The organism is Rhodopseudomonas sp. BR0M22 (assembly GCF_010907035.1).
GTDB lineage: Bacteria > Pseudomonadota > Alphaproteobacteria > Rhizobiales > Xanthobacteraceae > Rhodopseudomonas.
In genome coordinates, this window is record NZ_QUMK01000046.1 from 1 (window position 1) to 46,156 (window position 46,156).

A 46,156-nucleotide genomic window follows, 5' to 3' on the forward strand; every position below is an offset into this window, starting at 1 on the left:
TCCGTGGTCGGCAGCGTCAGATGCGTATAAGAGACAGGCTCCGAACTCGGCAACGCGTTCCGCGACGTCGAGATGGAGCAGGAAATCCACAAGATGACGCAGAGCCTCGGCGTCGGGGCGCAGTTCGGCGGCAAGTATTTCTGCCACGACGTTCGCGTCATCCGGCTGCCGCGCCACGGCGCCTCGCTGCCGATCGGCCTCGGCGTGTCATGCTCGGCCGACCGGCAGATGCTCGGCAAGATCACCAAGGACGGCGTTTATCTGGAGGAGCTCGAGCACAATCCGGCGCAGTATCTGCCCGAGGTCGAGCAGGCGCTCGGCGACGAGGTGGTCAAGATCGACCTCAATCAGCCGATGAAGGACATCCTCGCGACGCTGACCAAGTATCCGACCAAGACCCGGCTGTCGCTGACCGGCACCATGATCGTGGCGCGCGACGCCGCCCATGCCAAGCTGCGCGACCGGCTGGAGAAGGGCGAGCCGCTGCCGGATTACTTCAAGAACCACCCGGTATACTACGCCGGCCCGGCCAAGACGCCCGACGGCTACGCCTCCGGCGCGTTCGGCCCGACTACCGCGGGGCGGATGGACTCGTTCGTCGATCAGTTCCAGGCGGCCGGCGGCTCGATGGTGATGGTCGCGAAGGGCAACCGCGCGCCGGCAGTGCGCGAGGCGTGCAAGAAGTACGGCGGCTTCTATCTCGGCTCGATCGGCGGCGCGGCGGCGAACCTCGCCGAGCACTGCATCAAGAAGGTCGAGGTGCTGGAATATCCCGAGCTCGGCATGGAGGCGATCTGGAAGATCGACGTCGTCGACTTCCCGGCCTTCATCATCGTCGACGACAAGGGCAACGACTTCTTCAAAGAACTGAACCTGGGGTGAGCCACCCCGGCCGTGATCTCACTCCTTGACGTCTCGCTTGCGCATTTCACGTTCGATGAAATCGCGCGGCGACGCGGGCGGCTCGCGGTCGTCGGATGCGCCGTCCGGCGGCGTGCGAGTCAGCTTGTCGATCCGTTCGCGCAGGCGATCCGCGCGCGCAATCATTTCGGGAGTAGGTTTGTCGGCCATAGCGGACCTCACGATCTAATTATGACCAATATAGTTTAAGAACTAGCCGCGAAAAGGGCGTTGGACACTGGTCGCCCGGCGCAATCGATGTCAGTCCCCGACCAGAATTCGAGGTGCAGCCCTTCGCTGCGGTGCATCGTCCGGCGACGGTCGAGGCTGCCCGGCCAGTTGGGAAATCTGTTCGCGCCACATTGCCGCCTTGGAATTCGTCGAGCGGCTCACGATCGCCGCGGTCAGCCCCGCCGCGGCTGCCACGGTGCGGCCTTCAGCGATCACCTTGGCGGTCTCCGCCGACGTCAGCCGATCGATTTGGGAACGCAGGCTTCCGCTCTTGGCGTCCAGCTTGCCGATGTCTCGGAACTGTGCGGCGCTGCCGCCGAACCAAGTTTCCTGCCACCAGTGGTTGGTGACCGAGTCGACCCAGGAGAGATAGCCGCCGCGAAGGACCTGCCTGGGTTCGGTGATCGCCCCGGTGAAGGAGTATCGAACGCCAGGCGCCGCCAGCGGATCGAAAAATCTGGGCGTGTAGAAGTCCGACACCAGAATGCTATTACATGTGTATGCGAACTCGGCTGCTTCGGACGGATCGCATACCTCTACTAGGAAGCTTACCCGGCCCTGCCCCTGTTTGGGCGAGTCGCCGGCGATCAGTCGGTCGCCATATGGATCGACCAGCATCTCGAGCGTTTCGTGCGAAGCCGTCAGCGACCAGGTGTCGAGGTCTTGAGACGAACTGATCAGCGCGAAAGGCTGGCGGTCATTGTCGAGATGTATGCCAGCCGCCGGATAGCCGATGTCGTCCTTTACGATCAGCGGCCAGTAGCCCAGCGGGACGTCTTCCAATTTTTCGAACGCGTCGATTGTCGCCGAGACGTTCCAAATCGGCGCGACGTCTCGGCTCGCCTGCTTCTGCAGCGCTGCCGCAACCCGCATCAGATCGCCGCTGCTGGTTAGCTTTGACTCGGAGACAAGCGCCAAATGTTGAATGATCGTATCCATACAGAGCTCCAATCGATTGCTCGACAACGCAGCAGCCAGTCGCCGTCGTGCTCCGACGACGCGAAACGTCCAATCTGCCGAATGACGAAAAACGCAAAGCGGCGCTGACTTCGCCGTTAGTGCCATGACCCAGGTTGTCCGCGGTGAGCTCGCCGAAAAACGGCATCAAATCGTTGGCGGCCGCCGGGCGGAAATAGTTACTAGTCAATATTGTTCTGAAACTACTTATTGAAGTTGATATTAGTTGTCGTATTCGTGTGGATTGTCAACTGAAAACCAAGTTGCGGTGCAACGCTGATCAGCAGGTGGCGCCGCTCGTGCTAGGCAGTGCACGGTGGCCTCCGTGCCGCGCCTTGAGGTGCGAACCTCTCCCCGGAGGCGTTCGCTCTTAGCGCCGGGCGTTGGCCCAATCATGGGGAAGACGGTCGCCGTCGTAAGACGACGACCGTTCAGGAGCACCTCTGAGGCGAGCCGCCTCGGTCGGATGTGGATCGACCCGGACAGAGCCGGAGCCGGTCGGCGCCTTACGCCCGCGCGCCGGTGAACGGGAACGAGCCCATCGGGCCGATGCCCATCTCGCCCGACATGCTGTCGCCGCTCACCTTGCCGGTGTAGCTCAGGGTCAGCGGCATCGGGTTGGTGATCGACAGCTTCCAGGCGATGTCGTCGCCGTTCACGGTGCCGTCGAAAATCTCGCCGGCATCGCCGTCGGCGGATTGCGTGCCGGTGAGCGTGCCGCCGTCGGCCTTCAGCGTCAGGTCGGCCTGCCGCTCGCCCATCGGCGTGCTCATGGTGAGTTTCCAGTTTCCGTCGACTGCCATGTGTTTCTCCCCTTGGTCCGGCCCTCGTCAGTTCGCCGGGCCGCCCCTCTTAGTATGCTGCGGGAGCGACAAACAAGCCCGAAGCTGCGCCGCCGCTGCGGCCAGGGGCCGCGATGCTGCGAACGCGTGAATCTGGCGGTGTCCCGCTCCCTCTGTCGCGCATGCAGATACCTGTGGTGCACTGCACACATCGTGCTATTCTGATGCAACTTTGGAGGACGCCTCGAGGTTCCCACGGTGACGGTGGAGACCCGACATGCGTTTGTCATCTTTGTTTGCCGCGGTTGGTGTCGCGGTGCTGTTGACTGGAGTGATCAGCCCCCCGGCCGCCGCTCAGGTCGAGGTGGTGTCCGAAGCAACTACGACCGGCCTCGACGTTGCGGCGCAGCCTGCGGTTTCGGGGCGGTATCTGCTCAGCGCGACCGTCCGTACCGACTACGGCGCCGGCGTCGCCGACGGCCGGATCGTGTTCTATGACCTCTCGACCAGTACGGTCTTGGGCTGGACCGATGCCGCAACGCCGAGCCTGACGGTGGATGGTCTGGCGCCGGGCCGGCATCTGCTGCGCGCCGACTATGCCGGCAGCGCCAGCCGCCTGCCGCTGATCGTGCTGCCGAGCCAGTCGGCCGAGACCGCACTCGACGTGCTCGCCAAGCCGCGGCTGACCCTGTCGTCGTCCGATCTGGCGCCGACATCAGGCGCGGTGGTGACCTTGACCGCGGCGGTCACCGGCGCGCACGGCCTGCCCACAGGAACAGTCAGTTTTCGTGATGGCGACCGGGTGATTGCCGCGCATGTGCCGCTCAGTCAAACCGGGCTTGCCGCGTTCACCACGTCGGCACTCGACAACGGCATCGGAGGGCTCGTGGCGATCTATGAAGGCGACGGCCGCTATGCGCCGGTCTCGGCGCAGTTCGTGCCAACCGAAGGCAGCGCGATGACGCTGGCTGCGACGCCGCGGATGTAGCGGGAAAAAACGCCGTCAGGATTCGGCAGCGACCGGTGCGGTTGCAGCTGGGGTTGCAACAGCCGCGGCGCGGCGCCGGTGGCGGATCGCCAGCCGGAACACCAGATACTGCCCTGCCACCGCAGCCACCTTGAAGGCCGGCGCGATCACCATGACGTAGAACGTCCAGATCTTGATGTCGCCGGTCATCGCCGCGGCCACCACCCCGGCGCCGAGCAGCAACATCAGCGCGGCCCATCCATAGCCGGCGATCCGCACGTAGTCGGGGATGGTCTCGGCGACGATCGGCGGCACGTAGCGCAGCATCCAGTCGCGGCGCAGCATCAGCAGGCCGACCGCGATGTGGCCGACGCTCGGCTTGATCAGCACGAAGCGGGGGTCATTGGTCAGCAGCGTGGCGCCGCCGAGCACCACCACCAGCGCGACGCTGGCATAGGCCATCAGGTCGAGCCGCTGGCCTTTGAGTTTGGCGTAGATGAACTGCCCGACAGCGCCGAGGACTGCAACGATCGTCGCCAGCGCTACATTGCCGGTCGAGAAATACAGCACCACGAACACGATGGTGGAGAAGAAGTCGCTGCCGATCTTGGCGAACACCGCCTTCATTGCACGTTTCTCCGCTGGTGCGTCGTCAGATTGTGCGTTTCTCGGATAGGGAAGTAAACCGCGCGCATCCAGAGGCAAGGGCGCCGGCTTCGATTTTCGACGGTCGTCGGGCCTGTTTGGAACGGTTACAAAGCCAGGGTGACCGGCCCCCGGAACCGCGATCCGGTGCCCCTGGGCTGGGGAAGGTCCGAGCAATTTCCGCGCAGGCACTGCCCTTTGCGGCGGAATCGTTCTAGAACGGCGCCTTCGTGTCTCCGTCCTTTAGCCGCGTTCGAATCGAAGAACCATGCCGTTGTTGTCGAATGACCATTACCGCGTTGGCCGCTCCAAAACCGGGCTAGGCCTGTTCGCCCTCAAGCCGATCAAGAAGGGCGCCAAGATCATCCGGTATTTCGGGCCGCTGCTCGACGCGCACAACAAGAAGCACGACGGCATTGAGAACAAATACCTGTTCGAGCTGAACAAGCGCTGGACCATCGACGGCTCGGTGCGCAAGAACATCGCCCGCTACATCAATCACGCCTGCAAGCCGAATGCGGAGTCCGACGTCAATCCGCGCAAGAAGCGCGTGATCATCCGCGCCATCAAGAACATCGAGCCCGGCGAAGAGATCAACTACGATTACGGCACCGATTACTTCAAAGCGTATCTGAAGCCGATCGGCTGCAAGTGCGCGTCCTGCGAGAAGAAGCGTAAGAAGAAGGCCGCCGAAGCCAAAGCCGAAAAGGCCAAGCTGAAGCTGAAGGCCGAACGCAAGGCGCAGGCCGAAGCCGACAAGGCCGCCCGCAAGGCCGCGAAGGCGGCCGGCAAGGCGAAGCCGTCGAAGCCGGAGAAGGTCGCCAAGTCGAAGGCCCCCAAAGCGGTGAAGGGGAAAACGACGGCGAAGTCCAAGGGCACCGCCAAGGCAGCGAAGACCAAGGTGGTGACCGCGAAGGCAGCCAAGACCAAAGCGGCGAAGCCGGCGAAGACCACGTCGTCGCGCAAGACGGCTGCTGCGAGCAAATCCAAGGCAGCCTGATTGTAGCCGCAGCCTCTCGTCGCGTCATTGCGAGGAGGCGGAGCCGACGAAGCAATCCAGATCCGTGCAAGAAGCTGGATTGCTTCGCTTCGCTCGCAATGACGGCGGAAGCTTTGGTGCTAACTGGCCAAGGCTGCATCACTCCGCTTCAGCCCGATGAACTGCAGCTCGGCGAAGATACCGACCGCCGTCGCCTGCAGCAGCACGAAAGCTAGGCCGAGCGCATTCGGTGCGACTGCGCCGCTGAGCAGCAGTGCGACGCTCGCGAGCGTCCATAGTGCATTCCCGCCGATCACGAACAGCACCAGTGCCCGTGGCAGCACATTGCGGGTGCCGAGCCAGCCGACCAGGGCGGCGTAACCGATCAGGAACAGTCCGGTCTCCAGCAGCAGCGGCTGCGGCAGGGCGAGCAGGCGCGAGAGTGTGCCGGCCGCCAAGCTCAGCAGCAGCGCCATCGCGCCGCTGACGACAGCGTCGGCCTGCAGGGCGCGGCGGAGCAGCGTCGAGGGGCGGGTCGTCGAGGGATGGGGCATGGAATATCTCCTTCGGTTGCAGCGATGCTCCGAAGGATGCCGGGATGCGTGACGCAATTCGATTACCTGGCAGGTCAGAAACGCTTTACCTCGGAGGTCATGGATGCTGTGCGGTGTGCGTGCTAGCTTTCGCGCATGAACACCAATGTGTCTTCGACCACCGCCGCCGCCGGCGCGCAGCCGGTCCGGGTCGGCGATTACTTGCGGCAGTGGCGGCAGCGCCGCCGGCTCAGTCAGCTCGATCTCGCGCTCGACGCAGAAATCTCGGCGCGGCATTTATCGTTCGTCGAGACGGGACGTGCCTCGCCGTCGCGCGAGGTGGTGCTGCGGCTGGCCGAGCGGCTCGACGTTCCGCTCCGTGAGCGCAACGTGCTGCTGGTCGCGGCGGGCTTCGCACCAGCGTTCCCGCAGCGCTCGCTGGATGACCCGGCGCTCGCCTCGGTGCGGGCTGCGGTCGATCAGGTACTTGCCGCGCACGAGCCGAACCCGGCGTTGGCGGTCGATCGGCACTGGAACCTGGTGTCTGCCAACCGCATGGTCGCGCCGATGCTCGACGGCGTTGCGCCGTCTCTGCTGGCGCCGCCCCTCAACGTGCTGCGGCTGTCGTTCCATCCCGAAGGGCTGGCCGTGCGCACCGCCAATCTCGGCGAATGGTGCGCGCATCTGCTCGAGCGGTTGCATCGGCAGTGCGAGACCAGCGCCGATCCGAAGCTGATCGCGCTGTACGAAGAACTGAAGACCTATCCGGTGCCGGCGCGCGCCGCGCCGATCGCCGCGGATGCGGTCGCGGTGCCGTTTCGCCTGCAGCTCGGCGACGAGGTGCTGAGCTTCATTTCCACCACCATGGTGTTTGGCACCCCGATCGACGTCACCCTGTCGGAAATCGCGATCGAGACGTTCTTTCCGGCCGACGCGATCACGGGGACGCGATTGCGCGAGCTCGCCGGGCGCCTCTGATCCGTCTTGTCCGGCGTTGCCTGCGCCCCATCTGTGTGGGACTGTGCGGGCAACGACAACGAGGAGGCGCCGATGAGCACGCTGAAGCCGCTAACGATCGACGTGGTGTCCGATGTGGTCTGCCCCTGGTGTTACATCGGCAAGAAGCGGATCGAGCAGGCGATCGCGCTGGCGCCGGAGGTGCCGGTCGAGCTGACCTTTCGGCCATTCTTCCTCAATCCCTGGGTGCCCCGCGAGGGCATCAGCCGTGACGAGTATCTGACCAAGAAGTTCGGCTCGCCCGAGCGCTACAAGGAAATCGCCGGCCGCATCGCCGAGACCGCTGCGCAGGAGGGGCTCGACTATCTTCCCGAGCGCGTGCAGCGTCAGCCGAATACGATCGACTGCCATCGCCTGATCCATTGGGCGAGCGCGGTCGGCCACGGGCCGGCGATGAAGCAGCGGCTGATGGAATTGTACTTCCGCGACGGTGGTGATCTCACCGATCCTGAGGTGTTGGTGCAGGCGGCGGCCGAATGCGGCCTCGATGCCGCCGACATCCGCGCCCGGCTCGCCACCGATCAGGACGTCGAGGAAGTCTCGGCGCAGGCGCAGGAAGCCGCCGACAAGGGAATCTCCGGTGTGCCGACTTACGTGTTCATGCACCAATACGCAGTGTCCGGCGCGCAGGAACCGGCGCTGATCGCCCGTGCTATCCGTAAGCTGTCGGCGGAGCTGAATGCCGAGGCGGCGGAATAATCAGCGCTTCAACAGTCGCTTGGCGAAGTGCCGCAGCCGGTCGCGCGCCGACAGCGTAGCAACGATCGGCGCGAACAGCGGATCGCGTTTGCGCAGCGGCAACACCAGGTCGCCGACCGCGAACCGGCCGCGCCAGATCGGGTCGATCATCGGATGCTGGGCGCTGGCAGTGGAGTCGGCAAAGCGGATGTCCGGATCGGCGCAGAGATGCCGGGTCAGTGCCAGTGTCAGCAGCACGCCGGGCGAACAGCGGGCGAAGCTCTCGTCGATGCCGAGCTTGAAGAAATAGGCGCGGTCGGCGTGGCGCAGCACGATGCCGGCTGCGATCGGCGTTGTACCGGCAGACAGGGTGATCACCTCGCATTGGCCGCGCCCCGCCAGTGCGATCGCGGCGCTGCGCAGACGGGACGCCAGCTCCGGCTGCCGCTTCAGCGAACTGCCGCGGCGGCCCTTCCAGCCGCTGTCCTCGAGGTCGAGAAATACATCGAAGCCTCGCGCCACCTCGTCCGGGGCGCGCGCAACGTCGAAGCGCACCTCGCCATGGTCGCCGAGGCGGCGTTCGAGCCGCCGCAGTTCCTTCAGCTTTCGGCTGCCGAGCCCGTCGCGCAGCAATGCCTCGGCATCGCCGGTGGCGTCGAGACTGGCGCGGGTCCAACCGCGGAGCAGGCGCAGGGCAAGGCCGGACGCCGCGAGCGCGCGGCGCAAAGCACTGACCGCCTCGCCGTCGCGTGCGACGTCGCGCAGCACCAGCGCGCGGGCGCCGGATGCACGCGCATGGCTCAGCAATTTGGCAGCGGCCTCGTCTACGGCATTCGTGTCGAGTAGCGGCGTGTCGAGCGAGCGAAACGGATCGGCGGACACCAGCGCCGGCAGCGGCAGGCGGAACGCGCGCCAGCACGAGATAACGGGCAGCAGACCAATCAGGCGGCCGGCGGCGTCGTGGGCCGCCAGGGCTTGCGGAGCGCCGTCGCCTGCGCCGCCATTGGCGGCTCCGACCCATTCCGGCAGGTAGTAACCGTTCGGCTCGACCACCCGTTCGGCGAGATCGCGCCACGCCGGCTGGTCGATTGCGGCAACGTCTGGAAGCTTATCTGGCATTGCGGATCCCATTGCCGATCTTGCGCGGTGGTGAATCAAGGACGAGGCTGGAAATGTGTCGGCCAAGGGTATGGATCCTGCGCGTTGAGGCGCGCCTGGGCGATCGCAGGCCGGCACGCGGACGCCGAATCTAGCCGCGTGCCCCTCAACGCCCGCTTGGTTCTGCGGTGCAATCTGCCGACAATGTTAACCGCGGCTTTCCAGGCGGGTTGCACGGTGGACGAAGGGCCACAGCAGCGACGCTGAACCCAAAGCCGGGCGCGTGCGACCAAAAGCCGACATCGGTCAGGCAGGGGAGACGCCATGCGACGCGCGATGACGAGAACCGCTGCGCTCGCCGCGACGATGCTGTTCGGCGCCGGAATCGGAGGTGCGTCGGCGGAAAGCCGGGTCGCGCTGGTGATCGGACAGGCGGCCTATCGGGCGGTGCCGGCGCTGCCCAATCCGGTGAACGACGCAAAGGCGATCGGCGCGATGCTGGGCGACGCCGGCTTCGAGGTGACCGAGGCTGCGGATCTGAGCCAGAACGAGCTGCGCGCCAAGGTCGGCGACTTTGCCGCGACGGTGGCGGCGAAGGGGCCGGACACCGTGGCGCTGCTGTTCTATGCCGGCCACGGCATCCAGGTCGACGGCGAGAACTACCTGATCCCGGTCGACATCGATCCCAAGCGCGAGGCCGACATCCCGTTGCAGGCAGTGCGGCTCAACGACGTGCTCAATACGCTCGGCTCGGTGCCGAGCAGAACCCGGATCATCATGCTCGACGCTTGCCGCAACAATCCCTTCCCCCGCATCAACAAGACCACAGGGCAGGGGCTGGCGCTGGTCGATACCAAGTCCGGCGCGCCGGGCACGCTGCTGTCGTATTCGACCTCGCCGGGCGCCGAGGCGGAGGACGGCGGCGGCACCAATAGTCCCTACACAGCCGCGCTGCTGAAGGCCGGGCGCGAGAGCGGGCTGAAGATCGAAGATACGCTCAAGCGGGTGCGGCTCGCAGTCAATCAGGCGACCGAGGGGCGGCAAACACCGTGGGAAAGTTCGTCGCTGGTCGACGACTTTCATTTTTTCGCCGCCGCGGCGACGCCTCCGCCCGCGCCGGGCGACAATCCGGCGCCGAGGCCGCGCACGGTCGAGGAATGGCGCAGCTTCCTCAAGGGCAAGCCAGTGGATCAGGCCAATGCGCTGATCGTCTCCGACGGCTCGGCCGACGCCTATGAGGCGTTCGTTGGGCTGTATGCCGAGCCACCGTTCGCACCTGACGCCAAGCGCTGGCTCGACCGCCACCGCCGGATGCAAGCGTGGAACCGGGCGGTGCTGGCCAACACCGGGTCGGCCTACACCACGTTCCTGGCCGAATATCCCGACAGCGATCTCACGGTGACCGCCCGCAAGCTCGCCGACCGACTCCGTAACCGCCCCGACAATGCGGTGGTGGTGCCGGCCGCGCTGGCGACGCCGGTGGTCGCCGCCGTGGCGCCGACCTGCCCGTGCGGGCCGGCCACGCCGCTGCTGCAGCAGAAGGTCGAGCCCAAGAAAACCGACGGGAAGAAGACCAAGTCCCGCGCTGAGCGTGACGATCCGCCCAAGCGTGGCAAGAAGGCTTCGCGCACCCGGGTCTATGTCGAGGACGAGGAGGACGACGTCGTGGTGCGGCGGCCGCCTATCTACGATGCGCCGTCCGGCCCGGTGATCCAGTTCGGCGGCGGTTTCCGCGGCGGCTATGGCGGTCCCAGCCGGGGCGGGGACAATTACAGCCCGAGTCGCGGCCGGTACTGAAGCGCGGTCTGCAAAAATCGCGAGGCTGGCTCGGGAAAACCACAAAGAGCCGGCTCCCGCGCGCTTACAGCATCGCGAACGCGCTCGACACCATCGCCACCGGCTTGCGGTCGGTGGCGCCGAGCAGCGTGACCCGGCCGAAGCTCATGGTGCGGCCGAGCCGGACCAGCCGGGCGTCGGCTATCACGTCGGTCGAGGCGACCGCTTTGAGGAAGTGCGTGGTCTGATCGACCGTGGTCATCGGCCGGAAGCCACGGTTGCCGGCACAGATCGCGAACACCATCGCGGTGTCGGCCAGCGCCATCAGCGCCTGGCCGCAGACCACCCCGCCGCTCCGGCAAAGCCGTTCGGAAAACGCCATCCGCAGGATCGCGCCCGGCTGCCAGTCGGCCGGGGCCCCGACCGGCGGGGCGAGCTCGAGCGCCTCGATCGACAGCCCGAGGTCCAGCACCCAGGGCGCGAACGCCTCCTGCAGCATCCGCCGCGCTTCCTGAAGGCCGAACTCCGCCGCTGGCTGTTCCGTCATGCGTCTCTCCCCACGTCGTCGTTTATCCGCCTGTTTCGCGACGTTTCGCGGCATCCCACCCGATTCGGCACGGCTTGAAAACGACACCGTCGATCCCTTAAGTTCGCCGGCATCCGAAAGGGGACACAATGGTCAGACGAGTTGCGTTGGTGGTCGGCCTGGTGGTGACGGCGATCGTGGTGAGCGGTTGCACCAAATGTGGTCCGATCTGGGAAGACTGGCAGTCGCCGAAATCCTGCCGGTCGGATCATCTGTAGCGCGGAAGCCGCTGAAGCGGGCGCTGCGCGAAAGGGAGTTTGCGATGAAGATTCTGTACGGCGTTGCCGTTCTGGCCCTGCTGGCCGGACCGGCCTTTGCCCAGGGCGAAGGTCCGCACGTCAATCTGGTGCCGGAGATCCAGCACAAGACCCCGGAAGAACGGGCCCAGGACGCGATCCGGCAGAAGGCCTATCAGGAGTCGCTGCGCAAGATTCCGGATGCTCAGGCGCCGAACGATCCCTGGGGCAGCGTCCGCGCGACGGAAGCCGGCCAGCCCAAGGCCAAGCGCAAGGCCCATCAGGCCAATTAAGCTCGTCCGAAGACCACTCCCCGGGTGATCGGCAGGTGGTCAAAACGGCACAGATTTTTTCTGCGATTTGAGGATGATGCGCGGCGGAGCTCCGGCGTGCGCAAGCAGTTGCGCGCCGAATCCGACTGACACAATCGTTTTCGTTCGTAGGATATCATGTGACGTCGCGCGAGGTGCCGTTCGATCCAAAGGTCTTCCTTCGCAGTGCAGGCACGGGACGCACCGTTCTGCAGTTTCGCGCCAGCCAGACCATCTTCATGCAGGACGAAGCCGCCGACTGCGTGCTGTATATCCAGCAGGGCCGCATCAAACTGTCGGTGATGTCCGAACAGGGCAAAGGCGCGGTGGTCGCCATTCTGCAGCCTGGACAGTTTTTCGGTGAGAACGGCCTGCTCGGCCATCGGCGCCGTGCGACGGCGATCGCGCTGGAAGATTGCACCGTCACCAGCATCACCAATGCGATGATGATGACGACACTGCAGCGTGAACCGGCAATGTGCGAGCTGTTCACGCGTTATCTGGTCGCGCGCAATTCCCGGGTCGAGGACGATCTGATCGATCAGTTGTTCAACAACAGCGAGAAACGCCTGGCCCGACTATTGCTGCTGCTGGCCGACGCGGTCGAAGCGTCGCGCCCGGTGCCGATCGAGATCAGCCAGGAGACCCTGGCAGAGATGATCGGGACGACGCGCTCGCGCGTCAGCTACTTCATGAACAAGTTCCGCAAGGCCGGCTTCATCGACTACAACGGCCGGATCGAGGTGCATCCGACCCTACGCAATGCGGTGTTGCCCAGCAGGCCCCGCACCGTCGCGAGTGACCGCGACCCGGAGTGATGCGAATCCGTATGATCGGGGCGGGTTGCAATCCGGACGAGGAGTTGCGCGACTTTGCCTGGATCGCGTCGTGAACCCGCAGCATGAATCAGCGGTAGAGAGGTCAGGTTCGATTGAATCTGCAAAGCCGGGCTCGCGCGTCCAGCTCATGCCTTCTTTTCGCCGAGCAGATTCCCGGTGCGGCGGTTGACGAAGTGCATCTGCGAGCAGGCCGGGCAGTGCAGCAACTCGAAGCTGGCTTGCGCCGGACTCTCGGGATCGTCTGCGAGCCAAGTCTGGACCTTCATCCCGGTCCGGGGACACTGATACAGGACATGCGCCATAGGGACGGCCGGTTTCGCCTTTAGTTCTAGAGAACGACTTGAAGGCCCCGCCCGTCTGCGCGATTGATATAGATCAACTTGTGTATGATTATACCGTTAAATTGCCCCTGAAACACACGCAAGTGTAATCAATGTAACCTTGCCGGTGCTGGAGCACAGGCGTCCACCGCGGAACGGCCAAGCCTCTGATCCGGAAACGCAAAAGGCCGCCGGCGTGAACGCCGCGCGGCCTGTACTGTATTGATCGGTCTGAGCCGTTGTTACTTGCGGGCGCAGCTCACGTCGATACGCACCGAGCTGGCGCCGCAGCGTGCGGTCATGATGCCGTTCTCGACCGAGATGTTGTCGCTGAAGCGCGCCGACCCGTTGCCGATGCACAGCGCCGACACCAGGGTCTCGCCGGCATCGCAAGCAGTCGGGCAGCCATTGGCCGAGCAGCTCGTCGAGGACAATGTGCGGATACTGGAGGCCGAAGCGCCGTCTTTGCCGGCAGGGCCGGGCGGGCCGGCCGGACCCGCCGGACCCGCCGGCCCCTGCGGACCAGGTTCGCCTTGCGGCCCGCGGGCCCCCTCGTCACAGCCTGCCAGCGCGAGGGCGGCACCCGCCAGCACGATCAATGCGCCCATCCGAAATCCGTGCAGTGTGGCCTGCCGCATCGCTTGCTCCCTGTCGGTTCGGCCGGATGCGTTCGGCAACGCGGCCAATGATCTGTCAGACGACCATCGACCCGGCCGCCGCTCCCGTCGGAATCCTAGAGCATCCGGATTTGAAACGGAACCTGACCGGATCGAGACGAGGGAGCAGCCGCCGCGCAGGCCGCCCAAGCTGTCGGTCTTCCAGATTCCGTCTTCCGGCTCCGCTCCCCGGGCGTCCTGCCTCAGGTTCGGTTCTGAAAAGCCGGGGGAGAAAAAACAAGGAGCCCCGAACGAGGCCGTGTTCGGGGCTCCGGTCAGCGTCGAAACTCCCCACCTCTAGAAAGCTCGGCAATGACGCCGCTAAGCTAGCGGCGCGGATTTCGGATTGCCTATGCGTGAGATCAAATACCGTCGCCGTCCTCAACCGCCGACGCTAGTGCGCGGACTACGCTCGGTAAGCTGAGCAATCAGTTGTTTCAGCACCCGGCGGCGGTCCTCGTCATGGGTCTCCGACAGCAGACGTCGATAAAGTTTCAGGTTCTCGTCGCGGACGAATGTCTCCAAGACGCTCTCCTGTCGATTGATCTGGCGGGGCTCAGCGGCGATCGCAACGCCGTCTCCCCCGTTGCTCGTCACCACTGCAACTGGATAGCGACTTCAGGTTAATGCGCGTCAAAGTTCATGTCGACCCAAAAGACCGTTCAAAGGTTGCAAGAAATATCCGGTCGTTGTCCGTAAAGATGCGGACGATGCAGGCGACTTCGACCTGCCGCGCCGCCTCATCCGAAGGAATGGATGGTGAGGGCAGCGCGCTGCGGTAAAGGAGGCGTGCGGTCATTGCACGGGACATTGGAAGATGAGCTTTTGGTATGTGGTCGACGCCGTCGCGGTCGGAATTATCCTGCCTTGGATCGTCGCGACCTATCGGCTGCTCGAGGCCTTCAAGCGCGGCACCGGCGCCGGCCTGACCAAATGGGCGATCTATGCGGCGATCTGCGTGCCGGCGATGCTGCTGGTGATGTGGGGCATTCAGAACCTGCGCTGAGAGCGGCCGGCGTCCGAACGCATCCCGGAGTTTGACCGGAAATTTGGTCAATGAAATCTGGCAGTCTGGGCTCGGTCCCGTTATGGCTCAGCCTGTTGCGGGCTGGGCTGAACTCATACCTGCGTTCAATTTAGAAAAGAACATATTGCGAACGAGGAACAAACAGGGTACATTGATTTTGCCGGCTGAGACCGGAGCCTGTTTGTCCGCTTGGCGAATCCGTCCATAAGGAGCACGTTGATGGCTGCCCCCACTGCATTGCGTATCGTCGAAGGTTCTTCCATGGACAAATCCAAGGCGCTGTCCGCGGCGCTGTCTCAGATCGAGCGCCAGTTCGGCAAGGGCTCGGTGATGAAGCTCGGCAAGAACGATCGCTCGATGGATATCGAAACGATATCGTCGGGCTCGCTCGGGCTCGATATCGCGCTCGGCGTCGGCGGTCTGCCGAAGGGGCGGATCGTCGAGATCTACGGGCCGGAATCCTCCGGCAAGACCACCCTGGCGCTGCATTGCGTGGCGGAAGCGCAGAAGAAGGGCGGCATCTGTGCCTTCGTCGACGCCGAACACGCGCTCGACCCGGTCTATGCCCGCAAGCTCGGCGTCAATGTCGACGACCTTTTGATCTCACAGCCCGATCACGGCGAGCAGGCGCTGGAAATCGCCGACACGCTGGTGCGCTCGGGTGCGATCGACGTGCTGATCGTCGACTCGGTGGCGGCGCTGGTGCCGCGCGCCGAACTCGAAGGTGAAATGGGCGACGCGCTGCCCGGCCTGCAGGCTCGTCTGATGAGTCAGGCACTGCGCAAGCTGACCGCCTCGATCAACAAGTCCAACACCATGGTGATCTTCATCAACCAGATCCGGATGAAGATCGGCGTGATGTACGGCTCGCCGGAGACCACCACCGGCGGCAACGCGCTGAAGTTCTACGCCTCGGTCCGGCTCGACATCCGCCGCATCGGCCAGATCAAGGAGCGTGACGAGGTGGTCGGCAACCAGACCCGCGTCAAGGTGGTGAAGAACAAGCTGGCGCCGCCGTTCAAGCAGGTCGAGTTCGACATCATGTACGGCGAGGGCGTGTCCAAGATGGGCGAAATCCTCGACCTCGGCGTCAAGGCCGGGATCGTCGAGAAGTCCGGCGCTTGGTTCTCGCACGACAGCCAGCGGCTCGGTCAGGGCCGCGAGAACGCCAAAGCGTTTCTCAAGGCCAATCCGGACATGACCGCCAAGATCGAGGCGGCGATCCGGCAGAACTCGGGGCTGATCGCCGAGCAGATCCTCGCCGGCTCGCCGGAGCGCGACGCCGACGGCGAGGAGCCGGTCGAGGATTAATCGATGACGGATGCGGCCGGCTCATCCCGGCCGCCTCATTTTGGATCGGTGCGCGTTGGCGCCGCCGCAGGCCAACGCGTTTCAAGGCGGCGAGTGTTGCGTCCCTGGTGCTGGGACAGGCAGCGCTCGCCGCATCCGTTTGGGACGGCTTGATCGCTGTTCGGGACCGAAGATGCCGTGCTGAAGCGCTGTTCTTAACCAGACGCCTTGCACGGGCTTGAACCTCCTGCGTGGCCGTAGCCGCTCCGGCGCGGCGAAAGCCCGCGCATCCATCGCACAAGCTGCGCGCTGAATCGAGGCAAGTTGCGAAGAGGAGGGATCGCCGGGGCGAGCCCGGCGATGACGTCTTCAGTATGGCCCGGCCGCCATCCCAAGACTGATCCTACTACTCCGCCGCCCGGGCGTAGTCGGCGGCCAGCGCATAGTCTTCGACCGGCGGACACGAGCAGATCAGGTTGCGGTCGCCGTAGACGTTGTCGACGCGGCCGACCGGGCTCCAGTATTTGTCGGTGCGGGAGTTCGGCGCCGGGAAGCAGCCCTCGGTGCGCGGATAGGGCCGCGTCCACTCCACGCTGGTGACGTCGTGCGCGGTGTGTGGGGCGTGGCGCAGCGGCGACTGCTCGATCTTGTAGCGGCCGTCCTCGACCTGTGCGATCTCGCGGCGGATCGCGATCATCGCGTCGCAGAACCGGTCGATCTCGGCCTTCGATTCCGACTCGGTCGGCTCGATCATCAGCGTGCCCGGCACCGGGAAGCTCATGGTCGGGGCGTGGAAGCCGTAGTCGATCAGTCGCTTGGCGATGTCGTCGACGGTGACGCCGGTGGTCGTCTTCAGCGGCCGCGGATCGATGATGCACTCGTGTGCGACCCGGCCGCGCTGGTTGCGATACAGCACCGGGAAATGCGGCTGCAGCCTTGCTGCGATGTAGTTGGCATTGAGGATCGCGATTTCGGTGGCGCGCTTCAGGCCGGCCGCCCCCATCATCAGGATGTAGATGTAGGAGATCGTCAGGATCGAGGCCGAGCCCCACGGCGCCGCCGACACCGTGCCGCCGCCATGCAGGCCGCCGTTAAGCGGCTCACCTTCGGCCGGATGGCCCGGCAGGAAGGGAGCGAGATGCGCCTTGACGCCGATCGGCCCCATGCCGGGACCGCCGCCGCCGTGCGGAATGCAGAAGGTCTTGTGCAGATTGAGATGGCTGACATCGGCGCCGTAGCTGCCGGGCCGGGCGAGGCCGACCTGGGCATTGAGATTGGCGCCGTCGAGATAGACCTGACCGCCATAGGCATGGACGATGTCGCAGATCTCACGGATGTGTTCCTCGAACACGCCATGGGTCGACGGATAGGTGATCATCATCGCGGCCAGATTGGCGGAATGCCCTTCCGCCTTGGCGCGCAGATCAGCGACGTCGACGTCGCCATGGGCGTCGCAGCCGACCACAACCACATCCATGCCGGCCATCGCGGCGGAGGCCGGGTTGGTGCCGTGCGCCGACGATGGGATCAGGCAGACTTTGCGGTGGGGTTCGCCGCGCGACAGATGATAGCCGCGGATCGCCAGCAGTCCGGCATATTCGCCCTGGGCGCCGGAGTTCGGCTGCAGCGACACCGCGTCATAGCCGGTGATCTCGGCGAGCCAGGTTTCCAGCCTGGCGAACAGGGTGTGATAGCCGGCGGCCTGCGCTTTCGGCACGAACGGATGCAGGCTGCCGAATTCGGGCCAGGTCAGCGGCATCATTTCGGTGGTGGCGTTCAGCTTCATGGTGCAGGAGCCGAGCGGAATCATCGCGCGGTCGAGCGCAAGGTCGCGGTCGGACAGCTTGCGCATGTAGCGCAGCAGTTCGGTTTCAGAGCGATAATCCTGGAATGACGGCTGGGTCAGATAATCGCTGGTCCGCCTCAGCGCCGCCGGAAGCGCGGTACCGAGCGCGTCGCCTGCCTCCTGTTCGATCGCTGCGTAGGCGAGCGATCCGCCGAACGCACGCCAAAGCGCCTCGACGACGGCCAGCGTGGTGGTCTCGTCGAGCGAGATCCCGAGCGAAGACGCATTGATCCGCAGGTTGATCTTCTCGGCCTCCGCGCGCGCCACGATGGCGTCGCGGCGATCGCCGACTTCGATGGTCAGCGTATCGAAGTACGTGCCGTGGGTCGGTGCAAAGCCGAGTTGCCGCAGGCCGGCGGCCAGCACCGCGGTGCGGCGGTGCACGCGTCGCGCGATCGCCGCAAGCCCGTCGGGCCCGTGATACACCGCGTACATCGCATTGATCACAGCCAGCAGCACCTGCGCGGTGCAGATATTTGAGGTCGCCTTCTCGCGGCGAATGTGCTGTTCGCGGGTCTGCAGCGCCAGCCGATAGGCCGGCTGGCCGTGACTGTCGATCGACAGCCCGACGATGCGTCCGGGCAGGCTGCGCTTGAGGCTGTCGCGCACCGCCATATAGCCGGCGTGCGGCCCGCCATAACCCATCGGTACGCCGAACCGCTGCGCCGAGCCGATCGCGATGTCGGCACCGAGTTCGCCCGGCGGCGTGATCAGCGTCAGGGCGAGCAGGTCGGCGGCGACCACCGCCAGCGCGCCCTTCTGGCGCAGTGCCGCGATCACCGCGCGCGGATCGCGCAAGGCGCCCGACGAGCCGGGATATTGCAGCAAGGCGCCGAACACGTCGGCGCCTTCCAGCTCGGTCTCCGGATTGCCGACGATGATCCGCCAGCCGAGCGGCTCGGCGCGGGTGCGAAGCACCGCGATGGTCTGCGGATGGGTATCGGCATCGACGAAGAAAGCCTTGGCGCTCTTTGCCGCGGCGCGCTCTGCGAGCGCCATCGCCTCGGCCGCCGCGGTGCCTTCATCGAGCAATGAGGCGTTGGCGACGTCGAGCCCGGTGAGGTCGCAGATCATGGTCTGGAAGTTGAACAACGCTTCCAGCCGGCCCTGGCTGATCTCCGGCTGATACGGCGTATAGGCCGTGTACCAAGCGGGATTCTCCAGAATATTGCGCTGGATCACGGTCGGCAGGATGGTGCCGTAATAGCCTTGGCCGATCAGCGAGGTGAACACTTGGTTCTGTGCGCCGAGTTCGGCCATATGCGCCAGCGCCTCGCTCTCGGTCAGAGGCGCGCCGAGATTCAGCGGCTCGCGATGCCGGATCGCGAACGGCAGCGTCTCGGCGACGAGCTGCTCAAGGCTGCCGGCGCCGGCGGTCGCCAGCATCGCCGCAGTGTCTTGAGGTGACGGCCCGATATGCCGACGCACGAAATCGTTGGCGGCGTCGATCGGTCGGCGATGCGGCATGCTCTGGTCCTCGTCAAATGCAACGGCCCGCAAAGGCAGGTTGCTCGGAAATCTCAGGCGTCTAAATCTCAGCGTCGTCATCGCGAGGAGCGAAGCGACGAAGCAATCCAGAGACACAGTGCGCTGGAATTGGATTGCTTCGCTTGGCCCGCAACGACGAATTCAGGCGAATGGACGGTCCGTCAGGCCGTGTGGGCCTTGTAGGCCGCTTCGTCCATCAGGCCTTCGAGTTCGGCTTTGTCGGCGATCTTCAGTTTGAAGAACCACGCAGCGCCGCCGGCGTCGGAATTCACCAGGCCGGGCTCGGTGCCGAGCGTCTCGTTGATCTCGAGCACTTCGCCTGTGATCGGCGCATAGACGTCGGAGGCGGCCTTGACCGATTCCACCACCGCGGCGGCTTCAGCCTTCTTCACGGCGCGGCCGACTTTCGGCAGCTCGACAAACACGACGTCGCCGAGCTGTTCCTGGGCGTAGTCGGTGATGCCGATCGTGGCGACGTCGCCCTCGATCTTCAGCCATTCATGATCGGGGGTGTAGAGCGTGGTCATGACAAGTCCTCAGCGCTTGTAAGTGTTCGGAACGAACGGCATGGCCGCGACGCGCAGCGGCAGGCGCTGGCCGCGTACTTCGGCAAAAACGACGGTGTCGCGCACAGCCAGCGCCGCCGGCAGGTAGCCCATCGCCACCGGCGCATTCAGGCTCGGCCCGAAGCCGCCGGAGGTGACGGCGCCGATCGGCTCGGCCGAGTCGGCGCTTGTGAACAGCGAAGCATTCTCGCGCACCGGGGCGCGCCCTTCGGGCCGCAGGCCGACGCGCAGCCGCGTGGTGCCGCCATCGAGCTGGCTGAGAATCGCCGAGGCGCCGGGGAAGCCGCCGGGACGGGCGCCGCCGCTGCGGCGGCTCTTCTGGATCGACCAGCTCAGCGCGGCTTCGACCGGCGTCGTGGTGGTGTCGATGTCGTGGCCATACAGGCAGAGCCCCGCTTCCAGCCGCAGGCTGTCGCGCGCCCCGAGCCCGATCGGCAGCACGTCCGGGTTGTCGAGCAGCGCGGTTGCGAGCTTTTCAGCGCCGTCGGCCGGCACCGAGATCTCGAAGCCATCCTCGCCGGTGTAACCGGAGCGGGACACGATGCAAGGCAGGCCCTCGAGGGTGAGCTCGGCCACATCCATGAACTTCATCGTGGTGACGTCTGCACAGAATTTCGCCAACGCGGCTTCGGCCTTCGGGCCCTGCAGCGCGATCAGCGCCCGATCGGTCAGCGCAGTGATGTCGCAGGTGTCCGACAGATGTGCGCGGAGGTGCGCCTCGTCCTCGGCCTTGCAGGCGGCGTTGACCACCAGAAACAGCCGGTTGCCGAGATTGGTGACCATCAGGTCGTCGAGAATCCCGCCGGATTCATTGGTGAACTGCGCGTAGCGCTGGCGCCCGGGCGGAAGCGCCACGATGTCCTGCGGGATCAGCGCTTCGAGCGCGCGGGCGGCGTCCTCGAGCTTGCCGGACTTCGCCCGCAGTTCGACCTGTCCCATATGCGAGACGTCGAACAGGCCGGCTGCGCTGCGCGTGTGAAGATGCTCTTTCAGCACGCCAGGGGTGTATTGCACCGGCATGTCGTAGCCGGCGAAGGGCACCATCTTGCCGCCGCGTGACAAATGCAGCGCATAGAGAGGCGTGCGTTTCAAGGATTGGGTGTCGTCACCCGCCAGCATATCCAGGCTCCCAAGGTTCCCGAGACCGATTTCTCGTCACCATCCGAGCCCCATCTGTCGCTGTGCCTGAGAGCATTATCCCGTCGGCGGACCCGCCCCGGCATCGCCGGCAGGGTCACTTTCCAGATGTCAGTCGGCCGCGCGGTCCGTTTGCCTGAGAGTTTCCGGGGCGGTTGCTCCTTCGGCGCCGGCCCCCTTCACTGAAGGAATGGGCCGATCTCTCCCGACGCGACTTAGTCTTAGGTAGGTAGGACACAAACACGGCTTCAACAAGGCTGTCAACGCGGCTCGGCGAGCTATCAACGGGTCTTCGTAAACGCCCGCGGGGCGGGGCTCCCCGGCTGGCGAACAACTGGATCCATGCCCACTTTCTAGACAGCGCGCGCCCTCGCGTCTAAAAGGCATGACACCGGAAGAGGTGGGTTCGGCGGGCGTTTCGCGGGCATTCCGGGTGATTGGACGAACATGAGCGGCGTTAACGAAATTCGGTCTACGTTTCTGAACTACTTCGCCAAGAACGGCCACGAAATCGTATCGTCGTCGCCGCTGGTGCCGCGCAACGACCCGACCTTGATGTTCACCAATGCCGGCATGGTGCAGTTCAAGAACGTGTTCACCGGGCTGGAGAAGCGCTCCTATCAGCGCGCCACCACCTCGCAGAAATGCGTGCGTGCCGGCGGCAAGCACAACGACCTCGACAATGTCGGCTACACCGCCCGCCATCTCACCTTCTTCGAAATGCTCGGTAACTTCTCGTTCGGCGATTACTTCAAGGAACGCGCGATCGAGTTGGCCTGGGAGCTGATCACCAAGGATTTCGGGCTCAAGAAGGACAAGCTGCTGGTCACCGTCTATCACACCGACGACGAGGCGGCCGGCTATTGGAAGAAGATCGCCGGCTTCTCCGACGACCGCATCATCCGTATTCCGACCAGCGACAACTTCTGGGCGATGGGCGACACCGGTCCGTGCGGTCCGTGCTCGGAAATCTTCATCGATCGCGGCGAGCACATCTTCGGCGGCCCGCCCGGCTCGCCGGACGAGGATGGCGACCGATTCCTGGAATTCTGGAATCTGGTGTTCATGCAATACGACCAGGTGACGAAGGACGAGCGCGTGGATCTGCCGCGGCCGTCGATCGACACCGGCATGGGCCTGGAGCGGATGGCGTCCATCCTCCAGGGCGTCGACAGCGTGTTCGACACCGACCTGTTCCGCAGCCTGATCGACGCGACCTCGTCGGCGCTCGGCCGTGGCCCGACCGAGCAGGACGCCGCCTCGTTCCGCGTCATCGCCGATCACCTCCGCTCGTCGTCGTTCCTGATCGCCGACGGCGTGCTGCCGTCGAACGAAGGCCGCGGCTACGTGCTGCGCCGGATCATGCGCCGCGCGATGCGTCACGCTCAGTTGCTCGGCGCCAGCGAGCCGCTGATGTGGCGCTTGGTGTGGGCGCTGGTGCGCGAGATGGGCCAAGCCTATCCGGAGCTGGTGCGCGCCGAGGCAATGATCGAAGAGACGATGCGGCTGGAAGAGACCCGCTTCCGCAAGACGCTCGATCGCGGCCTTGCGATCCTCGACGAGAAGAGCGCCGGCCTGAACAAGGGCGACATGTTCGACGGCGAGACCGCGTTCACGCTGTATGACACCTACGGCTTCCCGCTCGACCTGACCCAGGACGCGCTGCGCAACCGCGGTATCAATGTCGACATCGCTTCCTTCACCGACGCGATGGATCGTCAGCGCGCCAAGGCGCGTGCGTCGTGGGCGGGCTCCGGCGAGGCGGCGACCGAGGCGGTGTGGTTCTCGCTGCGTGAGAAGTTCGGCGCCACCGAATTCCTCGGCTACGACACCGAGACTGCCGAGGGCGTGGTCACCGCGCTGGTCAAGGATGGCGCCGAGGTCGACGCGTTGCAGGCCGGCGACGCGGCTGCGATCGTGACGAACCAGACGCCGTTCTATGCGGAGTCCGGCGGTCAGGTCGGCGACACCGGCGTGCTCAGCGCCGAAGGCGTTCGCTTCGTCGTGACCGACACGATGAAGAAGGCCGGCGATCTGTTCGTGCATTTCGGCACGCTCGAGCGGGGCAGCATCAAGCTCGGCGACGCGCTGGCGCTCGACGTCGATCACGCCCGCCGCTCGGCGATCCGCGCCAATCACTCGGCGACGCATCTGCTGCACGAGGCGCTGCGCCAGGTGCTCGGCGATCACATTGCGCAGAAGGGCTCGATGGTCGCGCCCGACCGTCTGCGCTTCGACTTCGTACATCAGAAGCCGATCACCCAGGACGAGCTGCGCAAGGTCGAGGACATCGCCAACGACATCGTGCTGGAGAACGACGAGGTCGTGACCCGGCTGATGGCGGTCGACGACGCGCGCGAGGCCGGCGCTCGTGCGCTGTTCGGCGAGAAATACGGCGACGAGGTTCGCGTGGTGTCGATGGGCAAGGCGGCGCGGGAGCATGGGAGCAACGCGCTCGGCTGGTCGGTCGAACTGTGCGGCGGCACGCACGTCAAGCGCACCGGCGATATCGGCCTGGTGTCGATCACCGCCGAGAGCGCGGTTGCGGCCGGCGTCCGCCGCATCGAGGCGCTGACCGGGCGCGCGGCGCGGCACAACGCCAATGCGGCGATCACCACCGCGAAGCTCGCGGCCTCCGAACTGCGGACCACGCTGGACGACATGCCGGCGCGTATCACCGCACTGATGGACGAGCGCAAGAAGCTCGAGCGCGAACTCTCCGAGGCGCGCAAGAAGCTGGCGATGGGCGGCAGCGCCGCCGGCGACGGTGCCGCCTCCGACGTCCGTGACATCGGCGGCATCAAGCTGATGGCGCGCGCGGTCGAAGGCATCGAGATCAAGGACCTCAAGGGCCTGGTCGATCAGGGCAAGAAGCAGATCGGCTCCGGCGTGATCGCGCTGGTGGCGACCAGCGAAGACGGCAAGGGCTCGATCGTGGTCGGCGTTACGCCCGACCTGGTGTCGCGGTTCTCGGCGGTCGATCTGGTCCGCAAGGCGTCCGAAGTGCTCGGCGGTAAGGGTGGCGGCGGCAAGCCCGACATGGCCCAGGCAGGCGGTCCCGACGGCTCCAAGGCCGGCGCCGCGCTGGAAGCAATCGCGGCCGCCATCGGCGGCTGAGGTGGACCACGCATTGGCGTGGCAGGTCGAACAGGCCTGCCTCAACGCCTGGCCGGCCTTGCGCAGCGCGCTGCATGGCGACTGGCTGTTGCGGTTCGGCGACGGCGTATCGCGCCGGATCAATTCGGCCAATCCGCTGCATCCGGCCATCACCACTATCGCGCCTCAGCTCGATGCGTTCGATCGCCTGTATCGCGCGCAAGCGCTGCCCTTGATTGTGCGGCTGGTGTCGTTGCTGCCGCCGCAAGTCGAACGCGAGCTCGACACCCGCGGCTTCACGGCCGAAGGTGAAGCCTGCACGCTGTATCGCGACCTTTTGCGCGAAAGCTTCGCCGCGGTGGGACCGGATGTCACCATCACCCCGTGCGCCGATGCCGAGTGGCTGGCGGCGATTGCGCGGCTGCAGGCGCAATCACCGTCGCACGCCTCCGTGTATGCCCGCGTCGTCGAAGCGACCGCGCTGCCGACCGGCTTCTTCGCGCTCCGCCAGGATGGCCGCGTCGTCGCGACCGCCTACGGCGTGCTGCACGACGGTCTGGTGGTGATCGAGTCGGTGGTGGTCGATGAAGCTCTGCGTGGCCACGGCCTCGGCAAGCGCCTGATGACCGCGCTGCTCGCCTGGGCGTCTGGCCAGGGCGCCACCGGCGCCTGCCTGCAAGTCGTCACCGACAACACCGCCGGCCGCGCGCTCTATGCCGGCCTCGGCTTCGACCGCGAGCTCTACCGCTACCACTTCCGCCGGGCGCCGACGAAGTAACAGCCTTCCCCCGTCATTCCGGGGTGCTTGCGTTAGTAAGCGAACCCGGAATGACGATCGGTTGAGCACTGAGCACAATAACCTCGAGATTCCGAATCGCCGCCGCGCGGCGGCCGGAATGATGTGCGCCGTCTATGATGGCACGGCTAATCCGCCGCGACGCCTTCGCGGACGCGCTTCTTCCTGATGTCGCGCTCGTCGTGGATTGCGGCAATCACTTTTCCGGCCGGGATGCCGAGGGTCTGCAGCACCGAGCTGGCGATTTCGAAGCTGGCTTCCAGCACTTCGCGGATCACATCGGTGGCGCCGAGCTTGAACAGTCGCGCCGCATGGTCTGCGTCGCGGGCGCGGACGATGATTGGCAGGTCGGCGCGTTCGGCGCGGGCGGCGGCCACGACGTGCTCGGCCGCGGCGGCGTCATGCATCGTCACCACCATTGCTGGTGTGTCGCCCAGCCCGCATTTGCGCAGAAAGGCGCGCTGGCTGGCGTCGCCGTAGACGACATTGGCGCCTGCCTTTCGCGCCCGCGCCACCGCCTCGGCGTCGACATCGATGCCGATGAAAGGCTTGCCCTGCTTGGTCAGAATGTCGCCGACGATGCGGCCGACCCGGCCGTAGCCGACCAGGATGATCAGCGGCGTATCGCCGGGGCGGGGATCGGTGTGACCGGCCTCAACCGCCACCGCGCTGCGCGCCCGCGCACTGGCCTTGCGGCTGAGCCGAGCCAGATACGGCGTCAGCATCATCGTGCCGGACGACACCAGCAGCATGAACTGCTCGACCTCACGGGTGACGAGGCCGCTCGAACTGGCAAGACCCAGGACGAGGAAGGCGAACTCGCCGCCGCCGGCGAGCAGCAGGCTGGCCTCGGCGATTACCGGCCGCGACAGCCGGAACATCCAGGTGAGACCGGCGATCACGATCGCCTTCAGCGCCGTCATGCCGATTACCGAAGTCGCCACCATCGCCGGATAGCGCGCGACCTCCGCCAGATCGATCCGCATACCGACCGAGATGAAGAACAGTCCGAGCAGCATGCCCTTGAACGGCTCGATGTCGACCTCGACCTGACGGCGGAATTCGGTCTCCGCCAGCACCAGGCCGGCCAGAAACGCCCCGAGTGCCATCGACAGCCCGGCGACGTGGGTGAGCAGCGAGGTGCCGACCACCACGAACAGGATCGTCGCCATGAACAGTTCGCGGTTGTTGGTCGAGGCCACCAGTCGGAACAGTCGCCGCAGCACCAGCCGGCCGAAGCCGATGATCAGCAGGATCGCGGCGGCTGCCTGTACCAGCGCCATTGCGAGCCCAAGCCAAACCGCGCCGGTGCTGGTGGCGCTGCCGCTCGCCGCATCGCCGGCGGCCTGGCCAAACACCACGATCAGAAACAGGATCGGCACCACCGCGAGATCCTGCGCCAGCAGCACCGCGAAGATGCTGCGGCCGGCGATGGTGGCGAGCCGTTTCTGCTCGGCGAGGAGCTGCAGCACGATCGCGGTCGAGGACAGCGCCAGACAGGCGCCGATCACCAGACTGGATTCAATCGTGTTGCCGAACGCCAGCGCGATGCCGCTGATCGCGGCCGTCGTCAGCACCACCTGCGACATGCCGAGGCCGAACACCAGCCGCCGCATCGTCCACAGCCGGTCGAACGACAATTCCAGGCCGATCGTGAACAGCAGAAACGCGACGCCGAGTTCGGCAAGACGATCGACCGCATCCTGCGAAGTAATTGCAATGTAGCTGAGTACCGGAAGATCGGCGCCGATCCGGCCGAGGCCGTGCGGGCCGAGTACCAACCCGGCGACCAGAAAGCCGAGCACAGGACTGACGCGAAATCGCGTCATTACCGGGATCAGGACGCCTGCGGTCCCAAGAAACACCAGGGCTTCGCGGTAGACCCCGACACCGTTTTCGACTGACATCGTTCCTCAACCCACATGCGGTAGCTGGATGCGGCGGTCTCCCGCGCATCCGTCGCAAGCTGCGGCAATACACCGCGATTCGAGTTCCGGCCCAACTCTGGTTTCTTTGTGCCGCGTGCACTGCGGCGATCGGTAGCCTTCATTCGGGTAGAAAGTCGCGGCTTCATGCCGCACAACAGAACGATGGAGCACAATACACCCCTGATTTCCACCATCGTGGCCGGCTTGGTGCTGGCATTCGCTCTCGGTGTCGTGGCGCAGCGGCTGAAGATTTCGCCACTGGTGGGTTATCTGCTCGCCGGTGTGGTGATCGGCCCGTTCACGCCGGGCTATGTGGCCGACCAAAGTCTCGCCAACGAACTCGCCGAGATCGGCGTCATCCTGCTGATGTTCGGCGTCGGGCTGCATTTCTCGCTGAAGGATCTGCTCGAAGTGCGGGCGATCGCGATTCCTGGCGCGGTGGTGCAGATCGGAGCCGCCACCGTGCTTGGCGCCGGGCTCGGTCATGCGCTCGGCTGGCCGTTCGGCGCCGGCCTGGTGTTTGGTCTGGCGCTGTCGGTCGCAAGTACCGTGGTGCTGCTGCGCGCGCTGCAGGAGCGCCGCCTGATTGACAGCGAGCGCGGCCGTATCGCGGTCGGTTGGCTGATCGTCGAAGACATCGCGATGGTGCTGACGCTGGTGCTGCTGCCGGCGGTGGCCGGCCTGCTCAAGGGCGAGGCCACGACTGCCGACTGGCAGTCTGTGCTGTGGCCGGTGGCTCTGACGCTCGGCAAGGTGTTCGCCTTCATGGTGTTCATGCTGGTGGTCGGCCGCCGGATCATCCCTTGGATGCTGCACTACGTGGCGCACACCGGCTCGCGCGAATTGTTTCGGCTCGCGGTGCTGGCGATCTCGCTCGGCGTCGCGTTCGGCGCCGCGGTGCTGTTCGACGTCTCGTTCGCGCTGGGCGCGTTCTTCGCCGGCATGATCCTGTCGGAGTCCGAGCTGAGCCAGCGCGCCGCCAACGAGACGCTGCCGCTGCGCGACGCCTTCGCGGTGCTGTTCTTCGTCTCGGTCGGCATGCTGGTCGATCCGGCGATCGTCATCCGCGAGCCGCTGCCGCTGCTGGTCACCGTGCTGATCATCGTGTTCGGCAAGTCGATCGCGGCGTTCCTGATCGTGCGGCTGTTCGGCCATCCCAACATGACGGCGCTGACGATCTCGGCCTCGCTGGCGCAGATCGGCGAGTTCTCCTTCATCCTCGCCGGGCTCGGCGTCGCGCTCGGGCTGATGCCGGAGCGTGGCCGCGATCTGGTGCTGGCCGGCGCGATCATCTCGATCATGCTCAATCCGTTGATGTTCGTGCTGCTCGACCGCGTCAGCGCCAAGGTTGCGGCGGCTGCCGAAGCCGCCAAGCAGGCGGCCACGGAGGCTGCAGCCGCCGCGGCGCCGGCGAAGCCGCGCGGCCACGTCGTGCTGGTCGGCCATGGCCGGGTCGGCTCAAATGTCAGCGCGGTGCTGCGCCGGATCGGCGCCGACATGGTGGTGATCGAGAACGACGACGAGCGGGTGGCACGGCTTCAGCGCGAGGGCTTCACCGCCATCAACGGCAACGCCGCCGCGCAAGAGGTTCTCGACGAGGCCGAGATCGCACAGGCGCACGGCCTGCTGGTGGCTATCCCCAACGCGTTCGAAGGCGGCCAGATCGTCGCCAAGGCGCGCGCGGTCAATCCCGGCCTGTTGATCATCGCCCGCGCGCATTCGGTCGAAGAAGTCACGCATCTGCGGAGTAACGGCGCCAATCTGGTGATCATGGGCGAAGACGAAATCGCCCGCGCGATGATCGCAAGGCTCGGCGTCGATGCCGGCAGCGGCGACGCTGGCGCCGGCGGCAGTCCGATCAGCAGCTCCACCGCCCCGGCCTCGGCCGGCGCGGCGGCTTGATCAGCTCACGCCGGCAGTGAGCGCGGTCCGAACAGGATCACGCTCATGCCGACCAGGCAGATCGCGGCGCCGATGACGTCCCACGGATCGGGGCGATTGCCTTCCATCGCCCAGCCCCATAGCAGCGCGCTGGCGATATAGATGCCGCCATAGGCCGCATAGGCGCGGCCGGCGAGCGGGCTGTCGGCCAGCGTCAGCAGATAAGCGAACAGCGCCAGCGCAAGCATGCCGGGGATCAGCCACAGCGGCGACTTGTCGAGCCGCAGCCAGGCCCAGAACGCAAAGCATCCGGCGATTTCCATCAACGCGGCGGCGCAGAAGGTGAGGAGTGAGGTCATGGGCGAGCGGGGTGGCTATTCTTGAACATCGATCGATACGTTGAAACGTAATCCAACAGCGCGACAAAAGAAAAAGGCGCGGAGGACATCCGCGCCTTTCGCTCGTTCAGCTTTGCGCCTGATCAGGCGGCCTTGGCGTCTTCCATCGCCTTGTTGAGGTTCTGCGCGACCTTGTCGAGGAAGCCTTCGGTCGACAGCCAGCGCTGGTCGGCCCCGACCAGGAGCGCGAGGTCCTTGGTCATCGCGCCGGCTTCGACGGTGTCGACGCAGACCTTCTCGAGCAGGTCGGCGAAGCGAGCCAGCTCTTCGTTGCTGTCGAGCTTGGCGCGATGCGCGAGGCCGCGGGTCCAGGCGAAGATCGAGGCGATCGAGTTGGTCGAGGTCGCCTTGCCCTTCTGGTGTTCGCGGTAGTGGCGGGTGACGGTGCCGTGGGCGGCTTCGGCTTCCACCGTCTTGCCGTCCGGCGTCATCAGTACCGAGGTCATCAGGCCGAGCGAGCCGTAGCCCTGCGCCACGGTGTCGGACTGCACGTCGCCGTCGTAGTTCTTACAGGCCCAGACGTAGCCGCCCGACCACTTCAGCGCCGAGGCGACCATGTCGTCGATCAGGCGGTGCTCGTAGGTCAGGCCCTTGGCGTCGTATTCCTTCTTGAACTCGGCGTCGAAGATCTCCTGGAAAATGTCCTTGAAGCGCCCATCATAGACTTTCATGATGGTGTTCTTGGTCGACAAATAGACCGGGTAGTTGCGCATCAGGCCGTAGTTCAGCGAGGCGCGGGCGAAGTCCTTGATCGACTCGTCGAGGTTGTACATCGACATCGCGACGCCGGCGCCGGGCGCCTTGAAGACTTCGCGCTCGATCACCGAGCCGTCCTCGCCGACGAACTTCATCGTCAGCGTGCCCGGGCCGGGGAACTTGATGTCGGTCGCGCGATACTGGTCGCCGTAGGCGTGGCGGCCGATCACGATCGGCTTGGTCCAGCCCGGCACCAGCCGCGGCACGTTCTTGCAGATGATCGGCTCGCGGAAGATCACGCCGCCGAGGATGTTGCGGATGGTGCCGTTCGGCGACTTCCACATGCTCTTGAGGCCGAACTCCTTCACCCGCGCTTCGTCCGGGGTGATGGTGGCGCACTTCACGCCGACGCCGACCTGCTTGATGGCGTTGGCCGCATCGATGGTGACCTGATCGTCGGTCTTGTCGCGGTGCTCCATCCCGAGGTCGAAATACATCAGCTCGACATCAAGGAACGGGGTGATGAGCTTGTCCTTGATCATCTGCCATATGATCCTGGTCATCTCGTCACCGTCGAGTTCCACGACGGGATTCTTCACCTTGATTTTCGCCATGCGGGATCGGGCCTTCTTGTGATTCTGCGCTTCAAAGGGGCGGGAATTGGACTAAAGCCGCGCCCGCTATAGCACCGCGCCGGACGGGCCGAAAGGCGAATGCGGAAGCAATTTGGACGGATTCGCAGCGCGGCTCCGCATGGCTCCGCACCGCCGCGGCCCCGAGCACCGCTACGGCCGGCGGCGGGGTGGGGGCGTGCTGTGTCAGGCGCACGTCACAGCGGTTCAAACCGGCCGGCAAATCCGCTATTTGCTTGAGAAATCGCCGCCGCCTTGGCAACGGAAGGGCGCGGCGGCCGCCGCTGTCCGGCCCGTGCGCCGCGGCTTTCCCCATTTCCTCCGGCGCCGCCTCGGATCACTCCGAGGCCGCCCGCTCTGAAAGACCTTGCCCATGTCCGGTTCCGGCACCGACCGATCCAAGCCCCCGGCCGCGCTCGACGGCCCGGTGGTGATTCTGGTCGAGCCGCAGCTCGGCGAGAATATTGGGATGTGCGCGCGCGCGATGGGCAATTTCGGCCTGACCCGGCTGCGGCTGGTGAAGCCGCGCGACGGCTGGCCGAACATCGCCGCGACGCGCGCCTCCGCCGGCGCCGATCACATCCTGAATGCGGTGGAGCTGTTCGACAGCGTCGAGGACGCGGTGGCCGATTGCGCGCTGCTGTTCGCCACCACCGCCCGTGCCCACGACCAAGCCAAGCCGGTGCGCGCGCCCGAGGCCGCTGCGCAGGAGATCGTCGCCTCGATCGCGACCGGCGTTACCGCCGGCATCCTGTTCGGCCGCGAGCGCCACGGCCTCGAGAACGACGAGGTCGCGCTCGCCAACCGCATCGTCACCTTCCCGGTCAACCCGGCGTTCGCCTCGCTGAATCTCGCCCAGGCGGTGCTGCTGATGGGGTACGAATGGTTCAAGCACGCCACGGGGGGCGCGCTGCCGTTCACGATGCCGGAGCGCTCCGAGCCGGCGTCGCAGCACCAGATGCAGGCGTTCTTCGACAACCTCGTGGCCGAGCTCGACCGCGTCGAGTTCCTCCGCCCGCCGGAGAAGCGCGACACCATGCTGGTGAACCTGCGCAACATCTTCACCCGGATGGATCCGACCAAGCAGGACATCCACACCCTGCACGGCGCCATCATGGCGATCGCCGAGGGCCGCAAGGGCCCGGCCAAGGGCGGCGTGCTCGACGGCGAACAGGCGACGAGGCTGCGCGCGCTGCTGGCCGAGCGCGCAGCGGCCGGCGGCCCCGACGCCGAAGGCGGCTCGCTGCGCGGGCTCGCCCGCATGCTCCGCCGCAACCCGACCGACGCCGAGCGGCTGCTGTGGGAACATCTGCGCAAGGACCGCCGCTTCGCCGGCACCTTCAAGCGCCAGACCCCGGTCGGCCGCCACATTCCGGACTTCGTCTCGTTCCCGCACCGCATCGCGATCGAGCTGGTCAATCCGGATGAGAGCGACGCGATCGTGCGCGACCGGGCGATGCGCAAGGCGTGGCTGGAAGCGCGCGACTATCGGGTCGCGCTGGTCGCGGCGACCGACGTCACGGGCGACATCGCCGCCGTGCTGGCGCGGCTGGAAGCGGTGCTGGCGGCGTAGGGCTCACCGCGGGTTAAAGGGCTTACCTCGGGTTAAGTATGCGGCGGACAATGCGTCCGGTCTCCGAACCGGCGACGCATTGGTAACGTATTTGTTCGAGCAATGCGTTTGCAGCGATGGAGAGCCCCTGCGAGGGGCGCCCGCGCAACTGCGACAAGGGCTCCGACCTTGATACGAGACATGCCAGATCGTGGACACGACGGACCCCGGCAGCCGCCCCCGTCCGAGCCGCTGTGCCAGGCGACCTTGTGCGAATGCCTCAACGAAAACGCGCTGCTCGCCAAATATGCGATCGACCGGATCGCCGACATGATCATCTGGCTCGACGAGCATGGGCGGGTGCTGTTCGTCAACGCGGCCGCGACCAAGCTGCTCGGCTACTCGCAGGCCGAGTTCCTGTCGATGACGGTGCTTGATCTCGATCCGCTGTTCGACGCCGACATCTGGCGCGACCATTGGCGCGAGGTCGAGTCCCGCGGCTCGTTCACGCTCGAAACCGTCAACCGCACCAAGGACGGCGTCGACGTTGCGGTCGAGGTCACGGTCAACTTCGTCGAGTATCTGGGCCGCAAGATGAACTGCTCGATCGTTCGCGACATCACCGAACGCAAGCGGGCCGCCGAACAGCTCGCGGAGATGCACCGCAAACTGGTGCAGACCAATCTCACCGACGAGTTGACGGCGATCGCAAACCGCCGGCGTTTCGACGGCGTGCTCTCGACCAGCTACGCCACGCACACGCGGTCCGGCGCCCCGCTGTCGCTGATCCTGCTCGATATCGACCACTTCAAGGCCTTCAACGACCGCTACGGGCATCTGCAGGGCGATCGATGCCTGCAGCGCATCGCGGAAGTGATCGACAGGCGGATGTTCAGGCCCGCCGATCTGGCGGCGCGCTGGGGCGGCGAGGAGTTCGTCTGCATCCTGCCGGACACCGACGAGGCCGGCGCGCTGGCGGTCGCGACGGCGCTTCGCGAGGCGATCCTCGATCTGGCAATCCCGCATGAAGCGTCGCCGATCGCGCGCGTCGTCACCGCGAGTTTCGGCGTCGTCACCGCGATTTGCCTGCCCGACAAGACGGCGCACAGTCTGTTCGAGACGGCGGATGCGTTGCTTTACGAGGCGAAAAATCTGGGACGAAACCGCATCGTCCAATCTCCCTCGCGCGGCTAGCGGAGCGATCCGCCCGGATTGACTTGCGCCACATCCCGCGATTGGCTGGCTTGCAGGCGGCGATGCGCCGCGCTCGAGTTGGGGGGAGGAAAAATGCGACAGCTCTCGATCCGTCGCCGCGCGTTCGGCGTTGCGGTGCTGGCCGCGCTAGGCGCCGCCATGAGCGGCACCACCGTTCGCGCCGACGATGTCGGCGGCACCTGGCTGCGCGACACCGGCGCCTCCAAGGTGAAGTTCGCGCCCTGCGGCGGGGCGGTGTGCGGCACACTGGTCTGGATCAAGCCGGGTGTCGAGACCCCCGCCAAGGTCGGCCAGAAGGTGTTCTTCGACATGAAGCCCACCGGGCCGAACGCCTGGGCCGGTAGCGCCTTCAATCCCGAGGACGGCAAGACCTACACCGGCAAGATGAATCTCTCCGGCGGCACGCTGACCACCCAGGGCTGCGCGATGGGCGGCCTGATCTGCAAATCCTCGACCTGGACGCGGGCGAACTGAGTGGAGGCGCGCCAGCAAGGTCTGGAGAGCTTGCCCAAGGTCATCTTGCCTGATGTTCTGCAGCGCGGGCTCAGAGTCGTGTTCTGCGGCACCGCCGCCGGCCGTGCATCGGAGAAGGCGCAAAGCTACTATGCGCACGGCCGGAACAAGTTCTGGAGCGTCCTCAGCGAAACGGGCCTGACGGATCGAAAGCTGGCGCCGCACGAGTTTCGCGAGGTGACGAGATTCGGCATCGGCCTCACGGACCTGTGCAAGGATGTCGCCGGCAGCGATCATGAGGTTCGGCCGCGGCCGGAACACCGAGTCGTCCTCAGACGTAAGATCGAAGAGAACCGGCCCGACTTTCTCGCCTTCACCAGTCTGGAAGCTGCGAAGCGGTTCGTCGGTCGCAGGGTCGGCCTCGGCCGTTACGAGGAGAGCATCGGAACGACATCGATCTATGTGCTGCCATCGACCTCGCCGATGGCGGATTGGAATTGGATGGCGAACAAGATCCACTGGTGGGAGTTTGCCGAACGGGTCCGCGCCTCTTGATCGAGAAGCGTTGTGTCGCTGCGTCAGGTCGCCCTCCGGCGACCGTCTATGGAGTTTAACTTGAGCGTCGCTTTCACCAAGGAAGACAGTGCCGAGACCGCCTCGGAGACCGTGCTGCCGGATCGGCCGATCTCGCCGCATCCGAATCTCGTCACCGCAGCCGGGCTGGCGGCGCTGGAGGCGCAGTTGGCGCAAGCCCGCGCCGCGCTCGAAGCCGCTGGTGCGATCGAGGACGTCAACGAACGCCGCCGCGCCGAAGCCATCCCGCTGCGTGATGCCCGTTACTACGCAGCACGGGTGCGTAGCGCACAGGTGATGCCAGATCCGCCCTCAACCGACGAGATCGCGTTCGGCTCCACCGTCACCTTCCGCCGCGCCGACGGCCGCGTCCAAACCTACCGCATCGTCGGCGAAGACGAAGCCGACCCGAAGCAGGGCACGATCTCGTTCGTGTCGCCGGTGGCACGGCTGCTGATGGGCAAGAGCGTCGGCGACGTGGTGGGGAAGGGCGCGCAGGAGTTGGAGGTAGTTGGGGTGGGATAGGGAATTGTGTCGCTCGCGGCCAAGGTCATCTATTTCGCAGTGCTTTCGAGCCAAGACCGACAATAAATGTGAAGAGACTGAGTAATCCAACTACGAGCACGAAGCCAATAAGCGCAAACGATACTCCTGAGAATGAAAATTGCAGCGCAGGGGTGAAATTTTCATAGGTTTTGCGCGCAAGAGGCTCATCATAGTTGACCGCAAACTCAAAGAGCGAGGCGGTACGGATGCCTTTGTTGAACAATTCTTGTTGTTTGTTCAACGTAGCGAGTCGCGAGATGTTCTCGTTCATACGCTGCGACTGATCCCTAATCAGCCGCTCGGGGTTTTGCTTCATCAGATGAAGCGCTTCCGTTCTTTCGTAGCCCGAGCGACGAGAGTCTTCGTCGAAGTGCCTCACAATTCTCGTGAGTTCGTCAGAGGCTCCTCCAATTCGTTGTTGATACTGGAGAAGAAATTCCGGAATCTGTGCTGCAAATACTGCTGCCAGAAGGGAAGTCGCGATGATTGCTACTCTCACGAAAGGACTCCGTGGTTGGAGTGTTTGCTATGGAGCAGTGGCTATAGCTAGGCTCTAAAATTAGTAGATTCGTGAGGCTTGCAGCATTGTAAGTGGTGGTTTGTGGAAAAGGTGGTTCTTGCTGGCAGTGGGCACCGTATGGGTTCGGTTATTCCAAATACTGTGTCTTGGATAAGGCGACGAAGTCACGAGCGACGAGCAAAGTCTGGTCGCACGATTTTCGTTCGTGAGACTTGGGTCTTTCGCCCTGGAGGAGTCAATCGCGGAAAGTATCGTCATCCCTGTCCGGTTTGTGGGGGGCAGGTTACCAGTGTCCAGATGCCGAATGGAGGTTGGGCGCACTTCGAAGCCGGAAAGGGACTCGGGGGCATCAAGCACCCATGCTTTCATCGCGGAGAAAATCTGAGCAGACGACGCGACAATGAAACGCGGGATTTATTTGAAGAACTCCCGCGTAAGTAGGCAATAGCGGAAGCCCGGTGTTCGCGAGCGTAGCCCGGGTGAGCGCAGCGATACCCGGGGAGGATCGGTACCCCTACCTGTCGCTCCGCTCATGCAGGCTACACTGAACGGCGACCTCACGCCCATCGGAGTGTTCTCATCCCGCCTCAATCCAGCACTGATAAGTTCGTGTCGTTTCGTATTTCAGCCCGTAGGGCGCAATAGCGAAGCGTCTTGTGCCACTTGAGCTATGGGGATGCTGCGGCTCTGATCCGCGAGCTGATCGTTAGCAAAATAGCCTTGCGTCTCAAGTCCCCGAAGGGATCGAACGTCACGGCCTGGATTCGCGCAGATAGCGCGCTTGCAGGCGCACCAGTTCGCGTCGGCTCAGATGTCCGGCGCGCTGCAGGGACATCAATGTCTGCTCGATATCGTCCAAAACGACATCGTCACCTGCCAGCCGGCTGATGTGCCGCGCGAGGACATCGGATTCCGTCGCGGTAAGCTGCACCCTGTGCCGCTGCGCTAGGTCCGCGATCAAGTCGGCAGTAGCGTTGCGTTGGCCGGACATCGGACTTTCTCCCTCCTTCTTATATCACCTAAACGGCTGAAAACCCAAAAGATCCCCTTAGCAGCAAGCGTAGCCCGGGTGAGCGCAGCGATACCCGGGATTATCGACAATGCTCCTGCATGTCGCTTCGCTCATGCAGGCTACGCTGAAATACTGCCTCACGTCGCCGGCTTCACTACGCGCCATTTCGTTGTCCCAAACGCTGTCGAACGGTTGCTCGCTCATGGTCGTTGTCCCCGCATCAGCGGTTCGACGCGGTCGGCTCACGCCCGCCGTGTCTTGCTCACCTTCAGCTCTAGCCCCGCGCGATCCTGCAGATAGCCGATCACGCTGAACAGGTTTTTCGCCTGCGGGTTGCCGCTGGGGCCGAACATCCGGATCAGGCTCTTGGGCGGCAGATCAGTCGCGGCGCCGAGTTGTTCGAAGCCGACGGTGGCCTTGATGTAGTCGCGCAGGACGGCTTTTCCGGTCTCGATATCACCCTTGAGCATCACCTCGATCGCTTCGCGCAATAGGGCGTCGGCGAATGCCGGGTCCTTCGCGACGCGGTTCTGGATCAACTCTTTGAAGCTCTTCGTATTAGCCATTGCTCCGTCCTGACCGCCGCTTCTTGCTCTGCTTGTAGTCGCGCCAATACACCATGGCGCGCGCGATATCGCTGCGTTGTCGCTTCTTGGTGCCACCGCAAAGCAGAATGACCATCGTATCGCCGTCACGCCCGAAATAGATCCGATAGCCGGGCCCGAAATCGATCTTGGTTTCGAGGACGCCTTCGCCGACCGACTTGACGTTGGAGAGGTTGCCGAGGGACAGCCGCGCCACGGCGGTCGTCACCTTGGCGGCTGCCATGACGTCGAGCCCGTCGAGCCAATCCGCGAATGGGCTTTCCCGATCCGCCGAATAGTAGCGAATGTCCAGCATAACCAACGGTAACATATATGTTACCGTCGGTCCAGTACGCCCTCTATTCGATTGCGATACGGGATGGTCTGTAGGGCCGCCTCTTCGGTCTGCTGTCCGGAGCAGCGGGCGTGCTTGGCGGTGTCCCGCCGTTAACGTTCTTTGCCTTCGCTGCCGTCGTCCAGCGCTGACGCAGGTCCATCCCTGGTGTGGTAGCGCTGGTCTCCGCGCGACATGCAGGGCGCCGCTTCCCGTCCGGCCCGATTCGCTGTGATTCGTCGCCGCTTTGTTCCGGCTGCGTTCGGAACGTTAAGGCGGGCGGTGGCGGCTGTCGCAGGGTGGGACACCTCGGCTGTCACCGGTGGCTTCGACGCTGCGAGCGGCGCCGTGCTAGCGTCCCGTCAAACAACAGCCGACACGACAGGGAGGTTGCCGATGATCACTCCGGCCGCCACGCCCATCGGGCACGGTAGCGAAGCGTAGCGCTCCGTTTGAGCGATGGCGGCTGACGTTACTATCATCCGCCTTACACGAACTCCAGAAAGTCGCTTTCGTCAAATCTCCGAAAGGATCGAACGTCGAGGCGCTAGCGTCCTAACTCAAGGGCCAATTTACGTGCGATGAATCCATCCGTCTTCGGCATTTGCGTTATTCATCGGAGTACTTCATCCCGCCTCAATCCATCGCTGATACGTTCGTGCCGTTTCTGATCGCAGGGGATGTGTCATGTTACCATTGAAGTATTCCTTTCTTGCCGCGGCCGCTTCTGTGTTGTTGGTCGGTCCTGTCGCCGCGCAGACGGCGCCGACTGTCGCTGACGGGCAGGGCACGCCGGTTCGCGTGCAGACGACGCTCTCCTTCTTCATGTCTGGGAGCGGTGCTGAGGACGAGCTGCCGCAGAAGCTCGATCAGGCACGCAAGATCGTATTTCAACTAGCGGCGCGGGAATGCGAGCTGCTGCGGAGTACGATCGCCAAGGATTGCAAGCTGGACTCCGTCAACAGCAATGTCCGGCAGATCGAGGGCCGACCGCCGCAGTTTCAGCAGCCGACCGGCTACAACGTCAGCGGGACAATTCAGTCGACGGTCAGCTTGAAGGCGCAGCCTTGATCGATCCAGCCGGGCGGCGTCCGCGAGCGGTCCGTTAACGTTCGGCCTGTTTTCGCGTCTGAGCGAGCGAACACGCTCGCCCAGCGCTTGTGTTCACATGCGCGCCTTGGGACGAGATGCAGCACGCTGATTCTCGCGCGGCCCGATTCGCTGTGATTCGTCACCGCTTTGTTCCGGCTGCGTTCGGAACGTTAAGGCGCGCGGTGGCGGCTGTCGCAGGGTGGGACACTTCGGCTGTCATCGGTAGTTTCGACGCCGCGGCCGGCCCCGTGCTAGCGTCCCGCCAACAAGAGCCGCCATCACAGAGAGATCGCCGATGATCAGCACCGCCGCCAAGCGCGCCACGTTTCGCAAGCTGCACGAGACCGGCTGTTTCGTGCTGCCGAATCCGTGGGATGTCGGCTCGGCGCGGGCTCTTGCGTCGCTCGGGTTTCAGGCGCTGGCCTCGACCAGCGCCGGCTTTGCGTGGTCGGCGGGGCGGGCGGACAATCAGGTGAGCTGCGACGACGTGCTGGCGCATCTGACCACGCTGTGCGCGGCGGTCGATCTGCCGGTCAATGCCGATTTCGAGAACGGTTTTGCCGATAGCCCTGAGGGCGTTGCCGCCAACGTGACACGCGCGATCGCCACCGGCATTTCCGGATTGTCGATCGAGAATACGACCACCGATCCGGCGCAGCCGTTCTACGACGACGCGCTCGCCGCCGAGCGCATCAAGGCGGCGCGGGCGGCGATCGACGCATCGGGCGAGGACGTCGTGCTGGTGGCGCGCTGCGAGGGTTTCTTCAAGGGCGAGCGCGACCTCGCCAAGACCACCGCGCGACTGGTGGCGTTCGCCGAGGCCGGCGCCGACTGCCTGTACGCGCCGGGCGTCACCACCGAGGCCGAGATCACCACGCTGGTGAAGGCGGTTGCGCCGAAGCCGCTCAACGTGCTGATCGCGCAGCCGAGCATGACGGTGCCGATGCTCGCCGACCTCGGCGTCCGCCGCATCAGCGTCGGCGGCTCGCTGGCGCGCTGCGCCTGGGCCGGCTTCCTCGGCGCCGCGCGCGAGATCGCCGAGCAGGGCACGTTCACCGCATTCGCCGGAGCGACGAAGGGCGCGGAGCTGAACGGGCTGTTTGCGGGGAAGTAATAACTGCGTACCAGATGCTTCGAACCTTGCCGACTTCCGTCGCTCATGATAAGAACAAAATAAGAACATTTGCTATCGTTGTTTGCATCCCATAATTGGGATATTGTCATGCGACCGCGACTTGTAAGCGGCGAAAAGCCGCTCCACTGGGTGGGCTCATCGAAAGACGACCTTTGCGCCTTTCCGTTGCCGGTGCAGCGTGAGATCGGCAATGCGCTGGGATTGGCGCAGTTTGGCGGCAAGCATCCGCGTGCCAAGCCCTGGAAGGGCGAGGGGCCGGGCGTGTTCGAAATGGTCGACGATTTCGACGGCGATACCTACCGAGCGGTCTATACGGTGCGCTTCCGGCACGCGGTCTACGTGCTGCACGCATTCCAAAAGAAGTCGCCGCGCGGCATCCAAACCGCGCGCGGCGATATCGAACTCATTGCGCGGCGGCTGAAGCTCGCCCGACAGGATGACGAGGCCCGTGATGGCGAGAACGACCGCTAACAAAGGCATGGCAGCCGAGATCACCCGCGGCAGCGGCAATGTGTTTGTGGACCTGGGCATGGCCGACGCGGAGGAGAGGCAGACCAAGCTCAGGCTCGCCTACGCTCTGAACGCGGTAATCGACCGGGCTCGCCTGAGCCAAGCCGCTGCCGCCGAGAGGCTCGGGATCAATCAGCCCAAGGTCTCGGCCCTGCGCAATTACAAACTGGAAGGCTTTTCGGTCGAGCGGCTCATGGTGCTGCTCAACGCGCTCGATCAGGACATCGAAATTATCATCCGCAAAAAGCCACGCTCGCGCGCGGCGGCGCGGATCAGCGTAGTGGCGGCGTGAATGCGTAGGGCGCAATAGCGAAGCGTATTGCGCCCCGAAATGAACTGGAAGGGCGAATGGTGGTGTGGGTAGGGCGCATTCGTGGCGCCTATTGCACCTCCACCCGGTCAGCAAGCGTAGCCCGCATGAGCGAAGCGACATGCGGGTTTTTTTGTCGATGGGCTCCCGCATGTCGCTTCGCTCATGCGGGCTACTTGCTAGGTCTTCTCGCAGCCGAGCCAAGCGCAAATTCAAAAGGCGCTGCGACTCGCGGCACCCCCACCCCGCCCGGCTTCGCTGCGCTTCGCCGGTCGACCCTCCCCGCAAGGGGGAGGGTGATGCTGTGGCGACTGCAGGTTTCAACGTCGAATCCGCCACTGATTGCTCCGCCTACTTCCTCCTCCTTGGCCCCCGCCGCACCACCTCGCGCTCCGGCGGGGTGTAGGCGTCGTCCAGCAGCGCCATGGCTTCGGCCGGGATGCAGGTGGTGAAGACGCCGTTGTGACGCATGTCGGTCAGGGCCTTGCGGATCGCGCTTTCGCGGTCGAGCCAGTCTTCTTCGGTGCGGGGCGCCGGGCCGGGTTTGCCGGGGCGGCCGCGGCCCTTCTGGGTGAGTCGCGCCATTTTCAGCACCTCCATGGCCTCGATCAGCCGGTTGAGATCGACCGACGGCGCCTGCCACAGCTCGTCGACATAGCGTTCGGCGAGCTGCTGCAGCTTGTGGCTGAGCATTCGCAGCTTCAGCCGGCGGCCGGCGCGCTCGGTCGGCACGGTGTCGCTGGCGCGCGGCGCCAAAGGATAACGGGCCCAGCCGCCGTCGCGGGCCCAGCGCCCGACAGTGCCGGCGCTGACGCCGGTCTTCGCCGCGATCTCCTTGTAGGTGAACGAGGTCTGCTCGATCAGCCGGCGCACATGGGCGACCTTGGCGTTGGTGTGCAGCCGCCTGCAGCCTTTCGGACGGCCGCCCGGGACCGGCGGCGGTCCGTCGTCCAGCGCCGCCAGGATCGGCCGGTCGATGGGGGAGTCGATCGCGCGAATGGGGGAGCGATAAACCGGGAAGGGCATGTTGGGCTCCGTTAAAGGCAAGGCATCAACTCAAAATAAGAATATATACCTAACACCCTGCCGCAGCAAGACTCGCGCTGCAGCCATCGCATCGGGAAGAGCCCGGCCCCAGCAACAGACGCCGGATTGAATGGGCAGAGCGTCGCGGCGCCGCCACGGCGATCGACCTCGCGCCCCGATGATTCCGATCCGGGATGTTAACTTTTCCGCCCTGTTTCACCGCGCTGGATGAAGGGGCGGGTTCCAGCCTTGGTGTGGGCGGGAATGACGACGCACAAGCTGCAGCGTTCGCCGCGGCGGCAACGCCGATCCGCAGCGATTCGTCGCCGCTTTGTTCCGTCTGCGTGCCGAGTGTTAATGCGGGGCGGGCGCGCTGTCGCAGAGCGGGACACTGTCGCGCCGTGGTCTGACCGAAAACCTGCGCCGAAAACACGAATGCCCGGGACAGGCCCGGGCATTCCAAAATCCGATCAAGCGATCAGGCGGGCCGCCGCAGCGGCCGGCGGCACCAATCAGGTGCCCGACTTCACCTCTTGCACCGCCTGGGCATAGAACTCGGCCATCTTGGCGCGCAGTTCGGTCTCCGGCAGGGTGATGCCCTTGTCGGTGAGGTCCTTGGTGACCTTGCGCACCACGTCGTCGTCGCCGGCCTCTTCCAGATCGGCGATCACCACTTCCTTGGCATAAGCGGCGGCGGCGTCCCCGGACAGGCCGAGCTTCTCGGCGATCCAGAGGCCGAGCAGTTTGTCGCGGCGCGCTTCGGCCTTGAACTTCTGCTCCTCGTCGAGCGCGAACTTCCTCTCGAAGCCTTCCTCGCGCTTGTCGAACGTGGTCATGTCTGATGTTCCGATCTTGAGCCGGCAGAACGGCCGGTTTGCGGTGGGCGGGTTCGATGCCTAGATATCCAGAGCCGCCCGTTAAGACAACTGCCACAATGGCGCACAGCGAGGGGTAAAACTCCCGGGCCACCCGGCCGGATCGATTGTATCGGGGGGGCCAATCAGCTAGGTTGCAGCGAGGCTGGGTTCTCGTTCTGTTTCCTATTCCCGGCCTGTTCGGCAGCTCCGCCGTGGGCCGCTTTCGTCAGACGGAGCCCACCACCCGATGGATTTCAACAAAACACGGTACATCCCCATGAGCCGGCGACGTCGCATTTACGAAGGCAAGGCCAAGGTGCTGTATGAAGGTCCGGAACCCGGAACGCTGATTCAGCACTTCAAGGACGACGCCACCGCGTTCAATGCCAAGAAGCACCAGGTGATCGAGGGCAAGGGCGTCCTCAACAACCGGATCTCCGAGTACCTGTTTCAGCACCTCAACGACATCGGGGTGCCGACCCATTTCATCCGCCGCCTCAACATGCGCGAGCAGCTGATCCGCGAAGTCGAGATCGTGCCACTCGAGGTGGTGGTGCGCAACGTCGCCGCCGGCTCGCTGTCGCAGCGGCTCGGGATCGAAGAGGGCACTCAGCTGCCGCGCTCGATCATCGAGTTCTACTACAAGAACGACCAGCTCAACGATCCGATGGTCTCCGAGGAGCACATCACCGCGTTCGGCTGGGCGACCCCGCAGGAGATCGACGACATCATGGCGCTGGCGATCCGCGTCAATGATTTCCTCACCGGCCTGTTCCTCGGCATCGGCATCCGTCTGGTCGACTTCAAGATGGAGTGCGGCCGGCTGTTCGAAAGCGAGATGATGCGCATCATCGTCGCCGACGAGATCTCGCCGGACAGCTGCCGGCTGTGGGACATCAAGTCGAACGAGAAGCTCGACAAGGACCGCTTCCGCCGCGATCTCGGTGGCCTCTTGGAGGCCTACACCGAAGTCGCCAAGCGCCTCGGTATCCTGATGGAAAACGAGCGCCCGGTCGGCTCCGGCCCGGTGCTGGTGAAGGGCTGAGGCTCAAGGCGGCGCGCGCGAGCGCGTTTCCAAGCGACGTCATTCCGGGGCGCGCGCCAGCGCGAACCCGGAATCCAGAAGTTATAGAACGATCGATATTCCGGGTTCGCTCGCTGGGCGCGAGCGCCCCGGAATGACAGCGGGGCGAGGCTTGCGCCCGGCATGACGAGGGGATCATCGAGGCGACCATGAAGGCACGGGTAACTGTTACCTTGAAGAACGGCATCCTGGATCCGCAGGGCAAGGCGATCGAGGGCGCGCTGAAGTCGCTCGGCGTTGCCGGCATCGCCAGCGTGCGCCAGGGCAAGGTGTTCGACATCGAGCTCGACGGCGCCGCCGACAAGGCCAAGGCCGAAGCCGCCCTCAAGGACGCCGCCGACAAGCTGCTGGCCAACACCGTGATCGAGAATTATGCTATCGAGGTGAAAGGTTAGTCTCCCTACGGAGCGCCGCGATGGCTGAAATTAGCGCAGACCTCGTCTATGAAGTTCTGAAAGCCGTGCAGCGCGACATCTCGCAGGTCAAAGGCGAGATCACCGAGATGAAGCTCGATATTCAGGGCTTGCGTCTCTCCCAGAATGGAATTCGCCAGGAAATCATTGGCGTCCACAACGAACTCGCCGGCATCCATGCCACGTTGATGCGACACGATCATCAACTGGACCGCATCGAACGGCGCCTTGAGATCAACGACATCCCTGCATTGACATGAAATCCGCCGTCCTCGTCTTCCCCGGTATCAATCGCGAGCGCGACATGGCGCGCGCGCTGAAGCTCGTCTCCGGCAACGATGCCGCCATGGTGTGGCACGCCGAAACCGAGCTGCCGAAGGGCACCGACCTCGTCGTCGTCCCGGGCGGCTTCTCCTATGGCGATTACTTGCGCTGCGGCGCGATCGCGGCGCGGGCGCCGGTGATGGACGCGGTGCGCAAGTTCGCCGCCGATGGCGGCCTGGTGCTCGGCGTCTGCAACGGCTTTCAGATCCTGTGCGAATCCGGCCTGCTGCCGGGCGTGCTGATGCGCAACGCACGGCTGAAGTTCATCTGCCGCGACGTGCATCTGCGCGTCGAACGCAACGACACCCCGTTCACCCGCGGCTACACCGCCGGCCAGGTGATCAAGGTGCCGGTGGCGCACGGCGAGGGCAATTACGAAGCCGACGAAGACACCGTGAAGCGGCTCGAAGGCGACGGCCGGGTGCTGTACCGCTACTGCTCGCCGGACGGCGAAGTCGGCGAGAGCCACAACATCAACGGCGCCGCCGCCTCGATCGCCGGCATCGTCTCCGAGCGCGGCAACGTGCTCGGCATGATGCCGCATCCGGAAAACCACGTCGAAGACATCATGGGCTGCACCGACGGCCGCGGCCTGTTCGCTGGTCTCGCCCAGCACTTCGCCAAGGCGGCCTGAGCGGCGCATCGTTATCGCCGGCAAGTCTTGGCGCTTAGTCGATTGATTAAAGCGGATCTTGGCTTCTCGACGGCACTGCGTCCTCATCCTGAGGAACCCGGCAAAGCCGGGCGTCTCGAAGGATGAGGAGGCGCAACGCCTGCGGCACATGGTTCGAGACGGCGCTGCGCGCCTCCTCACCATGAGGGGGCGTGTCGGAAGCCTTCTGAAGCGTCGGTCCCACCATCAAGAACAAACGGCTCTCACCACCCGCAAACCATAAAAAAAGCCCCCGCAGACCGGGGGCTTTTCGTTGGGTTCTGTACCGCTGCCGGCGCCTCAGCTCTCGCCGAACACCCGCTTGAAGATGGTGTCGACGTGCTTGTGGTGATAGCCGAGGTCGAACTGCTCTTCGATCTCGGCGTCGGTCATGTACTTCTTCATGTCCGGGTCGTTCTTCAGCAGCGTCAGGAAGTCGCCTTCGCCGCGCCACACCGGCATCGCGTTGCGCTGCACCAGCTTGTAGCTCTCTTCGCGCGAGCAGCCCTTCTGGGTCAGCGCGGTGAGCAGCCGCTGCGAATGCACCAGGCCGCCGAGGCGGTCGAGGTTCTTGGTCATGTTCTCCGGATACACCACCAGCTTCTCGATCACGCCGGCCAAACGATTCAGCGCGAAGTCCAGCGTCACGGTGGCGTCGGGCGCCAGCATCCGCTCGGCCGAGGAGTGCGAGATGTCGCGCTCGTGCCACAGCACCACGTTCTCCATCGCCGGCATCACATAGGCGCGCACCATGCGGGCGAGGCCGGTGAGGTTCTCGGTCAGCACCGGGTTGCGCTTGTGCGGCATCGAGGACGAGCCCTTCTGGCCTTGCGAGAAATACTCCTCGGCCTCGAGCACTTCGGTGCGCTGCAGATGGCGGATCTCGGTGGCGAGCCGCTCCATCGACGAGGCGATCACGCCGAGCACCGCGAAGAACATCGCGTGGCGGTCGCGCGGAATGACTTGCGTCGACACCGGCTCGACCGCGAGGCCCATCGCTTTGGCGACGTGCTCTTCGACCCGCGGATCGATATGCGCAAAGGTGCCGACCGAGCCGGAGATCGCGCAGGTCGCGACCTCCTTGCGGGCGGCGACCAGGCGGTCGCGGGCGCGGCTGAATTCGGCATAGGCGTAGGCCATCTTCAGGCCGAACGTCACCGGCTCGGCGTGGATGCCGTGCGAACGGCCGATCGACGGCGTCATCCGGTGCTCGAAGGCGCGGGCCTTCAGCGCCGCCAGCACGCGGTCGAGGTCGGCCAGCAGGATGTCGGCGGCGCGAGTGAGCTGGACGTTGAAGCAGGTGTCGAGCACGTCCGACGAGGTCATGCCCTGGTGCACGAACCGCGACATCGGCCCGACGAATTCGGCCAGATGGGTCAGGAAGGCGATGACGTCGTGCTTGACCTCGCGCTCGATCTCGTCGATCCGCGCCACGTCGAACGCCGCGTCCTTGCCGCCCTTCCAGATCGCCTCGGCGGCCTCCTTCGGGATCACCCCGAGCGCAGCCTGCGCGTCGGAGGCATGGGCCTCGATCTCGAACCAGATCTTGAAACGGGTCAGCGGCTCCCAAATGGCAGCCATTTCCGGACGGGTATAACGCGGGATCATCGCAAACTCGTGAGTTTTGGGGATTACGCCGCGCTTTAGCAGATCGGCGGGGCAGGGGCTAGGG

Annotated in this window: 49 protein-coding genes, 1 pseudogene and 1 riboswitch; of the genes and pseudogenes, 27 read left to right on the forward strand and 23 right to left on the reverse strand. The window is 64.9% G+C overall.

The genetic code is table 11. From position 1 onward, the window contains the following. Positions 1-36: 36 nt before the first annotated feature. Positions 37-882 (forward strand): annotated as a pseudogene (locus DY468_RS15470) (FumA C-terminus/TtdB family hydratase beta subunit); the annotation flags it as partial. Positions 883-900: 18 nt separating this feature from the next. On the opposite strand, the gene DY468_RS15475 reads toward DY468_RS15470, so the two are convergent. The 3 genes from DY468_RS15475 to DY468_RS15485 form a co-directional block, all read right to left on the reverse strand. Further along, complete coding sequence (locus tag DY468_RS15475; protein WP_164605697.1) at positions 901-1,071, reverse strand: hypothetical protein; 171 nt, start codon at positions 1,069-1,071, stop codon at positions 901-903. 90 nt (positions 1,072-1,161) lie between these two features. Then, entirely contained in the window at positions 1,162-2,070 is a 909-nt protein-coding gene (locus DY468_RS15480) for a hypothetical protein (protein ID WP_205512396.1), read from the reverse strand. Positions 2,071-2,594: 524 nt separating this feature from the next. After that, entirely contained in the window at positions 2,595-2,891 is a 297-nt protein-coding gene (locus DY468_RS15485; protein ID WP_164605698.1) for a hypothetical protein, read from the reverse strand. A 256-nt stretch (positions 2,892-3,147) separates the two neighbouring features. Between DY468_RS15485 and DY468_RS15490 the strand changes: the two genes are divergently transcribed. Continuing rightward, positions 3,148-3,858, forward strand: a complete 711-nt coding sequence (locus tag DY468_RS15490; RefSeq protein ID WP_164605699.1) for an Ig-like domain-containing protein — start codon at positions 3,148-3,150, stop codon at positions 3,856-3,858. A 15-nt stretch (positions 3,859-3,873) separates the two neighbouring features. Here the strand turns inward: DY468_RS15490 and DY468_RS15495 are convergent, their stop codons facing one another. Next, on the reverse strand, positions 3,874-4,464 hold the full coding sequence (locus DY468_RS15495; protein ID WP_164605700.1) for an inner membrane-spanning protein YciB: 591 nt from the start codon (positions 4,462-4,464) through the stop codon (positions 3,874-3,876). A 286-nt stretch (positions 4,465-4,750) separates the two neighbouring features. Here DY468_RS15495 and DY468_RS15500 point away from each other — a divergent pair, with 286 nt between their 5' ends. Next, on the forward strand, positions 4,751-5,482 hold the full coding sequence (locus tag DY468_RS15500) for an SET domain-containing protein (RefSeq protein WP_164605701.1): 732 nt from the start codon (positions 4,751-4,753) through the stop codon (positions 5,480-5,482). A 119-nt stretch (positions 5,483-5,601) separates the two neighbouring features. Here DY468_RS15500 and DY468_RS15505 read toward each other — a convergent pair whose 3' ends face one another. Next, positions 5,602-6,015: a hypothetical protein gene (locus DY468_RS15505; RefSeq protein WP_164605702.1), complete on the reverse strand. Its 414-nt coding sequence runs from the start codon at positions 6,013-6,015 to the stop codon at positions 5,602-5,604. Between the two features lie 135 nt (positions 6,016-6,150). On the opposite strand from DY468_RS15505, the gene DY468_RS15510 reads away from it, so the two are divergent. Further along, complete coding sequence (locus DY468_RS15510; protein WP_164605703.1) at positions 6,151-6,972, forward strand: helix-turn-helix domain-containing protein; 822 nt, start codon at positions 6,151-6,153, stop codon at positions 6,970-6,972. Positions 6,973-7,044: 72 nt separating this feature from the next. After that, positions 7,045-7,710 (forward strand): DsbA family oxidoreductase, encoded by a 666-nt coding sequence (locus DY468_RS15515; RefSeq protein ID WP_164605704.1) that lies wholly within the window; start codon positions 7,045-7,047, stop codon positions 7,708-7,710. Here the strand turns inward: DY468_RS15515 and DY468_RS15520 are convergent, their stop codons facing one another. Next, complete coding sequence (locus DY468_RS15520; RefSeq protein ID WP_164605705.1) at positions 7,711-8,874, reverse strand: GNAT family N-acetyltransferase; 1,164 nt, start codon at positions 8,872-8,874, stop codon at positions 7,711-7,713. 237 nt (positions 8,875-9,111) lie between these two features. Between DY468_RS15520 and DY468_RS15525 the strand changes: the two genes are divergently transcribed. Next, positions 9,112-10,584, forward strand: coding sequence for a caspase family protein (locus tag DY468_RS15525; RefSeq protein WP_164605706.1), 1,473 nt, complete (start codon positions 9,112-9,114; stop codon positions 10,582-10,584). 64 nt (positions 10,585-10,648) lie between these two features. Here the strand turns inward: DY468_RS15525 and DY468_RS15530 are convergent, their stop codons facing one another. After that, a complete protein-coding gene (locus DY468_RS15530; RefSeq protein WP_164605707.1) occupies positions 10,649-11,110 on the reverse strand; it encodes a PaaI family thioesterase in 462 nt (153 codons plus the stop codon). A gap of 128 nt (positions 11,111-11,238) precedes the next feature. Between DY468_RS15530 and DY468_RS15535 the strand changes: the two genes are divergently transcribed. From DY468_RS15535 to DY468_RS15545, 3 genes are all read left to right on the forward strand, one after another. Continuing rightward, positions 11,239-11,367, forward strand: coding sequence for a peptidylprolyl isomerase (locus DY468_RS15535; protein ID WP_110788582.1), 129 nt, complete (start codon positions 11,239-11,241; stop codon positions 11,365-11,367). Between the two features lie 44 nt (positions 11,368-11,411). Then, on the forward strand, positions 11,412-11,678 hold the full coding sequence (locus tag DY468_RS15540) for a hypothetical protein (protein ID WP_164605708.1): 267 nt from the start codon (positions 11,412-11,414) through the stop codon (positions 11,676-11,678). 158 nt (positions 11,679-11,836) lie between these two features. Beyond that, positions 11,837-12,514 carry a Crp/Fnr family transcriptional regulator gene (locus DY468_RS15545; protein WP_164605709.1) on the forward strand — a complete coding sequence of 226 codons (678 nt, stop codon included), beginning with the start codon at positions 11,837-11,839 and terminating at the stop codon, positions 12,512-12,514. A 146-nt stretch (positions 12,515-12,660) separates the two neighbouring features. Here the strand turns inward: DY468_RS15545 and DY468_RS15550 are convergent, their stop codons facing one another. The 3 genes from DY468_RS15550 to DY468_RS24640 form a co-directional block, all read right to left on the reverse strand. Next, positions 12,661-12,801, reverse strand: a complete 141-nt coding sequence (locus tag DY468_RS15550) for a hypothetical protein (RefSeq protein ID WP_164605696.1) — start codon at positions 12,799-12,801, stop codon at positions 12,661-12,663. A 296-nt stretch (positions 12,802-13,097) separates the two neighbouring features. Then, positions 13,098-13,493: a hypothetical protein gene (locus DY468_RS15555; protein WP_164605710.1), complete on the reverse strand. Its 396-nt coding sequence runs from the start codon at positions 13,491-13,493 to the stop codon at positions 13,098-13,100. 399 nt (positions 13,494-13,892) lie between these two features. Then, positions 13,893-14,036, reverse strand: coding sequence for a ferritin family protein (locus tag DY468_RS24640; protein ID WP_205512398.1), 144 nt, complete (start codon positions 14,034-14,036; stop codon positions 13,893-13,895). Positions 14,037-14,328: 292 nt separating this feature from the next. Between DY468_RS24640 and DY468_RS15565 the strand changes: the two genes are divergently transcribed. Together DY468_RS15565 and recA are read left to right on the forward strand one after the other, a co-directional pair. Next, entirely contained in the window at positions 14,329-14,517 is a 189-nt protein-coding gene (locus tag DY468_RS15565) for a hypothetical protein (RefSeq protein ID WP_164605712.1), read from the forward strand. Positions 14,518-14,757: 240 nt separating this feature from the next. Continuing rightward, complete coding sequence (recA, locus tag DY468_RS15570; RefSeq protein ID WP_164605713.1) at positions 14,758-15,849, forward strand: recombinase RecA; 1,092 nt, start codon at positions 14,758-14,760, stop codon at positions 15,847-15,849. Between the two features lie 385 nt (positions 15,850-16,234). On the opposite strand, the gene gcvP is transcribed toward recA, so the two are convergent. The 3 genes from gcvP to gcvT form a co-directional block, all read right to left on the reverse strand. After that, positions 16,235-19,141 (reverse strand): aminomethyl-transferring glycine dehydrogenase, encoded by a 2,907-nt coding sequence (gene gcvP, locus DY468_RS15575; protein ID WP_164605714.1) that lies wholly within the window; start codon positions 19,139-19,141, stop codon positions 16,235-16,237. Between the two features lie 182 nt (positions 19,142-19,323). Continuing rightward, positions 19,324-19,689 carry a glycine cleavage system protein GcvH gene (gene gcvH / locus DY468_RS15580; protein WP_164605715.1) on the reverse strand — a complete coding sequence of 122 codons (366 nt, stop codon included), beginning with the start codon at positions 19,687-19,689 and terminating at the stop codon, positions 19,324-19,326. Between the two features lie 9 nt (positions 19,690-19,698). Continuing rightward, complete coding sequence (gcvT, locus tag DY468_RS15585; protein WP_164605716.1) at positions 19,699-20,847, reverse strand: glycine cleavage system aminomethyltransferase GcvT; 1,149 nt, start codon at positions 20,845-20,847, stop codon at positions 19,699-19,701. 132 nt (positions 20,848-20,979) lie between these two features. Next, positions 20,980-21,084: riboswitch (glycine riboswitch) on the reverse strand. Between the two features lie 228 nt (positions 21,085-21,312). On the opposite strand from gcvT, the gene alaS reads away from it, so the two are divergent. After that, on the forward strand, positions 21,313-23,982 hold the full coding sequence (gene alaS / locus DY468_RS15590; RefSeq protein WP_164605717.1) for an alanine--tRNA ligase: 2,670 nt from the start codon (positions 21,313-21,315) through the stop codon (positions 23,980-23,982). 1 nt (position 23,983) lies between these two features. Next, a complete protein-coding gene (locus tag DY468_RS15595; protein ID WP_164605718.1) occupies positions 23,984-24,739 on the forward strand; it encodes a GNAT family N-acetyltransferase in 756 nt (251 codons plus the stop codon). A 146-nt stretch (positions 24,740-24,885) separates the two neighbouring features. Here the strand turns inward: DY468_RS15595 and DY468_RS15600 are convergent, their stop codons facing one another. Further along, complete coding sequence (locus DY468_RS15600; protein ID WP_164605719.1) at positions 24,886-26,664, reverse strand: cation:proton antiporter domain-containing protein; 1,779 nt, start codon at positions 26,662-26,664, stop codon at positions 24,886-24,888. 183 nt (positions 26,665-26,847) lie between these two features. Between DY468_RS15600 and ybaL the strand changes: the two genes are divergently transcribed. Beyond that, positions 26,848-28,587 (forward strand): YbaL family putative K(+) efflux transporter, encoded by a 1,740-nt coding sequence (gene ybaL, locus DY468_RS15605; RefSeq protein ID WP_164605736.1) that lies wholly within the window; start codon positions 26,848-26,850, stop codon positions 28,585-28,587. A gap of 5 nt (positions 28,588-28,592) precedes the next feature. On the opposite strand, the gene DY468_RS15610 is transcribed toward ybaL, so the two are convergent. Continuing rightward, on the reverse strand, positions 28,593-28,925 hold the full coding sequence (locus DY468_RS15610; RefSeq protein WP_164605720.1) for a YnfA family protein: 333 nt from the start codon (positions 28,923-28,925) through the stop codon (positions 28,593-28,595). A 122-nt stretch (positions 28,926-29,047) separates the two neighbouring features. After that, complete coding sequence (locus DY468_RS15615; protein ID WP_011159372.1) at positions 29,048-30,274, reverse strand: NADP-dependent isocitrate dehydrogenase; 1,227 nt, start codon at positions 30,272-30,274, stop codon at positions 29,048-29,050. Between the two features lie 391 nt (positions 30,275-30,665). On the opposite strand from DY468_RS15615, the gene DY468_RS15620 reads away from it, so the two are divergent. The 5 genes from DY468_RS15620 to greA all read left to right on the forward strand — a co-directional run bounded on the left by DY468_RS15620 (position 30,666) and on the right by greA (position 34,610). Further along, on the forward strand, positions 30,666-31,865 hold the full coding sequence (locus DY468_RS15620; RefSeq protein WP_164605721.1) for a TrmJ/YjtD family RNA methyltransferase: 1,200 nt from the start codon (positions 30,666-30,668) through the stop codon (positions 31,863-31,865). A 180-nt stretch (positions 31,866-32,045) separates the two neighbouring features. Then, positions 32,046-33,038 (forward strand): GGDEF domain-containing protein, encoded by a 993-nt coding sequence (locus DY468_RS15625; RefSeq protein WP_246700994.1) that lies wholly within the window; start codon positions 32,046-32,048, stop codon positions 33,036-33,038. Between the two features lie 93 nt (positions 33,039-33,131). After that, positions 33,132-33,533, forward strand: a complete 402-nt coding sequence (locus DY468_RS15630; protein ID WP_164605723.1) for a DUF2147 domain-containing protein — start codon at positions 33,132-33,134, stop codon at positions 33,531-33,533. Then, positions 33,534-34,067, forward strand: coding sequence for a mismatch-specific DNA-glycosylase (locus DY468_RS15635; protein WP_349644287.1), 534 nt, complete (start codon positions 33,534-33,536; stop codon positions 34,065-34,067). It begins immediately after the preceding gene. 60 nt (positions 34,068-34,127) lie between these two features. Next, on the forward strand, positions 34,128-34,610 hold the full coding sequence (gene greA, locus DY468_RS15640) for a transcription elongation factor GreA (RefSeq protein WP_164605724.1): 483 nt from the start codon (positions 34,128-34,130) through the stop codon (positions 34,608-34,610). A gap of 25 nt (positions 34,611-34,635) precedes the next feature. Here the strand turns inward: greA and DY468_RS15645 are convergent, their stop codons facing one another. The 4 genes from DY468_RS15645 to DY468_RS15660 all read right to left on the reverse strand — a co-directional run bounded on the left by DY468_RS15645 (position 34,636) and on the right by DY468_RS15660 (position 37,078). Next, complete coding sequence (locus DY468_RS15645; protein WP_164605725.1) at positions 34,636-35,130, reverse strand: DUF2937 family protein; 495 nt, start codon at positions 35,128-35,130, stop codon at positions 34,636-34,638. A 772-nt stretch (positions 35,131-35,902) separates the two neighbouring features. After that, on the reverse strand, positions 35,903-36,142 hold the full coding sequence (locus DY468_RS15650; protein WP_164605726.1) for a hypothetical protein: 240 nt from the start codon (positions 36,140-36,142) through the stop codon (positions 35,903-35,905). Between the two features lie 263 nt (positions 36,143-36,405). Next, the gene (locus tag DY468_RS15655; protein WP_164605727.1) at positions 36,406-36,729 is read right to left on the reverse strand and encodes a transcriptional regulator; all 324 of its coding nucleotides are present in this window, start codon (positions 36,727-36,729) and stop codon (positions 36,406-36,408) included. Further along, positions 36,722-37,078 carry a type II toxin-antitoxin system RelE/ParE family toxin gene (locus tag DY468_RS15660; protein ID WP_246700995.1) on the reverse strand — a complete coding sequence of 119 codons (357 nt, stop codon included), beginning with the start codon at positions 37,076-37,078 and terminating at the stop codon, positions 36,722-36,724. The genes DY468_RS15655 and DY468_RS15660 overlap by 8 nt, the downstream gene beginning before the upstream one ends. Before the next feature lie 690 nt (positions 37,079-37,768). Here DY468_RS15660 and DY468_RS15665 point away from each other — a divergent pair. The 4 genes from DY468_RS15665 (at position 37,769) to DY468_RS15680 (ending at position 40,110) form a co-directional block, all read left to right on the forward strand. Further along, the gene (locus tag DY468_RS15665; protein ID WP_164605728.1) at positions 37,769-38,152 is read left to right on the forward strand and encodes a hypothetical protein; all 384 of its coding nucleotides are present in this window, start codon (positions 37,769-37,771) and stop codon (positions 38,150-38,152) included. 316 nt (positions 38,153-38,468) lie between these two features. Then, complete coding sequence (locus tag DY468_RS15670) at positions 38,469-39,287, forward strand: isocitrate lyase/PEP mutase family protein (RefSeq protein WP_164605729.1); 819 nt, start codon at positions 38,469-38,471, stop codon at positions 39,285-39,287. Between the two features lie 78 nt (positions 39,288-39,365). Next, on the forward strand, positions 39,366-39,779 hold the full coding sequence (locus DY468_RS15675; RefSeq protein WP_502706230.1) for a type II toxin-antitoxin system RelE/ParE family toxin: 414 nt from the start codon (positions 39,366-39,368) through the stop codon (positions 39,777-39,779). Beyond that, positions 39,760-40,110: a helix-turn-helix domain-containing protein gene (locus DY468_RS15680; protein ID WP_164605730.1), complete on the forward strand. Its 351-nt coding sequence runs from the start codon at positions 39,760-39,762 to the stop codon at positions 40,108-40,110. Before DY468_RS15675 ends, DY468_RS15680 begins: the two co-directional genes overlap by 20 nt. A 369-nt stretch (positions 40,111-40,479) precedes the next feature. On the opposite strand, the gene DY468_RS15685 is transcribed toward DY468_RS15680, so the two are convergent. After that, a complete protein-coding gene (locus tag DY468_RS15685) occupies positions 40,480-41,154 on the reverse strand; it encodes a hypothetical protein (RefSeq protein WP_164605731.1) in 675 nt (224 codons plus the stop codon). Between the two features lie 512 nt (positions 41,155-41,666). Further along, positions 41,667-41,990 carry a DUF1476 domain-containing protein gene (locus DY468_RS15690; protein ID WP_164605732.1) on the reverse strand — a complete coding sequence of 108 codons (324 nt, stop codon included), beginning with the start codon at positions 41,988-41,990 and terminating at the stop codon, positions 41,667-41,669. A gap of 298 nt (positions 41,991-42,288) precedes the next feature. On the opposite strand from DY468_RS15690, the gene purC reads away from it, so the two are divergent. From purC to purQ, 4 genes are all read left to right on the forward strand, one after another. Then, positions 42,289-43,056: a phosphoribosylaminoimidazolesuccinocarboxamide synthase gene (purC, locus tag DY468_RS15695; RefSeq protein ID WP_199851757.1), complete on the forward strand. Its 768-nt coding sequence runs from the start codon at positions 42,289-42,291 to the stop codon at positions 43,054-43,056. A gap of 188 nt (positions 43,057-43,244) precedes the next feature. Continuing rightward, positions 43,245-43,490, forward strand: coding sequence for a phosphoribosylformylglycinamidine synthase subunit PurS (gene purS / locus DY468_RS15700; protein ID WP_107345551.1), 246 nt, complete (start codon positions 43,245-43,247; stop codon positions 43,488-43,490). 20 nt (positions 43,491-43,510) lie between these two features. After that, entirely contained in the window at positions 43,511-43,768 is a 258-nt protein-coding gene (locus DY468_RS15705; RefSeq protein WP_164605733.1) for a hypothetical protein, read from the forward strand. After that, complete coding sequence (gene purQ / locus DY468_RS15710) at positions 43,765-44,466, forward strand: phosphoribosylformylglycinamidine synthase subunit PurQ (protein WP_164605734.1); 702 nt, start codon at positions 43,765-43,767, stop codon at positions 44,464-44,466. The genes DY468_RS15705 and purQ overlap by 4 nt, the downstream gene beginning before the upstream one ends. Before the next feature lie 318 nt (positions 44,467-44,784). Here purQ and purB read toward each other — a convergent pair whose 3' ends face one another. Next, positions 44,785-46,092, reverse strand: a complete 1,308-nt coding sequence (gene purB, locus DY468_RS15715) for an adenylosuccinate lyase (RefSeq protein ID WP_164605735.1) — start codon at positions 46,090-46,092, stop codon at positions 44,785-44,787. Positions 46,093-46,156 lie beyond the last annotated feature (64 nt).

Coding starts and splice junctions, on each gene's coding strand:
- DY468_RS15475 (WP_164605697.1), bottom strand. CDS start 1,071: ATGGCCGACAAACCTACTCCCGAAATGATTGCGCGCGCGGATCGCCTG.
- DY468_RS15480 (WP_205512396.1), bottom strand. CDS start 2,070: ATGGATACGATCATTCAACATTTGGCGCTTGTCTCCGAGTCAAAGCTA.
- DY468_RS15485 (WP_164605698.1), bottom strand. CDS start 2,891: ATGGCAGTCGACGGAAACTGGAAACTCACCATGAGCACGCCGATGGGC.
- DY468_RS15490 (WP_164605699.1), top strand. CDS start 3,148: ATGCGTTTGTCATCTTTGTTTGCCGCGGTTGGTGTCGCGGTGCTGTTG.
- DY468_RS15495 (WP_164605700.1), bottom strand. CDS start 4,464: ATGAAGGCGGTGTTCGCCAAGATCGGCAGCGACTTCTTCTCCACCATC.
- DY468_RS15500 (WP_164605701.1), top strand. CDS start 4,751: ATGCCGTTGTTGTCGAATGACCATTACCGCGTTGGCCGCTCCAAAACC.
- DY468_RS15505 (WP_164605702.1), bottom strand. CDS start 6,015: ATGCCCCATCCCTCGACGACCCGCCCCTCGACGCTGCTCCGCCGCGCC.
- DY468_RS15510 (WP_164605703.1), top strand. CDS start 6,151: ATGAACACCAATGTGTCTTCGACCACCGCCGCCGCCGGCGCGCAGCCG.
- DY468_RS15515 (WP_164605704.1), top strand. CDS start 7,045: ATGAGCACGCTGAAGCCGCTAACGATCGACGTGGTGTCCGATGTGGTC.
- DY468_RS15525 (WP_164605706.1), top strand. CDS start 9,112: ATGCGACGCGCGATGACGAGAACCGCTGCGCTCGCCGCGACGATGCTG.
- DY468_RS15530 (WP_164605707.1), bottom strand. CDS start 11,110: ATGACGGAACAGCCAGCGGCGGAGTTCGGCCTTCAGGAAGCGCGGCGG.
- DY468_RS15535 (WP_110788582.1), top strand. CDS start 11,239: ATGGTCAGACGAGTTGCGTTGGTGGTCGGCCTGGTGGTGACGGCGATC.
- DY468_RS15540 (WP_164605708.1), top strand. CDS start 11,412: ATGAAGATTCTGTACGGCGTTGCCGTTCTGGCCCTGCTGGCCGGACCG.
- DY468_RS15550 (WP_164605696.1), bottom strand. CDS start 12,801: ATGAAGGTCCAGACTTGGCTCGCAGACGATCCCGAGAGTCCGGCGCAA.
- DY468_RS15555 (WP_164605710.1), bottom strand. CDS start 13,493: ATGCGGCAGGCCACACTGCACGGATTTCGGATGGGCGCATTGATCGTG.
- DY468_RS15565 (WP_164605712.1), top strand. CDS start 14,329: ATGAGCTTTTGGTATGTGGTCGACGCCGTCGCGGTCGGAATTATCCTG.
- recA (WP_164605713.1), top strand. CDS start 14,758: ATGGCTGCCCCCACTGCATTGCGTATCGTCGAAGGTTCTTCCATGGAC.
- gcvP (WP_164605714.1), bottom strand. CDS start 19,141: ATGCCGCATCGCCGACCGATCGACGCCGCCAACGATTTCGTGCGTCGG.
- gcvH (WP_164605715.1), bottom strand. CDS start 19,689: ATGACCACGCTCTACACCCCCGATCATGAATGGCTGAAGATCGAGGGC.
- gcvT (WP_164605716.1), bottom strand. CDS start 20,847: ATGCTGGCGGGTGACGACACCCAATCCTTGAAACGCACGCCTCTCTAT.
- alaS (WP_164605717.1), top strand. CDS start 21,313: ATGAGCGGCGTTAACGAAATTCGGTCTACGTTTCTGAACTACTTCGCC.
- DY468_RS15600 (WP_164605719.1), bottom strand. CDS start 26,664: ATGTCAGTCGAAAACGGTGTCGGGGTCTACCGCGAAGCCCTGGTGTTT.
- ybaL (WP_164605736.1), top strand. CDS start 26,848: ATGGAGCACAATACACCCCTGATTTCCACCATCGTGGCCGGCTTGGTG.
- DY468_RS15610 (WP_164605720.1), bottom strand. CDS start 28,925: ATGACCTCACTCCTCACCTTCTGCGCCGCCGCGTTGATGGAAATCGCC.
- DY468_RS15615 (WP_011159372.1), bottom strand. CDS start 30,274: ATGGCGAAAATCAAGGTGAAGAATCCCGTCGTGGAACTCGACGGTGAC.
- DY468_RS15620 (WP_164605721.1), top strand. CDS start 30,666: ATGTCCGGTTCCGGCACCGACCGATCCAAGCCCCCGGCCGCGCTCGAC.
- DY468_RS15625 (WP_246700994.1), top strand. CDS start 32,046: ATGCCAGATCGTGGACACGACGGACCCCGGCAGCCGCCCCCGTCCGAG.
- DY468_RS15630 (WP_164605723.1), top strand. CDS start 33,132: ATGCGACAGCTCTCGATCCGTCGCCGCGCGTTCGGCGTTGCGGTGCTG.
- DY468_RS15650 (WP_164605726.1), bottom strand. CDS start 36,142: ATGTCCGGCCAACGCAACGCTACTGCCGACTTGATCGCGGACCTAGCG.
- DY468_RS15655 (WP_164605727.1), bottom strand. CDS start 36,729: ATGGCTAATACGAAGAGCTTCAAAGAGTTGATCCAGAACCGCGTCGCG.
- DY468_RS15660 (WP_246700995.1), bottom strand. CDS start 37,078: ATGTTACCGTTGGTTATGCTGGACATTCGCTACTATTCGGCGGATCGG.
- DY468_RS15665 (WP_164605728.1), top strand. CDS start 37,769: ATGTTACCATTGAAGTATTCCTTTCTTGCCGCGGCCGCTTCTGTGTTG.
- DY468_RS15670 (WP_164605729.1), top strand. CDS start 38,469: ATGATCAGCACCGCCGCCAAGCGCGCCACGTTTCGCAAGCTGCACGAG.
- DY468_RS15680 (WP_164605730.1), top strand. CDS start 39,760: ATGGCGAGAACGACCGCTAACAAAGGCATGGCAGCCGAGATCACCCGC.
- DY468_RS15685 (WP_164605731.1), bottom strand. CDS start 41,154: ATGCCCTTCCCGGTTTATCGCTCCCCCATTCGCGCGATCGACTCCCCC.
- DY468_RS15690 (WP_164605732.1), bottom strand. CDS start 41,990: ATGACCACGTTCGACAAGCGCGAGGAAGGCTTCGAGAGGAAGTTCGCG.
- purC (WP_199851757.1), top strand. CDS start 42,289: ATGAGCCGGCGACGTCGCATTTACGAAGGCAAGGCCAAGGTGCTGTAT.
- purS (WP_107345551.1), top strand. CDS start 43,245: ATGAAGGCACGGGTAACTGTTACCTTGAAGAACGGCATCCTGGATCCG.
- DY468_RS15705 (WP_164605733.1), top strand. CDS start 43,511: ATGGCTGAAATTAGCGCAGACCTCGTCTATGAAGTTCTGAAAGCCGTG.
- purQ (WP_164605734.1), top strand. CDS start 43,765: ATGAAATCCGCCGTCCTCGTCTTCCCCGGTATCAATCGCGAGCGCGAC.
- purB (WP_164605735.1), bottom strand. CDS start 46,092: ATGATCCCGCGTTATACCCGTCCGGAAATGGCTGCCATTTGGGAGCCG.